General features: G+C 72.8%; 54 protein-coding genes and 1 pseudogene (1 of these 55 running past the window's edge). 25 read left to right on the forward strand and 30 right to left on the reverse strand.

The window, feature by feature from the left end; translation table 11 throughout:
* Positions 1-71 precede the first annotated feature (71 nt).
* Both V6V47_RS03665 and V6V47_RS03670 read right to left on the reverse strand, forming a co-directional pair.
* Positions 72-1,121 (reverse strand): GNAT family N-acetyltransferase, encoded by a 1,050-nt coding sequence (locus V6V47_RS03665; RefSeq protein ID WP_334626520.1) that lies wholly within the window; start codon positions 1,119-1,121, stop codon positions 72-74.
* Between the two features lie 105 nt (positions 1,122-1,226).
* Positions 1,227-1,931 (reverse strand): amino acid-binding protein, encoded by a 705-nt coding sequence (locus tag V6V47_RS03670; protein ID WP_334626521.1) that lies wholly within the window; start codon positions 1,929-1,931, stop codon positions 1,227-1,229.
* Between the two features lie 149 nt (positions 1,932-2,080).
* Here V6V47_RS03670 and V6V47_RS03675 point away from each other — a divergent pair, with 149 nt between their 5' ends.
* Both V6V47_RS03675 and V6V47_RS03680 read left to right on the forward strand, forming a co-directional pair.
* Positions 2,081-3,160, forward strand: a complete 1,080-nt coding sequence (locus V6V47_RS03675; protein ID WP_334626522.1) for a phosphotransferase family protein — start codon at positions 2,081-2,083, stop codon at positions 3,158-3,160.
* A complete protein-coding gene (locus V6V47_RS03680; protein WP_334626523.1) occupies positions 3,160-4,380 on the forward strand; it encodes an acyl-CoA dehydrogenase family protein in 1,221 nt (406 codons plus the stop codon). The genes V6V47_RS03675 and V6V47_RS03680 overlap by 1 nt, the downstream gene beginning before the upstream one ends.
* Positions 4,381-4,656: 276 nt before the next feature.
* On the opposite strand, the gene V6V47_RS03685 is transcribed toward V6V47_RS03680, so the two are convergent.
* The 6 genes from V6V47_RS03685 to V6V47_RS03710 all read right to left on the reverse strand — a co-directional run bounded on the left by V6V47_RS03685 (position 4,657) and on the right by V6V47_RS03710 (position 11,667).
* Entirely contained in the window at positions 4,657-5,703 is a 1,047-nt protein-coding gene (locus tag V6V47_RS03685) for a LacI family DNA-binding transcriptional regulator (protein ID WP_334626524.1), read from the reverse strand.
* Positions 5,704-5,785: 82 nt separating this feature from the next.
* Positions 5,786-7,198 carry a GH1 family beta-glucosidase gene (locus V6V47_RS03690; protein WP_334626525.1) on the reverse strand — a complete coding sequence of 471 codons (1,413 nt, stop codon included), beginning with the start codon at positions 7,196-7,198 and terminating at the stop codon, positions 5,786-5,788.
* Positions 7,195-8,037, reverse strand: coding sequence for a carbohydrate ABC transporter permease (locus V6V47_RS03695; protein ID WP_334626526.1), 843 nt, complete (start codon positions 8,035-8,037; stop codon positions 7,195-7,197). The genes V6V47_RS03690 and V6V47_RS03695 overlap by 4 nt, the downstream gene beginning before the upstream one ends.
* A 10-nt stretch (positions 8,038-8,047) precedes the next feature.
* Complete coding sequence (locus tag V6V47_RS03700; protein WP_334626527.1) at positions 8,048-9,019, reverse strand: carbohydrate ABC transporter permease; 972 nt, start codon at positions 9,017-9,019, stop codon at positions 8,048-8,050.
* Between the two features lie 118 nt (positions 9,020-9,137).
* Positions 9,138-10,430: an ABC transporter substrate-binding protein gene (locus tag V6V47_RS03705; RefSeq protein ID WP_334626528.1), complete on the reverse strand. Its 1,293-nt coding sequence runs from the start codon at positions 10,428-10,430 to the stop codon at positions 9,138-9,140.
* A 682-nt stretch (positions 10,431-11,112) separates the two neighbouring features.
* Positions 11,113-11,667, reverse strand: coding sequence for a plasmid pRiA4b ORF-3 family protein (locus tag V6V47_RS03710; RefSeq protein ID WP_334626529.1), 555 nt, complete (start codon positions 11,665-11,667; stop codon positions 11,113-11,115).
* A 150-nt stretch (positions 11,668-11,817) separates the two neighbouring features.
* Here V6V47_RS03710 and V6V47_RS03715 point away from each other — a divergent pair, with 150 nt between their 5' ends.
* Complete coding sequence (locus V6V47_RS03715) at positions 11,818-12,564, forward strand: pyrimidine reductase family protein (RefSeq protein WP_334626530.1); 747 nt, start codon at positions 11,818-11,820, stop codon at positions 12,562-12,564.
* 9 nt (positions 12,565-12,573) lie between these two features.
* Here the strand turns inward: V6V47_RS03715 and V6V47_RS03720 are convergent, their stop codons facing one another.
* On the reverse strand, positions 12,574-13,194 hold the full coding sequence (locus tag V6V47_RS03720) for a hypothetical protein (RefSeq protein ID WP_334626531.1): 621 nt from the start codon (positions 13,192-13,194) through the stop codon (positions 12,574-12,576).
* A 372-nt stretch (positions 13,195-13,566) separates the two neighbouring features.
* On the opposite strand from V6V47_RS03720, the gene V6V47_RS03725 reads away from it, so the two are divergent.
* The 9 genes from V6V47_RS03725 to V6V47_RS03765 all read left to right on the forward strand — a co-directional run bounded on the left by V6V47_RS03725 (position 13,567) and on the right by V6V47_RS03765 (position 24,363).
* Entirely contained in the window at positions 13,567-15,318 is a 1,752-nt protein-coding gene (locus tag V6V47_RS03725) for an ATP-binding protein (RefSeq protein ID WP_334626532.1), read from the forward strand.
* A 9-nt stretch (positions 15,319-15,327) separates the two neighbouring features.
* Positions 15,328-16,476 carry an exonuclease SbcCD subunit D gene (locus tag V6V47_RS03730; protein ID WP_334626533.1) on the forward strand — a complete coding sequence of 383 codons (1,149 nt, stop codon included), beginning with the start codon at positions 15,328-15,330 and terminating at the stop codon, positions 16,474-16,476.
* On the forward strand, positions 16,477-18,951 hold the full coding sequence (locus V6V47_RS03735) for an SMC family ATPase (protein WP_334626534.1): 2,475 nt from the start codon (positions 16,477-16,479) through the stop codon (positions 18,949-18,951).
* 55 nt (positions 18,952-19,006) lie between these two features.
* On the forward strand, positions 19,007-19,969 hold the full coding sequence (locus V6V47_RS03740) for a hypothetical protein (protein WP_334626535.1): 963 nt from the start codon (positions 19,007-19,009) through the stop codon (positions 19,967-19,969).
* Between the two features lie 18 nt (positions 19,970-19,987).
* On the forward strand, positions 19,988-20,845 hold the full coding sequence (locus tag V6V47_RS03745; protein WP_334626536.1) for a spermidine synthase: 858 nt from the start codon (positions 19,988-19,990) through the stop codon (positions 20,843-20,845).
* Between the two features lie 159 nt (positions 20,846-21,004).
* Positions 21,005-21,697, forward strand: coding sequence for a sigma-70 family RNA polymerase sigma factor (locus tag V6V47_RS03750; RefSeq protein WP_334626537.1), 693 nt, complete (start codon positions 21,005-21,007; stop codon positions 21,695-21,697).
* A complete protein-coding gene (locus V6V47_RS03755; RefSeq protein WP_334626538.1) occupies positions 21,694-22,476 on the forward strand; it encodes an anti-sigma factor family protein in 783 nt (260 codons plus the stop codon). Before V6V47_RS03750 ends, V6V47_RS03755 begins: the two co-directional genes overlap by 4 nt.
* A gap of 204 nt (positions 22,477-22,680) precedes the next feature.
* Positions 22,681-23,322 (forward strand): hypothetical protein, encoded by a 642-nt coding sequence (locus V6V47_RS03760; protein WP_334626539.1) that lies wholly within the window; start codon positions 22,681-22,683, stop codon positions 23,320-23,322.
* 120 nt (positions 23,323-23,442) lie between these two features.
* Positions 23,443-24,363, forward strand: a complete 921-nt coding sequence (locus V6V47_RS03765) for a DNA-3-methyladenine glycosylase family protein (protein ID WP_334626540.1) — start codon at positions 23,443-23,445, stop codon at positions 24,361-24,363.
* 18 nt (positions 24,364-24,381) lie between these two features.
* On the opposite strand, the gene V6V47_RS03770 is transcribed toward V6V47_RS03765, so the two are convergent.
* Complete coding sequence (locus V6V47_RS03770; RefSeq protein ID WP_334626541.1) at positions 24,382-24,540, reverse strand: hypothetical protein; 159 nt, start codon at positions 24,538-24,540, stop codon at positions 24,382-24,384.
* A gap of 87 nt (positions 24,541-24,627) precedes the next feature.
* Positions 24,628-25,158, reverse strand: coding sequence for a DUF1990 family protein (locus V6V47_RS03775; protein ID WP_334626542.1), 531 nt, complete (start codon positions 25,156-25,158; stop codon positions 24,628-24,630).
* Between the two features lie 70 nt (positions 25,159-25,228).
* On the opposite strand from V6V47_RS03775, the gene V6V47_RS03780 reads away from it, so the two are divergent.
* The gene (locus V6V47_RS03780; protein ID WP_334626543.1) at positions 25,229-25,723 is read left to right on the forward strand and encodes a GNAT family N-acetyltransferase; all 495 of its coding nucleotides are present in this window, start codon (positions 25,229-25,231) and stop codon (positions 25,721-25,723) included.
* Here V6V47_RS03780 and V6V47_RS03785 read toward each other — a convergent pair.
* A complete protein-coding gene (locus V6V47_RS03785; RefSeq protein ID WP_334626544.1) occupies positions 25,698-26,120 on the reverse strand; it encodes an SRPBCC family protein in 423 nt (140 codons plus the stop codon). The two genes, V6V47_RS03780 and V6V47_RS03785, sit on opposite strands and share 26 nt — an antisense overlap.
* Before the next feature lie 132 nt (positions 26,121-26,252).
* Positions 26,253-26,465, reverse strand: coding sequence for a hypothetical protein (locus V6V47_RS03790; RefSeq protein WP_334626545.1), 213 nt, complete (start codon positions 26,463-26,465; stop codon positions 26,253-26,255).
* A 135-nt stretch (positions 26,466-26,600) separates the two neighbouring features.
* Here V6V47_RS03790 and V6V47_RS03795 point away from each other — a divergent pair, with 135 nt between their 5' ends.
* The gene (locus V6V47_RS03795; protein ID WP_334626546.1) at positions 26,601-27,716 is read left to right on the forward strand and encodes an ATP-dependent DNA ligase; all 1,116 of its coding nucleotides are present in this window, start codon (positions 26,601-26,603) and stop codon (positions 27,714-27,716) included.
* A gap of 58 nt (positions 27,717-27,774) precedes the next feature.
* On the forward strand, positions 27,775-29,346 hold the full coding sequence (locus tag V6V47_RS03800) for an alpha/beta hydrolase (protein WP_334626627.1): 1,572 nt from the start codon (positions 27,775-27,777) through the stop codon (positions 29,344-29,346).
* Here the strand turns inward: V6V47_RS03800 and V6V47_RS03805 are convergent.
* Positions 29,273-29,785 carry a potassium channel family protein gene (locus V6V47_RS03805; protein WP_334626547.1) on the reverse strand — a complete coding sequence of 171 codons (513 nt, stop codon included), beginning with the start codon at positions 29,783-29,785 and terminating at the stop codon, positions 29,273-29,275. The genes V6V47_RS03800 and V6V47_RS03805 overlap by 74 nt on opposite strands.
* A gap of 53 nt (positions 29,786-29,838) precedes the next feature.
* Here V6V47_RS03805 and V6V47_RS03810 point away from each other — a divergent pair, with 53 nt between their 5' ends.
* A complete protein-coding gene (locus V6V47_RS03810) occupies positions 29,839-30,291 on the forward strand; it encodes a GNAT family N-acetyltransferase (protein ID WP_334626548.1) in 453 nt (150 codons plus the stop codon).
* A gap of 92 nt (positions 30,292-30,383) precedes the next feature.
* Here V6V47_RS03810 and V6V47_RS03815 read toward each other — a convergent pair whose 3' ends face one another.
* The 6 genes from V6V47_RS03815 to V6V47_RS03840 all read right to left on the reverse strand — a co-directional run bounded on the left by V6V47_RS03815 (position 30,384) and on the right by V6V47_RS03840 (position 39,189).
* A complete protein-coding gene (locus V6V47_RS03815) occupies positions 30,384-31,076 on the reverse strand; it encodes an ABC transporter ATP-binding protein (protein ID WP_442934181.1) in 693 nt (230 codons plus the stop codon).
* A gap of 44 nt (positions 31,077-31,120) precedes the next feature.
* The gene (locus V6V47_RS03820) at positions 31,121-32,116 is read right to left on the reverse strand and encodes an ATP-binding cassette domain-containing protein (RefSeq protein WP_334626549.1); all 996 of its coding nucleotides are present in this window, start codon (positions 32,114-32,116) and stop codon (positions 31,121-31,123) included.
* 1 nt (position 32,117) lies between these two features.
* Entirely contained in the window at positions 32,118-34,823 is a 2,706-nt protein-coding gene (locus tag V6V47_RS03825; RefSeq protein ID WP_334626550.1) for an FtsX-like permease family protein, read from the reverse strand.
* Positions 34,824-34,872: 49 nt separating this feature from the next.
* Positions 34,873-38,058, reverse strand: a complete 3,186-nt coding sequence (locus tag V6V47_RS03830) for an ABC transporter permease (RefSeq protein WP_334626551.1) — start codon at positions 38,056-38,058, stop codon at positions 34,873-34,875.
* A gap of 147 nt (positions 38,059-38,205) precedes the next feature.
* Positions 38,206-38,928 (reverse strand): orotidine-5'-phosphate decarboxylase, encoded by a 723-nt coding sequence (gene pyrF / locus V6V47_RS03835; RefSeq protein WP_334626552.1) that lies wholly within the window; start codon positions 38,926-38,928, stop codon positions 38,206-38,208.
* Between the two features lie 30 nt (positions 38,929-38,958).
* Positions 38,959-39,189: a helix-turn-helix transcriptional regulator gene (locus tag V6V47_RS03840; protein ID WP_334626553.1), complete on the reverse strand. Its 231-nt coding sequence runs from the start codon at positions 39,187-39,189 to the stop codon at positions 38,959-38,961.
* A gap of 47 nt (positions 39,190-39,236) precedes the next feature.
* Here V6V47_RS03840 and V6V47_RS03845 point away from each other — a divergent pair, with 47 nt between their 5' ends.
* The 3 genes from V6V47_RS03845 to V6V47_RS03855 all read left to right on the forward strand — a co-directional run bounded on the left by V6V47_RS03845 (position 39,237) and on the right by V6V47_RS03855 (position 41,317).
* On the forward strand, positions 39,237-39,557 hold the full coding sequence (locus tag V6V47_RS03845) for a hypothetical protein (RefSeq protein ID WP_334626554.1): 321 nt from the start codon (positions 39,237-39,239) through the stop codon (positions 39,555-39,557).
* Positions 39,558-39,671: 114 nt separating this feature from the next.
* The gene (locus tag V6V47_RS03850) at positions 39,672-40,238 is read left to right on the forward strand and encodes an RNA polymerase sigma factor (RefSeq protein ID WP_334626555.1); all 567 of its coding nucleotides are present in this window, start codon (positions 39,672-39,674) and stop codon (positions 40,236-40,238) included.
* The gene (locus tag V6V47_RS03855; protein ID WP_334626556.1) at positions 40,235-41,317 is read left to right on the forward strand and encodes a hypothetical protein; all 1,083 of its coding nucleotides are present in this window, start codon (positions 40,235-40,237) and stop codon (positions 41,315-41,317) included. The genes V6V47_RS03850 and V6V47_RS03855 overlap by 4 nt, the downstream gene beginning before the upstream one ends.
* A gap of 14 nt (positions 41,318-41,331) precedes the next feature.
* On the opposite strand, the pseudogene V6V47_RS03860 reads toward V6V47_RS03855, so the two are convergent.
* Together V6V47_RS03860 and ligD are read right to left on the reverse strand one after the other, a co-directional pair.
* A pseudogene (locus V6V47_RS03860) lies at positions 41,332-42,212 on the reverse strand (DUF222 domain-containing protein); the annotation flags it as partial.
* A 56-nt stretch (positions 42,213-42,268) separates the two neighbouring features.
* A complete protein-coding gene (ligD, locus tag V6V47_RS03865; protein ID WP_334626558.1) occupies positions 42,269-43,300 on the reverse strand; it encodes a non-homologous end-joining DNA ligase in 1,032 nt (343 codons plus the stop codon).
* A gap of 47 nt (positions 43,301-43,347) precedes the next feature.
* On the opposite strand from ligD, the gene msrB reads away from it, so the two are divergent.
* Positions 43,348-43,752 (forward strand): peptide-methionine (R)-S-oxide reductase MsrB, encoded by a 405-nt coding sequence (msrB, locus tag V6V47_RS03870; protein WP_334626559.1) that lies wholly within the window; start codon positions 43,348-43,350, stop codon positions 43,750-43,752.
* Positions 43,753-43,867: 115 nt separating this feature from the next.
* Here the strand turns inward: msrB and V6V47_RS03875 are convergent, their stop codons facing one another.
* From V6V47_RS03875 to V6V47_RS03885, 3 genes are all read right to left on the reverse strand, one after another.
* Positions 43,868-44,419, reverse strand: coding sequence for a DUF305 domain-containing protein (locus V6V47_RS03875; RefSeq protein ID WP_334626560.1), 552 nt, complete (start codon positions 44,417-44,419; stop codon positions 43,868-43,870).
* A gap of 62 nt (positions 44,420-44,481) precedes the next feature.
* Positions 44,482-45,219 carry a lytic polysaccharide monooxygenase gene (locus tag V6V47_RS03880; protein ID WP_334626561.1) on the reverse strand — a complete coding sequence of 246 codons (738 nt, stop codon included), beginning with the start codon at positions 45,217-45,219 and terminating at the stop codon, positions 44,482-44,484.
* Between the two features lie 133 nt (positions 45,220-45,352).
* Positions 45,353-45,628: a glycoside hydrolase gene (locus V6V47_RS03885; protein ID WP_334626562.1), complete on the reverse strand. Its 276-nt coding sequence runs from the start codon at positions 45,626-45,628 to the stop codon at positions 45,353-45,355.
* 157 nt (positions 45,629-45,785) lie between these two features.
* Between V6V47_RS03885 and V6V47_RS03890 the strand changes: the two genes are divergently transcribed.
* From V6V47_RS03890 to V6V47_RS03905, 4 genes are all read left to right on the forward strand, one after another.
* Complete coding sequence (locus V6V47_RS03890; RefSeq protein WP_334626563.1) at positions 45,786-46,046, forward strand: Prokaryotic metallothionein; 261 nt, start codon at positions 45,786-45,788, stop codon at positions 46,044-46,046.
* A gap of 518 nt (positions 46,047-46,564) precedes the next feature.
* Positions 46,565-47,515, forward strand: coding sequence for a DMT family transporter (locus V6V47_RS03895; RefSeq protein ID WP_334626564.1), 951 nt, complete (start codon positions 46,565-46,567; stop codon positions 47,513-47,515).
* 237 nt (positions 47,516-47,752) lie between these two features.
* A complete protein-coding gene (locus V6V47_RS03900; protein WP_334626565.1) occupies positions 47,753-48,208 on the forward strand; it encodes a GNAT family N-acetyltransferase in 456 nt (151 codons plus the stop codon).
* A gap of 107 nt (positions 48,209-48,315) precedes the next feature.
* Positions 48,316-49,398 carry a lytic polysaccharide monooxygenase auxiliary activity family 9 protein gene (locus tag V6V47_RS03905; protein ID WP_334626566.1) on the forward strand — a complete coding sequence of 361 codons (1,083 nt, stop codon included), beginning with the start codon at positions 48,316-48,318 and terminating at the stop codon, positions 49,396-49,398.
* Between the two features lie 219 nt (positions 49,399-49,617).
* Here the strand turns inward: V6V47_RS03905 and hemQ are convergent, their stop codons facing one another.
* Genes hemQ through hemE form a run of 3 tightly spaced genes read right to left on the reverse strand, consistent with a single transcriptional unit; the run spans position 49,618 to position 52,830 of the window.
* Positions 49,618-50,319 carry a hydrogen peroxide-dependent heme synthase gene (gene hemQ / locus V6V47_RS03910; RefSeq protein ID WP_334626567.1) on the reverse strand — a complete coding sequence of 234 codons (702 nt, stop codon included), beginning with the start codon at positions 50,317-50,319 and terminating at the stop codon, positions 49,618-49,620.
* Positions 50,316-51,725 (reverse strand): protoporphyrinogen oxidase, encoded by a 1,410-nt coding sequence (gene hemG, locus V6V47_RS03915; RefSeq protein WP_334626568.1) that lies wholly within the window; start codon positions 51,723-51,725, stop codon positions 50,316-50,318. The genes hemQ and hemG overlap by 4 nt, the downstream gene beginning before the upstream one ends.
* Positions 51,726-51,732: 7 nt before the next feature.
* On the reverse strand, positions 51,733-52,830 hold the full coding sequence (hemE, locus tag V6V47_RS03920; RefSeq protein ID WP_334626569.1) for a uroporphyrinogen decarboxylase: 1,098 nt from the start codon (positions 52,828-52,830) through the stop codon (positions 51,733-51,735).
* 130 nt (positions 52,831-52,960) lie between these two features.
* On the opposite strand from hemE, the gene V6V47_RS03925 reads away from it, so the two are divergent.
* On the forward strand, positions 52,961-53,533 hold the full coding sequence (locus V6V47_RS03925) for a DUF3000 domain-containing protein (RefSeq protein WP_334626570.1): 573 nt from the start codon (positions 52,961-52,963) through the stop codon (positions 53,531-53,533).
* A gap of 320 nt (positions 53,534-53,853) precedes the next feature.
* Here V6V47_RS03925 and V6V47_RS03930 read toward each other — a convergent pair whose 3' ends face one another.
* Together V6V47_RS03930 and V6V47_RS03935 are read right to left on the reverse strand one after the other, a co-directional pair.
* Positions 53,854-54,768: a hypothetical protein gene (locus tag V6V47_RS03930; protein ID WP_334626571.1), complete on the reverse strand. Its 915-nt coding sequence runs from the start codon at positions 54,766-54,768 to the stop codon at positions 53,854-53,856.
* A 160-nt stretch (positions 54,769-54,928) separates the two neighbouring features.
* Positions 54,929-55,763, reverse strand: partial view of a S1C family serine protease gene (locus V6V47_RS03935; protein WP_334626572.1) — the 3' portion only. Its footprint extends 494 nt past the window's final position; only the last 835 of its 1,329 coding nucleotides appear in the window; its start codon lies off the right edge, out of view — the gene reads right to left on this strand; its stop codon occupies positions 54,929-54,931.

Here is a 55,763-nt window from a genome sequence, read left to right on the forward strand (position 1 = left end):
CTCCAGCAGTCACCCCCCCCCCTGACCGACGGCCGGGGCCGGCCCCCCGCAGGGGGGACCGGCCCGGCCCGTCAGCCCCTGCTGATGGCGGGAACGGCGAGCGGGACGGTGAGCGTGAGCAGCGGGCCGTCGCGCAACATCGAGCTGGGCCGGTCCAGCCGTCGTAGAGTCCGCAACATCGGGGTGTTCTCGGCCTGGACGTGCAGCACGAGCGCCGCGTACCCGGCACCGTCGGCGTGCCGGGCCAGCCGGCGCAGCAGCGCCGAGCCCAGCCCACGACGCTGCCAGTCGTCGCGGACCAGGAACGCCACCTCGGCCTCGTCGCCCTCGCCGAGGAGGTTGGCCATCGCGACCACCGACTCCGCCGTCCCGTCGGCGGCGGTCGTCGTGGCGATCAGCGTCAGCCCTCGGCTCGGCTCCAGCAGCCGCCGCAGGCGGGCCGGCTGCGGCACCGCCGCACCGCCCAGGTAACGCCGGTGCCGGCTGCGCGGTGAGCACCTCTCGTGCAGCTCCTGTACGCCCGGCAGATCGTCCGCGCAGGCCGGCCGCACGACCAGCTCCGCGCCGTCGGGCAGCACCAGGGTGACCTGCTCGGTGGCCCGACGCGTCACCGTGGCGGCCAACTCCACCAGGGCCTGTGCCCGCGCGTACTCCGCCGGGGTGAACGCGGGCGCGGCCCGCCGCAACGCGAACGAGCCGCCCGTCGGGTCGGCCAGCAGCATGCTCGTGTCGGCGACCCCCCGGCCGGGCGCGGCCGCCGCCGGCCGCCAGCTCACCGAATCGGCGCCGAGCAGGGTACGCAGTGCCTCACCCGTCGCGTCCGGGTCCCGCACCAACCGGTTGGCCAGCCCGAGCACCCGGGTGGGCTGGTCGGCAAGGCCGCGCGCCTCGCTGCGCGCCACCCAGCAGTCCCGGCCCCGACCCCGCTCGACGGCGGCGATCAGCTCGGCCTCGTCGAGCGCGTCCGGCGCGTCGACCAGGAAATCGTCCACGGCACCCTGCTCGGTGGGCTGCACCTGCAAGGTGAGGATGTTGACCCCACGCAGCGCGAGGCTCGCCGTGAGCACCGACAGGTAACCCGGCCGGTCGTCCACGGTGGCTCGAATCCGCCACAACGTCATGGTTGGCTCCCTTCCCCGGTACGAGCCTCGTCCCCGGCTGTTGCCGCGCGATTGCTCGCCGGTGACTTCCCGGGTCTTTGGACCGACCGAGAGCCGCCAGCTCGCTCAGGGGCCGGCGACCACCGGCGGCGCGCCGACCAGGTCCAGCCGATCGCCGAGGATCACCGCGCTGGCCCGGACGAGCTGGGCGAGCCGGTCCACCTCGGTGCTGTGGAACGCGGCGGCGGAGAGGGTCTCGCTGTGCTCACGGGCCACCACCAGGACCAGACCGGCCCGGCCGAACGGGGCGACCGCGTGGTGCGTGCCATCGGGTGTCGTCATCGACCGGCCGCGCAGCGGGGTCACCTCCGGCAGCCGCAGCGGGTCGGGAGCCCGCCAGCTCGCGTGCCCGACGGTCGCCCCACCGGTGCCCCCGGCCCGTGAGGCCCAGTCCACCGGCACCACGGCGGCGACCGCCCAGTCGGCCGCCAGCAGCCCCGGCACCGCATCGACCAGAGTGGCCATCCCGTCGGCCGGGTTGGCCGCGACCTGGGCCAGCAGTTCGGCATCCTGGCCGGTGGTGGTGGGCGCGCCGATCGCCCGCCACACACCGTCCACCCGGACGCCCGGAATCGCCGCGAGGCCGGCCAGCAGTCGCTCGACCCGAGCAGCACCCGGCCAGACCACCGTGAAGTCGTCCACGGCGCGCCCGCCGAGGCGCTCCAGGACCACCACCTGCACGATGTCCGCGCCGGAAACGCCCAGCGTGCGGGCGACCTGGCCGAGCGTGCCCGGACGGTCCGGCAGGGTGACCCGAACTCGCAGCAACATGTCAGTCCCTCCGCTCGGCGGACCGGCGACGGCGGCCGGCAGGATGGTCACCAGCCTGGTAGTTGACCATTTCGTCCCTGTTGCAGAGGCATGTCCCGAGGGGAAAATCTGACCTTGACAACGTGAGCGGGCTGCCATCAACTAGTCGAATGACCGATCCGGCCGTCGACGCGATCCGGCCGGGAGTCAATCCGGCCTCCCCCGCCGGGCTCGACCTTGACCGGCTCGCCGGCTACCTCGCGGAGCACCGGCCCGAGCTGGCCGCCGGGCCGCTGCGGGCCGAGCTGATCGCGGGCGGCAAGTCCAACCTCACCTACCTGCTGCACCTCGGCGACCGGGAGGTCGTGCTGCGCCGACCGCCGCTGGGGCACGTGCTGGCGACCGCACACGACATGGCCCGCGAATTCCGGGTCATCTCGGCGCTGGCGCCGACCGAGGTGCCGGTGCCCGACGCGCTGCTGCTCTGCGCCGACCCCGAGGTGATCGGCGCACCGTTCTACCTCATGCAGCGGATGCCCGGCGAGGTCTTCCGCAGCCGCCGACAGACCGACCCGCTGGGCGACGAGCGGCGCCAGGCGCTGGCCATGGCCATGATGGACACGCTCGCGGCGCTGCACACCGTCGAGCCGGCCGCGGTCGGGCTGAGCGACTTCGGCCGCCCGGAGGGTTACCTGGCCCGGCAGGTGCGCCGCTGGTCCGGGCAGCTCGACCGCTCGCGCAGCCGCCCACTGCCCGGCATCGACGAACTGCGCGACCTGCTCGCGGCGACCGCCCCCGAGGGCGCGAACGCGGGCCGGATCGTGCACGGCGACTACCGGCTGGACAATCTCCTCGCCTCGGCCGACCCGGTGGCCGTGCACGCCGTGCTGGACTGGGAGATGGCCACCCTCGGCGACCCGCTCGCCGACCTCGGGCTGCTGTTGACGTACTGGGACGTGCTGGGCGGCAGCGAGACGGCCACCGGCAACCCGGTCGCGGACGGGCTCGGCCCGCGGGCCGGCTTCCCCACCGGCGCCGAGTTGATCGACCGCTACGCCGGACGCAGCGACGTCGACGTCGGGCCGCTGCACTGGCACGTGGCGCTCGGCTGTTTCAAACTCGCGGTCATCTGCGAGGGCATCCACTACCGCCACACGCTCGGGCAGACGCTCGGCGAGGGCTTCGACCGGATCGGCGACATGGTGGCACCGCTGGTCGTGCACGGGCTGACCGCTGCCAGGGAGCGGTGATGGACTTCGCTTACGACAACCGGACCGAGGAGCTGCGCGCTGAGCTGGGCCGGTTCCTGACCGAGCACGTCTATCCGGCCGAGTCGGTGCACGCCGAGCAGGTGGCCGCCGGGGACCCGTGGTCGCGTACCCCCGTGCTGGCCGAGCTGAAGGCGGAGGCCCGCAAGCGCGGCCTGTGGAACCTCTTCCTGCCCGATCCGCGCTATGGCGCCGGCCTGACCAACCTCCAGTACGCGCCGCTCGCCGAGTTGACCGGGCGCAGCCCGCACCTCGCGCCGGAGGCGGTCAACTGCGCCGCTCCGGACACCGGCAACATGGAGCTGCTGGCCGAGTTCGGCTCGGAGGCGCAGCAGAAGCGCTGGCTGATGCCGCTGCTGGAGGGTGAGATCCGCTCGGCGTTCTGCATGACCGAGCCGGATGTCGCCTCCTCCGACGCCACCAACATCGCCACCCAGATCACCCGGGACGGCGACGAGTACGTGATCAACGGACGCAAGTGGTGGTCGTCCGGCGCGATGGACCCGCGCTGCGAGATCTTCATCGTGATGGGCAAGACGGACCCCACCGCCGACCGGCACCGCCAGCAGAGCATGGTGCTGGTCCCCCGGGACACCCCCGGCGTCACCGTCCGTCGGGGCATGACCGTCTTCGGCTACACCGACGGTTCGCACGGCGGGCACGCCGAGATCGACTTCACCGACGTCCGGGTGCCCGCGGACAATTTGATCGGCACCGAGGGCACCGGCTTCGCCATCGCCCAGGCCCGGCTGGGCCCGGGCCGCATCCACCACTGCATGCGGCTGATCGGCATGGCCGAGCGGGCTCTGGAGCTGCTGTGCCGACGGGCCAGCGAGCGGATCGCGTTCGGCCGGCCACTGGCCGAGCAGGGCGTGGTCCGGGAGTGGATCGCGGAGTCGAGGGTCCGCATCGAGCAGGCCCGGCTGTTGGTGCTCAAGACGGCCTGGCTGATGGACACCGTCGGCAACAAGGGCGCGCACACCGAGATCCAGGCCATCAAGATCGGTACGCCGGCGATGGCGGAATGGGTGATCGACAAGGCCATCCAGGGGTACGGCGGCGCCGGCGTCAGCCAGGACACCCCGCTGGCCGCCCTCTGGGCGCAGACCCGCACTCTGCGCCTGGCCGACGGCCCCGACGAGGTCCACCGCTCGTCGCTGGCCAAGCGCGAACTCCGCCGCTGGACCCCAACCCCCGCCTGAACCCCCACCGCGCTACGCGCTAACGCGCAACATCCTGGACGTAGTGGCCTCCCGCGCACCGGACGCCACTACATCCAGGACCAAGCGCGCCCACACCCAAACGCCGCGCACCCACGCCCGGCCACCCGCACCCACCCGCACCCGGCCGCGCCCGGTCGCATCGGTGATCATGAGGTTGACGGGGCGCTCTGTCGGAATTGTCGCCCGCTAACCTCATGATCAACCCCGCACAGCAGCGGGGCGGGCGGGGGCGGGGCGGGGGTGGGCGGGGGCGCGTTAAGCGCTGGCTCGGTGGACCAGTTGGGTGTCCAGGAGGATGTGGGGGGCGGGGAGGTCGTCGCCGCGGATTCGGGCGACGAGCAGTCGGGCCATCTGCCGGCCCATCTCCTCCACCGGCTGGAAGACCGTGGTGAGCGGCGGGTCCGCCTGCCGCGCGATCGGCGCATCGTCGAAGCCGACCACCGCGACGTCCTCGGGCACCCGCCGGCCGGCCTCGCGCAGGGTCCGCAGCGCCCCGAAGGCCATCAGGTCGGAGGCGACGAAGACCGCGTCCAACTCCGGGCAGGTGTCCAACAACCGCCGCATGCCGGCCGCGCCGCTGCCCTCGCTGAAGTCGCCGTACGCGATCAGGTCGGGGTTGACGCCGGCCCCGGTGGCCTTGACGGCCTCGGTGTAGCCGGCCAGGCGGGCCAGGCCGGCGCCCATGTCCTGCGGCCCCGCGATGGTGGCGATCCGCCGCCGCCCTCGGCCGGCCAGGTACTCCACGGCCTGTCGGGCGCCACCCACGTTGTCCACGTCGACGAACCAGGCCGGCTGGGCGCCGGGTTGCAGCATCCGGGCCGGCCGGCCGCCGAGCACGGAGGGCAGGCCGCGCTCCTCGAGCAGGGTCGGCAGCGGGTCGGAGTCGTGCAACGACAACAGGAGTACGCCGTCGACGTGCTGGTTGGTCAGGTGGTGCTCGACCCGTTCCCGCTCCACCGGCGACTGGGCCATGGCGAGCCAGAGCTGCATCGGCGTCTCCAGCAGCCCGGAGCTGATACCCCGGACGATCCCGGCGAAGAACGGTTCGGTGAAGACCCGCTCGCCGGACTCGGACACCACCAGCGCGACGGAGTCGGTCCGCTGGGTGACGAGCGCACGGGCGGCCCGGTTGGGCACGTACCCCAGCTCGGCGATGGCCTGTTGGACCGCGGCCCGGGCCTCCGGGCTGACCTGGGGCGAGCCGTTGACCACGCGGGAGACGGTGCCCCGCCCGACGCCGGCGCGTGCCGCGACCGCGTCCAGGGTCGGGCGCCCGAGCGACCGGGTGCGCTGCGTTGTCATCGTCTGCTCCTCCGACGGCGGGCGGACCCGATGGCACCTGCCGGAGGTGCGCACCGGGACCGCCCGGATGGCTGGCCCGAGCCTATTGTGCGGCCAGACCGTTGCGTCGGATCACCGAGGCGTACCACCTGGCGCTTGACTTGGGGATGCGGGCCTGGCTGACGTAGTCGACGTGGATCATGCCGAACCGCTTGGTGTAGCCCCAGGCCCATTCGAAATTATCCATCAGCGACCAGGCGAAGTATCCGCGCAGGGGCACCCCCGCGGTGATCGCCTCGTGCGCGGCGCGCAGGTGGGCGTCGAAGTAGGCCAGCCGGTCGACGTCGTCGACCTGCCCGTCGGCGACCGTGTCGACGAACGCGGAGCCGTTCTCGGTGACGTAGAGCGGCAGGTCCGTGTACTCGTCGTGCACCCGGCGCAGCGTCTCGACCAGGCCCGGCGCGTCGATCTCCCAGTCCATGTCGGTGACCGGGACGCCCCGGCTGACGAACCGGACGTCCTCGCTGCCCGGCCAGCAGGAGGGCGTCGGCTCCGCCTCGGCGGCGGCGACCACGTGCCGGCTGTAGTAGTTGATCCCGACCAGGTCGAGCGGGGTGGCGATGGTGGCCAGGTCGCCATCGTGTACGTGGTCGAAGGTGGTCACCGTGCTCAGGTCAGCCACCAGGTCCGCCGGGTACGACCCGCGCAGCAGCGGGTCGAGGAAGAACCGGTTGGCCAGCGCGTCGATCCGGCGTGCCGCGTCCACGTCCGCGGGGGCGTCGGTGGCCGGGTCGACCGGGTAGAGGTTGACCGTGACGCCCACCTCGGCGCTCGGCTGGGCGGCCCGCAGCGCCTGCACGGCGAGGCCGTGACCGAGCATCAGGTGGTGCCCGGCGCGGACCGCGTCGGCGCCGCTGGTGCGGCCGGGCGCGTGCACCCCGGAGCCGTAGCCGAGGAACGCCGAGCACCACGGTTCGTTCAGCGTGGTCCAGTGGCGCACCCGGTCGCCGAGCGCGTCGGCCACCAGCGTCGTGTAGTCGGCGAACCGGGCGGCGGTGTCTCGGGCCGGCCAGCCGCCGGCGTCCTCCAGCGGCTGCGGCAGGTCCCAGTGGTAGAGGGTGAGCCAGGGATCGATGCCGTGCCCGAGCAGCTCGTCGACCAGCCTCCGGTAGAAATCCAGGCCGCGCTGGTTGGCCGGGCCGGTGCCGCCGGGCTGCACGCGGGGCCAGGAGACCGAGAAACGGTACGACGACAGGCCCAGTTCCGCCATCAGCGCGACGTCGTCGCCGAGCCGGTGGTAGTGGTCGCAGGCCACGTCGCCGGTGTGCCCGGCGACCACCCGGCCATCGGTGTGGCTGAACGTGTCCCAGATCGACGGGGTACGGCCGTCCTCGGTCGCCGCGCCCTCGATCTGGTACGCGGCGGTCGCGGCTCCCCAGAGGAAGCCGGCCGGAAAGGTCAACGCCGGGCGTCCGTCGAGGACGCCGACGGCGGGTGGGCTGGCGGGGTCGCTCACGACTTGACGGCACCTTCCATGATCCCGCCGATGATCTGGCGGCCGAACACGATGAACACGATGACCAGCGGTACGGTGCCGATCGCGGTCGCGGCGAACACCTGCGAGTAGTCCGTGTAGTAGGCGTACGAGAGGAAGGCCAGGGACACCTGCAGGGTGGGGTTCTCCGGGGTGAGCACCGCGTACGGCCACAGGTAGGAGTTCCACGTCTCCATGAAGGTGAGCAGGCCGAGCACGGCCGCGGCCGGGCGCAGCGCCGGCAGCACGATGTTCCAGTAGATGCGGAACGTGTTGGCCCCGTCGACCCGGCCGGCCTCGATCAGCTCGTCGGAGATCGCCTGGGTGGCATACTGCCGCATCATGAACACGCCGAAGGCGCTGACCAGGAACGGCACGGTCACCGCGTAGAGGGTGTCGTACCAGCCGAAGTCCTGGATCATTCCCCAGAGCGGGATCAGGCCGAGCTGCGTCGGGATCATCATGGTCACGATGATCGACAGCAGCAGCGCGTTGCGGCCCCGGAAGCGCAGCTTGGCGAAGGCGAAGCCAGCGAGGGACCCGGTGAGCACCACCGACAGGGTGACGACCGACGAGACGATCACCGAGTTGAGCAGGCCGGTGAGGAAGTTGGCCGCATCGTTGTCGAGCACCCGGCCGAAGTTGTCACCGAACGAGCCACCGGGCGTCATCGGCGGTGGGACGTCGTTGATGGCGTCCAGACTGCGGGTGGCGATGACCACCATGTAGTAGAAGGGGTAGATCGAGAGCAGCACCGCCAGCACGAGTGCGCAGTAGGTCAGCGGGCTGGTGCGCCAGAGGCGCTGGGAGGCGGAGTTCACGGCTGTCTCCTCATTTGACCGTGCGGCGGACGAGCACGAAGTTGAGCAGCGAGACCAGCGCGATCATGATGAACATCGCCCAGGCCACGGCCGCGCCGTACCCCGCGGTGTTCAGGTTCTCGATGCCGAGCTCGTACATGTACATCGCCAGGGTCTGGAACTCGCGCTGGTCCCCGCCGGTGATGTTGCCGTTGGCGAAGACCAGCGGCTCGGTGAAGAGCTGGAGCCCGCCGATGGTGGACAGGATCACCACGAAGACGAAGGTCGGGGTGAGCATCGGCAGGGTGATCCGCCAGAACTGCTTCCACTGGCCGGCGCCGTCGATCGCCGCCGCCTCGTAGAGGTCGCGCGGGATGGCCTGCATGCCGGCCAGCAGGATCAGCGTGTTGTAGCCGGTCCACCGCCAGTTGACCATCGAGGCGATGGCGGTCCAGGAGCTCCAGCGTTCGGCGTCCCAGTCGATCGGGTCGACCCCGACCATGCCGAGCAGCCAGTTGAACACGCCGAAGTCGCGCTGGAACAGCATCCCGAAGACGATCGCCACCGCCGCGACGGAGACCACGTTCGGCATGAAGATCGCCATCCGGAACAGCGTCCGGGCGCGCAGGAAGGTGCGGTTGAGCAGGTTCGCGAGGAACAGCGCGAGCAGCAACTGCGGAACGGTGGAGAGCAGGAAGATGCCGAAGGTGTTGAGCGTGGCGTTCCAGAAGTACTCGTCCTGCACCAGCGCGACGTAGTTGTCGAACCCGATGAAGGTGTGGTCGCCGACGAGGTTCCAGTCGTGCAGCGACATCCACGCCGTCCGCAGCATCGGGTAGAACCCGAAGATGCCGAAGATCACGAAGAACGGCGCGATGTAGAGGTACGGCGAGAGCTTGAGATCCAGGTGGGTCAGCGAACGCGCTCGGGACCGGCGCGGCGTGGACGGGTGAGGCGGGGGCGCCGCGGGTGGCGGCGGCGCCGTCGTGGCCGACAGGCTCATGGAGTGTCCTTTCGCGGCGCCGGCCGCACCGGCGCTGCGTGGGGTGGTACGCGGAACGGGACGCCACGGGTGGCGTCCGGGCGGGTGCCCGAACGCCACCGCGGTGCAGTGATCAGAGTCAGAAGGCGCCCTGGGTCTTGGCGTCCTTGGCGAACTGCTCCCAGGCCTTGCCCTTCGCGGCCTGCCCGCTCTCGTACGACCGCAGGGCCGGCTCGAAGGCGTTCTCCTTGATGCCCTGGTGCTTCGGGCCGAGGTGCAGCGGCTGGATCTTGGCCACGCTCTCCCCGAAGACCTTGCCGGTCGGCGCGCCGTTGAAGTACTCGTTGGTGTAGCCGAGGAACTCCGGGTTCTTCAGCGCCTCCAGGTTGGTGGGCAGCGGGCCCTTGAGCTTGAACGCCGCCACCTGGTTCTGGGCGTTGGTCAGGTACTCGGCGAGCTTCGCCGCCTCCTTCGGGTACTTGCTCTGCTCCGGCACGGCGAGCCAGGAGCCACCCCAGTTGCCCGCACCGCCCGGAACCGGCGCCACGTCCCACTTGCCCTTGTTCTCCGGGCCGGAGTTCTCCTGCACGATGCCGAGCATCCAGGAGGGGCAGAACGTGGCCGCGAAGGTGCCCTGCTTGAAGCCGGCCGACCACTCCGGCGACCAGGTGGCGGTCTTGGCGGAGATGTTCGCGTCCGCCATGGCGATGGCGGTGTCCCAGGCGGCCTTGACGGCGGGGCTGGTCTCGGCGACGACGTTGTCGTCCTTGTCGTAGAACAGGTCACCGCCCTGCTGGAACATGACCGCGCTGGCCGCGGTGGTGACCGAGTCGAGCAGGCCCTTACCGGTGGCCGAGCGGTACTTCTTGCCGGTCTCGATGAAGGCGTTCCAGTCCGGCCAGAGCGCGGCGACCTGGTCCCGCTCGGTGGGCAGCTTGGCGGCCTCGAACAGGTCCCGGCGGTAGCAGACCGCGAGGCTGCCGACGTCGGTGGGCAGGCCGATCAGCCGGCCGTCCGGCGCCTTGCCCAGCTCGTACTTCCAGGGCAGGTAGTCCTTGCTGTGGTCGGCCACCAGCGGGGCCAGGTCGGCCCAGTTGGCCGGGTTGGCCTTGAACTCGTTGAGGATGCCCTCCTCGAGCGCGATCACGTCGGAGGCGCCCTTACCGGTGGCCAGGGCCCGGACGATCTTTGGCCGGTACTCGTTGAGCTGGGCGGTCTTGCGCAGCTCAACCTTGATGCCGGTGTCCTTCTCGTACTGCTTGACGATCTCGTCGTAGCCGAACTCGCCGAAGGTGTCGACGACCAGCTTGGCCGGCTTCTCGCCGGCGGCCGGCTTGTCGTCGTCGTTGCCGCAGGCCGCAAGACCGCCGATGGCGGTGATCGCGGCCAGGGCAGCGGCCGCCAGGCGGGTACGCCGCGTGGTGACGCTCATTCGGGACCCCTCTTTCCGGTGGTGAGGCTGGGTGGGTGTGGTGGGGGGTGCGTGTGCTGATGGATGTGCGCCGCGCCGGGAGCGCTCCCATGAGATTGCCGGCGGGTTATCGAGGGTGTCAATAGGATGATGGGAGCGTTCCCAGATCGTTACCGGGAGCGACATCAGGCGCGTTAAGTCAGAAAGAGGGCAATTTCCGCCGCCAAAAGCCGAGTTGCAACCCCCACACCCCAGCCCCCACGCCCGAGCCCGCCCCCGCGCCGACGCCCGCGCCCACACCCACGCCCACCCCCGCGCCCGCGCCCGCGCCCGCGCGATCTTGCACTTTCGGTCGCCTCTTCGAGGCTTTTGTCGCATTCGTGGAGGCAGCAACTGCAAGATCGCGGCAGCGATGCGTGCACGCGGGCTTGCCCGCCGAAGATCATGGGGTGGTGGTGCCCGGAAGATTAACTAGGCGGCTTTTGTCCCCCACCACAAGTCCATGATCGGCGAAACCGGCGAAACCGGCCGAACAGCGGAACGGCGGAACCGGCGGAACGGCGGAACCGGCGGAACGGCGGAACCGGCGGAACGGCGGAACCGGCGGAACGGCGGAACCGGCGGAACAGCGGAACCGGCGGAACAGCGGAACCGGCGGAACAGCGGAACGGGCGGAGCGGGGTGCCAGAAGGCTGGCGCCGGGTCAGCAGAAGCGACGCAGAAGCGTGCTGGTGCGGGCGGCGTTGAAGTGGGACGGGTCGAAACGGACGCCCGCCCAGTCCCGCAGCGCGGCGTACCGCGGATCGGCCAGGGCGGCAGTATCCGCCAACGCGACCAGCAGCGCTTGGTGGCCCGCAGGCCCGCCGATGCCCTCCGGCGGGCAGGCCCGCTCGCCGTCCAGGCAGACCGGGTACCGCTCGTCGGGGTCGGCGGTAACCGCGTCCTCGACGACGAGCTCGTGCTCCCACCAGTCGCCGAAGTCGTAGGTGTAGGAGAACCTGCTGCCCTTGCCGAGCACCGCGTCCAGTCGGACGTCCAACTCGTCGTGGAGCGCCAACTCGCCGTCCGGGTCGGGCTCGCCGTACTGGATGGCGTCGATCTCGAACGAGTGCAGGCGGCAGTCCCGCCAACCCATCGCGTGCTGCAGCACCCGGTGCAGCCGGTCCAGCGTGTAGCCGGCCGGGACGAGCACCCGACGCCAGACCGGCGGACGGACGCCGACGAGGGACACCTTCAACTGGAAGATCTGACGCGGCATGCTGTGCTGTCCTTCCGCGGCTTAGGCTGCCAGCATGATCTGCCGAGCGTGCCGGGCCCGGCGGCACGACCACTGCCCGGGCCGGAACTGGTGCGACTGTCAGCACCGTACCGCCCGACCCACACCTCCGGTCACTGGTCCGGCGAGCGAATGAGCGCCGACATCCCGATCCGACGGCTCTGGCCCGAGCCGTCGGAGCTGCCGCTCGACGACGCCGCGCTGACCGCGCTCTACGGTCGCGCCGACCGACCCCGGCTCCGGGTCAACTTCGTCGCCAGCCTGGACGGCGCGGTCACCCTGGAGGGCTACTCGGCCGGGCTCTCCGGCACACCGGACAAGCGGGTCTTCGGCCTGCTGCGGATGCTCTGCGACGCGCTGGTGGTGGCCGCGGGCACGTTGCGCCACGAGGGCTACCGGGCGGTCCGGCTCAACGAGCGCCGCCGCGCCTGGCGCCGCGAGCAGGGGCTGGCCGAGTATCCCACGCTGGTGGTCGTCTCCCACTCGCTCGACCTCGACCCGGCGCAGGCCGCCTTCGCCGACGCGCCGGTCCGGCCGATCGTGCTCACGCACCCGGGCGCCGAGCCACCGCCCGGCCTGACCGACGTCGCCGACGTGCTGCGCTTCGGCGACGACCGGCTCGACCTGACCGCCGGCCTCGCCGAGCTGCACCGACGGGGGTTGGCGCAACTGCTCTGCGAGGGCGGCCCGCACCTCTTCGGCGCGCTCACCGCCGCCGACCTGGTGGACGAGCTGTGCCTCACGGTCGCGCCGTTGCTGGCCGGGCCGGGCTCCGGTCGGATCACCGCTGGCGACGCCGCGCCGCCCCGCCAGCTCGCGCTGCAACACGTGCTCGCCGCCGGAGACGGGGCTCTGCTGACGCGCTACGCGCGTGGCTGACCGGCCTCGTCATGACAATAGTTTGGTGACGACCGCAGTCACCGCGACAGTCACGATCAACCATGCGACCCGGTCAAAGGCGCGGCCCGTGAAGTTCCGCCTGCGAAAGTCGTACGACGTGCGTCGGAGGGCGTCGGCGGTCAGAGCGCGCGGCAGCGCTCGGAAGCCACCCGCCGCGAGCTCCGCCACCAGGAACAACGCGGCGACGAATCCCCCGGCCAGCAGCAGCGGAGTGGCGATCAGGAGCGCCACCCGAGCCCAGCCCGGCATGTCGGCGAAGTCACTCGACTCTCCCGGGTCCGCCTCGGCCGAAGTCGTGAAAGAGGGGTCGACCGCGTCGGCGACGCCGATCACGATGCACATCGAGAGGAACGCCGCCAATGCCACGCCGAGCCAGAGGCTCGAGCCGAACACCTGCGGAACTGCGATGCTCTTGAGGTACGCCTTCAGCTCGGCGAGTCTTTTGTCAAGGCCGTCGCTGTACGCCCACGACTCCCACCGTCGGGTCGTCAGGTTCACCGCTACGTGAGCGTGGTCGCGGTATCTGACGATCACCATGATGCTGCGGGCTTGGACGAGGCGCTCGTCCAGCTGTTCAGGGTCATCGCGTTGGTCCAGGTCAGTGATCACCAGGTACGGCGCACGTTCGTCGCCGCTGGCCGGATCGAACCGGGACTGGCGTACGAAGATCCGATAGTCATCGGCTCCTCGAACGAGCACCTCGATGGCGTGTGCGAGACCCTGCGGGCGGACAAGTCGGCTGGGCAACGACCCGGCGCGGAAGCCGGCGACAGCGGCCGGTGATGTCGGCGTCACGCCGCAACGTTAGACGGCGGAGGCAACGGTCGATCTGACTCTTCGTGCGCGATGGCTACCTCTCCGCAAGGCCTTGGTCTTCCTCACCGTGTCCTCCGCCGCGTCGCGTGGCGACCTGTCGTACTCCTCGGGCAGGATGCACGTCATGCGCGCCGACCGTGATGCCCGACCGACCCGAGCCACCCGATGACCGACCCCGACGTCGACGGCCCCGGCGAGGTCGTCGGTCGAGTGCTGGGCACCGCCGACGCCACCCCGTTGCAATTCTGGACGGCCGTGGCGCCCGGCAGCTACCTCCAGCTCGACGACGTGGTGGTCACCCGGCGTGAGCTGCCCGACCGGGCACCGGTGACGATCGCCGGTGTGGTCACCCAGGTCCGGGCCCGGCACGAGGGCGCGCAGTTCGAGTCCGACGTCTTCGCCATCGCCGACGGCACGCTCCCCGCGCAGGTGCAGGAGGCGGCCGAGGTGACCACCACCCGGGTCGACCCCGAGCTCTACGTGCCGCCGACGCCCGGGGCGGTCGTGCACCGCGCCGAGGGCGACGCCCGGGCGCGGGCGCTGCACTTCGATCGGATGGAGCGGCGGATCCCGATGGGGATGGGCCGCGACGGGGTGCCGGTCTACCTCAACGCCGACTTCCTCGACGGCAGCCGGGGCGCGCACGTCTCGATCTCCGGCATCTCCGGGGTGGCCACCAAGACCAGCTTCGCCACCTTCCTGCTCTACTCGGTCTTCCGGTCCGGGGTGCTGGGCGGCGACGCGGTCAACGCCAAGGCGCTGATCTTCAACGTCAAGGGCGAGGATCTGCTCTTCCTCGACCACCCCAACACCCGCCTCGACGAGCCCACCCGTGCCGCGTACGCGAAGCTCGGTCTGACCGCCGGCGCCTTCCCCGACGTGCGGGTCTACGCCCCGCCGCGGGTCGGCGACGCGGCCGGCACACCCGACGTGAGCAGCCGTCTCACCGGCGTGGACGCCTTCTACTGGACGCTCAGCGAGTTCTGCGCCGACCGCCTGCTGCCGTACGTCTTCGCCGACGCCGACGACGAGCGCCAGCAGTACACGATGGTGGTGCACTCGGTCGCCGCGCACCTGGCCCGCTACGCGCAGCCGGCCGACGGTGGGGTGAGCATCGACGGCGTCCGCCTCGGCTCCTACGGCGATCTGGTCGACCACATCGTCGACCAGCTCAACGACGACGAGACCCGCTCCGACTGGGCGGGCAGCGCGGTGGGCCTGGGCACCGTCAACGCGTTCGCCCGGCGGTTGATCGGCAGCAAGAAGGATCTCGGCCGGTTGATCCGGGGCGACCTGACCACCCGTCGCCCGCACTCGATCAACACCAGCGAGTCCGCGCAGGTCACCGTCGTCGACCTGCACAACCTCCCCGATCGCGCGCAGCGGTTCGTGGTCGGTGTGACGCTCAAGAGCGAGTTCGAGCGCAAGGAGAAGTCCGGCACCGCCAAGCCGCTGCTCTTCGTCGTCCTCGACGAGCTCAACAAGTACGCCCCCCGGGAGGGCTCCTCGCCGATCAAGGAGGTGCTGCTCGACATCGCCGAGCGGGGCCGTTCGCTCGGCGTGATCCTGGTCGGTGCCCAGCAGACGGCGAGCGAGGTGGAGCGGCGGATCGTCACCAACTCGGCCATCCGGGTGGTCGGCCGGCTCGACCCGGCCGAGGCGTCCCGCCCGGAGTACGGTTTCCTGCCGCCCGCGCAGCGGCAGCGGGCGCTGTTGGCCAAGCCCGGCACCATGTTCGTCAACCAACCGGACATCCCGGTCCCGCTCTGCCTGGAGTTCCCGTTCCCGGCCTGGGCCACCCGGGTCTCCGAGGCGGGCCGCGCACCATCGGAGACGCTGCGCTCGATCACCCAGTCCGCCGACCCGTTCGCCGTGGTGGGCTCCGGGGGCGGCGCCGACGACGACATCCCGTTCTAGGGGGCGGCCGTGAAGATCCTGCACACCTCGGACTGGCACGTCGGCAAGGTCCTCAAGGGTCAGTCCCGGGCCGAGGAGCACAAGGCCGTCCTGGCCGGGGTGATCGACATCGCCCGCGCCGAGGAGCCGGATCTGGTGATCGTCGCCGGTGACCTCTACGACACCGCCGCGCCCACCTCCGAGGCGACCCGGCTGGTCACCCGAGCGCTGACCGCGCTGCGCCGCACCGGCGCGGACGTGGTGGCGATCGGCGGCAACCACGACAACGGCCCGGCGCTGGACGCGCTGCGGCCGTGGGCGGAGGCCGCCGGCATCACGCTGCGCGGCGGCGTCCGGGAAAATCCGGACGAGCACGTCATCGACGGCGTCACGGCCGACGGGGAGCGGTGGCAGTTGGCGGCGCTGCCGTTCCTCTCCCAGCGGTACGCGATCCGCGCGCTGGAGATGTACGAGCTGACCGCCGCGGAGACCAACCAGACGTACGCCGACCATCTCGGCCGGGTGCTGGGCCGCCTCACCGAGGGGTTCACCGAGCCCGACCGGGTGCACCTGGTCACCGCGCACCTGACCGTGACCGGTGCGAGCACCGGCGGCGGCGAACGGGACGCGCACACCGTGCTCGGCTACACCGTGCCGGCCACCGTCTTCCCGGCGAACGCGCACTACGTGGCGCTGGGCCACCTGCACCGGGCGCAGCGGGTCATCGGCCCCTGCCCGGTGCGGTACAGCGGCAGCCCGCTCGCGGTCGACTTCGGCGAGCAGGAGAACGTCCCCTCGGTGACGCTGGTCGAGGTGACCGCCACCACCGCCGCCCGGGTCCGCGAGGTGCCGGTGACCGCGGCGAGCACGCTGCGCACCGTGCGGGGCACCCTGGCCCAGCTCGCCGAGATCGAGGCACCGGACGCCTGGCTGCGCGTCTTCGTGCGCGAGCAACCCCGGGCCGGCCTGCGCGAGGAGGTCCAGGAGCTGCTCCCCCGCGCGCTGGAGATCCGGATCGACCCGGAGCTGCTCGCCGCGCCGGGCAGCGGCGCCCAAATCGCGCAACGCTCGGGGCGCTCGCCGCGGGAGTTGTTCGCCGACTATCTGGACAGCCGGGGGCACGACGACGAGGGCGTCCGGGAGCTCTTCGACGAGCTCTTCGAGGAGGTCGACCACTAGATGCGTCCGATGCGGCTGGACATGGCCGGTTTCACGGTCTTCCGGGACGACACCACCGTCGACTTCACCGACGCCGACTTCTTCGCCCTGATCGGCCCGACCGGTTCGGGGAAGTCCACGGTGCTGGACGCGATCTGCTTCGCCCTCTACGGCACCGTGCCCCGCTGGGGCGGCACCCGGGGCCTGTCCAACGCGCTCGCGCCGTCGGCGACCGAGGCCCGGGTGCGGCTGGTCTTCGAGTCCGGCGGTGCGAGGTACGTGGCCACCCGAGTGGTCCGCCGGGACGGCCGGGGCAACGTCAAGACCGCCAACGCCGGGTTGCAGCTCATGCCGGCCGGCTTCGACGTGACCAAGCTGGACACCGGGTTGAGCCCGGACGACCTCGGCGAGGTGGTGGCCGGCACCCCCGCCGAGATGGAGCTGGCGGTGCTGGAGGCGGTGGGGCTGCCGTACGAGCAGTTCACCAGCTGTGTGGTGCTGCCGCAGGGTCAGTTCGCCGACTTCCTGCACGCCAAGCCGGCAACCCGGCAGCAGATCCTGGTCAACCTGCTCGGCCTCGGCGTCTACGAGGACGTGCAGAAGCGGGCGACGGCGCGCGCGACGCAGGCGGAGGCCCGGCTCGACGCGGTCGACCAGGTGCTCGCCGGGCTGGCCGGTGTGGACGACGCGGCGCTGGCCGAGGCCGACGCCCGGGCCGACCGGATGGCCGAGCTGGCCGCCGCCGTGGCCGCGGCGGTGCCGGAGCTGGCGGCGGCCCGGGTCAGCGCACGGGAGGCGGGGGCGGCGTTGACCGCGCTCGACGACGAGCTGACTGTGCTGACCGGCGTGCGCGCTCCGGCCGGGGTGGCCGAGGTGGCCCGGGCGGTGACCGCGGCGCGGGCCGAGGCCGAGGCCGCGGCGACGGGCGTGTCGCTGGCCGAGGAGCGGGAGGAGAAGCTCCGGGGTGAGCTGGCCGGCGCCGGGGACGAGAGCTCGGTGCGGCTGTTGCTGCGGGCGTACGACGACCGGGCCCGGCTGACCGACGAGGCCGAGACGGTCCGCGCGGCGGTGGCCGTGGCGCGCGACGAGCACGCGACCGCGGTGGCCGCGCTGGCGGACGCCCGGGCCGACGCCGAGCGGGCCGACGTCGAGTTGGAGGCGGCGTTCCGGGCGCACGAGGAGGCGAAGGCCACCGACCTGGCGGTCAGTCTGCGGGTGCACCTGCACGCCGGCGCGGCCTGCCCGGTCTGCGAGCAGCCGGTGGTCGAGGTGCCGGCGGTGCCGGCCGACTCGGCGGTGGCCGCCGCGACGGCGGCCGGCAAGGCGGCACGCGCCGCCACCAAGGCCGCGCAGGCGGCCGTGCAGCAGCGGGACGCGGCGGCACGTGACCTGGAACGGCTGCTGGTGCAGGCCCGGGCCCGGCAGGAGCAGTTGGACGCCCGGTTGGCCGACCTGGCCGGTCAGTTGGCCGGCGCGGCCGAGCCGGCCGTGCTGCACCGGGAGTTGGCCGAGCAGGCCCGGCTGCGGCGCGCACTCGAGGAGGCGGCGACCGCCGTCCGGGCGGGCCGCGACACCGCCCGCCGGGCGCGGGCCGGCGTGGACGCCGCCGAGGAGCGGCTGCGGGCGACCTGGCGGGGTTTCGACGCGACCCGCGACGGGCTGGCCCGGTTCGGCCCGCCCGCGACCGACCGGGATGACGTGGCCGTCGCATGGGCGGCGCTGACCGGCTGGGCGACGGTCGAAGCCGACCGCCGCCGCGCGGAACGGGCCGACCGGGCCGCCGTCGTCACCGAGGCCGAGGCGGCGGCCGACGCGGTGCGGCTGCGCATCGCGGGCATCTTCGCCGACGCCGACGTGCCGGTCGCGGACGATCCGGTGCATGCCGCGACCGTGGCGGTCGAGCGGGCCGAGGCCGACCGACGCCTGCTACGGGAGCGCCGCGAGCAGGCTGGCACGCTGCGCGAGCAGCGCGCCGGGCACGATCGGGAGGCCCAGGTGGCCCGCGCGCTCGCCGGGCACCTGCGCGCCAACAACTTCGAGCGGTGGTTGCTGGCCGAGGCATTGGACCTGCTGGTCGACGGGGCGTCGGGGATCCTGCGGGAGCTGTCCGGCGGGCAGTACGAGCTGGTGCACGACAAGGGCGAGTTCTTCGTGGTCGACCACCACGACGCGGGTCTGCGCCGGGGCGTGCGCACCCTCTCCGGCGGTGAGACGTTCCAGGCGTCGCTGGCGTTGGCGTTGGCGCTCTCCGAGCAGTTGGCCGGGATGTCGACCACGGCGGCGAGCCTGGAGTCGATCGTCCTGGACGAGGGCTTCGGCACGCTGGACGCGGCCACCCTGGACACGGTGGCGGCCACCCTGGAAAACCTGGCCGCCCGGGGCGATCGGATGGTCGGCGTGGTCACCCACGTGCCGGCGCTGGCCGAACGGATCCCGGTCCGCTTCGAGGTGCGCAAGGATGCGCGGTCGGCGCGCGTGGAACGGACCGGCCGGTGAGCGCGAGGAGCGCAGCGCAGCGGAGCCCCGCAGTCGCGAACGGAAGGCCAGCCCGGTGAGCGCAGCGCAGCCGTTCTTCGTGGACACGTGGGATCCGGCGTACGGGGCGTCGTTCGAGGCGTCCGCCTCCGGGCCGGCCACGCCGAGCAGCGCGCAGGTCAACGCGGACGTGGAGCTGCCGGCCGTGGACTGGCGGGCGATCGGGGTCCGGCCGGGGGTGCGGGCACCCGATGTGGTGCTGCTGGTCGACGGGGTCCGTCGCATCGACGCGAGCATCTGGACGGCCGAGGCCGATGGTGGCTCACTCCCCGGGCTGGCCGCCTCCTACGCGGCCGGTGTGGTCCGTTGCGACCTGGGCCGGGGTGCGGCGCAGTTGGCCGGCACCCGGGTCGGGCGGGGCCTGTTCACCGCGAGCCCGTCGGCGCAGGACGTGGTGGCCGGGGCGATCCGCTACCCGGTGCACCGGGTGGGCGGCACCGGCGAGTTGGCCAAGCTACCGGCGGCCGTGCAGGGTCCGCTGACCGCGCTGGAGGTGGCCGTCTCCGACGCCGCCCGGGTGGACGGCGACCTGCTGGTGGTGGACGGCCCGTTGCGGAGCCGCCGGCAGTTGCCGCGCACCCTCGGCTACATCAAGACCCAGCACAGCCAATACCTGGATGCGCGGCTGACGGCCGTGGTGACCGGTCTGGCGTCGGGCGAGCGTTCGCCGGTGTTCGGTCTCGGCACGGCCTGGGGCGGCTGGTCGTGGTATTTGCGGCTACCGGTTGCGGTCGGTGCGCCGTGGGCCGGCATCGTCCGGGTGGAGTGCTCGGCCGACCTGCCCGTCGAGGCGGCGATCGAGCTGGCCGACCTGTCGTTGGCGACGCTGCCCCGGTTCGCCTCAAGTCCATACAAGGACCCCCGGGCTCCGCAGAACCTGATCCCGATCGCCGGTCTGGAGCGCCGCCTGCGGGCGCTGCTCGGCGACTCCCGGCTGCTGCACCGCGCGTTGACCGCTGCGGCCCGCGTGGCGCGTTGACCGTGGATACTGGTCGCAATGGGGCGTAAGCGGGCAAATGACCGGGTGGTCGAGCAGGTGGACACCGGGCAGGCCGAGCTGGTGCCGTCCCCGGACCGGGCGGGTTCGTGGACGCTGCTGCTGGACGGCGCGCCGCAGTCGCACGTCGACCTGACCGATCCCACCCATCTCGAATTCGAGTACGTCCGGCGGCTGGCCGCCGCACTGGATCTGATCGCGCCGGCGGGCGAGCCGCTGCGGGTGCTGCACCTCGGCGGCGGGGCGCTGACCCTGCCCCGGTACGTCTCGGCGACCCGTCCCGGGTCGACACAGCGGGTGTCCGAGGTGGACGGCGCGTTGGTGGATCTGGTCCGGCGGGCACTGCCCTGGCCGGCGGACCCTCGCCTGCGGGTGCGCGTCGGCGACGCGCGGGCGGTGCTGACCTCCACCCGGGACGCCAGCTACGACGTGGTGCTCGCCGACGTCTTCGCCGGTGCCCGGACGCCGGCGCATCTCACGTCGGTGGAGTACGTGGCCGAGGTCGCCCGGGTGCTCACCCCGGCGGGCTGGTATCTGGCGAACCTCGCCGACGGCCCACCGCTGCGGCACGCCCGTGGGCAGGTCGCCACAGCCCGATCGGTGCTGCCGCAGGCCTGCCTGATCGGGGACGCGGCCGTCCTCCGTGGCCGCCGCTACGGCAACCTCGTGCTGGTCGCCGGTCGTAGCATGCCTCCGGTGCCCGAGCTGAGCCGGCGGGCGGCCGGCGACTGGTTCCCGGGTCGGGTGGTGGCCGGCGACGAGTTGGACCGCTTCGCCAGCGGCGCGCAGGTGGTGCGGGACACCGACGCCACCGGCTCCGACCCGCCGCCGCCGGGGCTCTTCTCCGTCCGCCGCTGACCCGCCGACCGGCTGACTCGGCCGACCGGCAGACCCGCCGACCGGACTGCCCCACGGAACTTTTTTCGCGGTTCGTTGATCCGCTCGGGGCGGCGCTGCGTACCACCGGGCGGCCCGCCTGGTGGGTCGGCGTTGGTCACGGACATCCCGGAGGTCTGCATGCATGCGGTGGCGGCCGGTTGGCATGGCGACGCGGTTCCCGCTGACTGGATGTCGCGGCGATCGTCGTCAAAGCCATCGACGTCTCCTCGGGGGGTCGACGTGCGAGCGACGTCTCGCCAGAATGGTCCGGTGACGCCTCGACCGGCGCCCGGGCGCCATCAGGCGACGTCAACCGAGGCCAGCCACTCCGACCAGTTGATCCGGCTGCTCTACGCCGAGCACGCTGGTCCGTTGCTGATGTTCGTCATGCGGCTCACCGGGGGGGACCGGCAGCGCGCGGAGGACATCGTCCAGGAGACGCTGCTGCGGGCCTGGCGCAACGCACACCGTCTCGGCGTACACGGGCAGGGTTCGTTGCGACCATGGCTGGTCACCGTGGCCCGCCGGATCGCCATCGACGAGCACCGCAGCCAGGAGGCCCGGCCGCCGGAGACGTACGACCGAGACCTGACCGCGTTCGCCGAGGCGGACAGCACCGACCGGGTGCTGCGCACCATGACGGTGGCGGACGCGCTACGTACGCTGAGTCAGTCGCACCGGGAGATCCTGGTCGCGACGTATTTCCGGGGGCGGACGGTGCCGGAGGCCGCCGAGGAGTTGGGGCTTCCACTGGGCACCGCGAAATCGCGGGTCTACTACGCGCTGCGCGCGCTTCGCACGGCTCTGCAGGAGCGGGGGGTGACAGAATGAGCCGGCCAGACCATATGGACGTCGCCGCGTACGCGCTCGGCGTGCTCGACGAGCAGGACACCGATCGGTTCGAGGAGCATCTCGCCACCTGCTGGGCCTGCGCGGCCGAGTTGGAGACGATGGTGCCGGTGGTCGGGCTGCTGTCCGACATCGACGGCGAGACGATGATGGCGGTGGAGCAGACCGCCACCGATCCGGCACTGCTGGACCGCACGCTGGTCGCGGTGCGCACCGACCGGCGTCGTACCCGGTTCCGCCAGTTGTTGGCGACGGCTGCCGCGGTGGTGGTCTTCGGCGGCCTGAGCGGCTACGGCTTCGTGAGCGTGACCGGCGACGGGCCGGCGGGGGTGGTCGCCGAGCCGACGCGGACCGCGTCGGTGAACGAGCCGCCGACGGCCGCGCCGACCGCCCCGCCGAGCGGCCCGGGCGTCGGCGGCACCGAGGAGGAGGGCGACCAGAAGGACGCCACCGACCCGACGACCGGCGTGCAGACGACCATGTTCCTGGCGAACCGCGACTACGGCACCCGGATCAACTTCAGTCTGCGGAAGCTGCCCGGCCCGCGCACCTGCCGGCTGGTGGTGGTGCGCCGCAACGCCACCACCGAGGTCATCTCGACCTGGTCGGTGCCGCCAGGCGGGTACGGCACCAACACCCGCCCGCAGGGTCTGGAGTTGAGTGCCTCGACGTCGGCCGTGGTGGGCGACATCAAGCAGCTCCAGGTGGAGTCGGTGGACGGCAACGGCGTGGCCAGCCCACTGGTCACGGTGCCCATGTAGCCTCACGTACCATATCGACGCCGGCCATTATTGCAATGGCCGGCGTCGATGCGTTTCCGACCCGGGCAACCCTGTGTCCCGCCGTACGGATTTCCGCGCGATTCGGTTCAACGAATTTGCGTGAAATTGACCACTGTTACTCCTTCAACCTTGACAGCCCTTCTGCCGTACCTATGGGTGAACTGCCAAGAATGAGGAGGGCACGTGGCAAAGATGAAGCGGACCGTCATCGTCGCGAGCGCGATGGTCGCACTAACGGCCTGCGCTCCCGCGGGTTACGACGCGGCGAACTCGAGCGCGGCCGAGCCGGTCGCCGTCGCCGCGGCCGAGCCCACCGCGTCGGCTGAACCCGAGGCGTCGGCAGCTCCCGTCGCCGACGCGCCACCCCCGGCGGACGTCGACCTGACCGAGAAGCTGATCGGTAAGAAGGTCGCCCGGATGGGCAACGTAGTCACCGACGAAAAGGGCTGGATCCTGTACCGCTTCGACAAGGACACCGCCGACCCGTCCTCGTCGAACTGCGTCGACAAGTGCGCCGAGGTGTGGCCGCCAGCGCTGACCGACGGCAACCCGGAGGTCACCGGCGTCTCCGACGACAAGGTCGGCAGCGTGACCCGGCAGGACGGCACCCGGCAGCTCACCATCGGCGGCTGGCCCGTGTACCGCTACATCGGCGACAAGAAGCCCGGCCAGTGGAAGGGTCAGGCCGTCGGCGGCACCTGGTTCGTGGTCGCGCCCGACGGCAAGAAGAACCTGACCTGCCTGCCCACCTCCACGCCGAAGGCGGTCGCCCCGCCGTCGGACAGCGGCTCGAACGACGCCGGCGGCTCCGGCTACTCGTACTGAGCGCCCGACACGGAGGCACGGTGGTCGGTCGCAGCCGGTGTGGGCGCGACCGGCCACCGTCATACGCGGGACGTCGGCGGTGGTACCGGCGTCCCGCCCAGGTCGTGGCAGAGTTGCGGGGTGACTGCAACCGAGCCCGCCGCGACCCGGGTGCTGCACCCGCCGGTCGGCTACCGGCTGGCCGCGTCGGTCCGCGGGCTCACCTTCAGCCCGTACGACCCGTGCGCGCGCATCTCCGCCGGTGTCTTCTGGTGGGCCACCCGTACCCCCGACGGGCCGGCCACGCTCGCCCTGCGGCCGGCCGGCGGCGAGCTGGTCGCCGAGGGCTACGGCCCGGGCGCCGAGCACGTGGTGGCCCGCGCCGACGCGATCGCCGGGCTGCGTGACGACCTGACCGGCTTCGCCGAGGTGGCCGCGGCACACCCGCTGGTCGCCCGGCTGGCACGGGAGCACCGCGGGCTGCGGATGCCGACCACCGGGCAGGTCTTTCCCCGACTGCTGCGCGCCGTGTTCGAGCAGAAGGTCACCGGCAAGGAGGCGTACCGGGCGTACGCGGCGACCGTGCGGCACTTCCACGAACCGGCGCCCGGTCCGCTGCAACCGCTGCTGCTGCCGCCCGAGGCCGCCGCGGTGGCCGCCACGCCGTACTGGGTGTTCCACCCGTTCGGCGTGGAACAGCGCCGAGCCGACACGTTGCGCCGGGCCGCCGCGCTCGCCGACCGGCTGGAACGCTGCGTCGACGCCACCGAGGCAACCCGTCGACTGACCGCCGTCGCCGGCATCGGCCCGTGGACCGCCGCCGAAGTGGTACGAATCGCCTACGGGGACCCGGACGCGGTCAGCGTCGGCGATTACCACATCCCGAACACGGTGGCCTGGGCGCTCGCCGGCGAGCCGAGGGGCGACGACGCCCGGATGCTGGCCCTGCTGGAGCCGTTCCGGGGCCACCGCGGTCGGGTCTGCCTGCTGCTGGAGGCCGGCGGCATCCGGGCCCCGAAGTACGGCCCCCGTGCCCCGATCCGCTCGTTCGCCGGGTACTGACCCGCACGGCCGCCCGTCTCAGCGCCGCCGCTTGATCGTCACGACGACGAGGAAGATCACCGCGAGGACGAAGAGGACGCCGAGTACCGCCGTCCAGGTCCCGGAGACTGGCGACTTCTTGTCCGCGAGCAGGTCCGTCGCCGCGAGGGACAGGTCCGATGCCAACAGCTCTCGCACTGATCCTCCTTAGTGGACGCTGGCCTCCTCCTACCCCGCCTGCCCGATCCGCACACCACCGCAGCGCAGCCGGTGCGCAACCCTGCGTCAGCGGCTCGCGCAGAGCCGGCGCAGGGTACGACCGAGCCACCATGCGTACGTGTGCTGCACCGCCCGGACAGCCGGGCCGCCGGCACGGGCGAACCAGCGGTCCGGGAGGCTGAACGCGCGTACCTCGAACCAGGCCGTGCCGTCGTCCTCGCGGCCGACCACGAACGCCTCCTCGCCCCGCTCCGGATGCCCGGGCAGCGTGCCGTAGCCGAAGCCCGCGAGGGTGGGCGACTCCTCGCTCCAGATCACCTGACACGGCCCCCAGATGCGGGCCGGGCCGAGGCCCAGACCAGCACTGACCCGCACCCCCTCGGTGGCGCGTGCGGCGGCGGTACGCATCCGGACCCCGGCGGCGCGGTGCAGCCGCCAGCTCAGCACCGCCTCGGCCGCGGCGTCGAAGCAGCCCGCCGGCAACGCAGACCGGTGGCGCAGGTGGTGGTAGCCGCCGGGCAGCGGCCCGTGCCGGGTCCGCCCCACCTCCGGGTACGTCAGCTCCGCCACCACTCCCCCTCGTGCCAGGCTGGACACGGGCCAGCGTACGGCCGGCGCGGGCGGGGCCGCCCGCCGACGACATCGGCGGCCATGGTGTGCTGCCCCGATGAGCGTCGAGCCGAGCATCCTCCCGGCCGGTGTCGCGGACGCCGGCGAGATCCTCACCGTGCAGCGGGCCGCGTACCTGACCGAGGCGCAGCACTACAACGACCCGTTCCTGCCGCCGTTGACCGAGACCCTGGACGAGGTCCAGACGGCGTTGACCGGCCCGGGCATCGTCCTCGCGGCCCGGGTGGGCTCCCGACTGGTCGGCTCGGTGCGGGCCCACCTGGCCGGGGACACCGCGCACGTCGGGCGACTCTCGGTGGCCCCGGACCAGCAGGGTCGGGGGGTCGGCGCGCGGCTGCTCAGCGCTATCGAGGTGGCCTGCGCCGGCCGGGCAACCCTGTTCACCCTGTTCACCGGCGCGGACAGCGCGCGCAACCTGCGGCTGTACCAGCGGCACGGCTACCGGATCGTGGCGCACCAGCCGGACCCGAACGGCATCCGGTTGGCGGTGCTGGAGAAGTCGGCGGTCAGCCCCGCTCGCTCCGACGCTTGAGCCCGTCGGCCTCCAGACGCAGGTAGCGCCGGAGCAGGTCGCCGTAGAGCCAGCCGATCAGGCCGGCCAGCGGCCCGGACTGGGCGATGGCCAGCTCGACCCGGGTGCGCCCGTCGGGCAGCGGCAGCAGCCGATGCTCGCCCCGGGTCCGCACACCGGGGGTGTCGGAGACCCAGGTGAACTCCCGGCCCTCGGTCAGCTCGGTGACCCGCCACAGGGCCGGCCGCAGCTTCGGCTGGGTCAGCCGCGCCGTCGCGCCGACCGTCAGTGGGCCCGGCTCCCCCCGCTCAGCCCGGACCACCGAGGCCGTCCAATCCGGCCACCGCTGCACGTCGACGAGCACCGCCCAGACCCGCTGAGCGTCGGCGTCGATCTCCGTATCGGCTTCGAACCGCATCGCGTCCCCTTCCCGGCGGCGCCGCCCGGCGTCGCCACGCCATGCGGACGAGGCTGCCCGGTGGATCAGGCCGCCGGCATCGACCGAGCGGTCGATCATCGATCGAGCCGCGGGTCCGCCGACCGCGCGGGATCAGGCGGCTTCGCGCAGGTCGGCCAGGCTCAGCGGGGTACGCCGCAGCAGCAGGTCGGCCAACTCGGACACCGACTCGACCTCGCCGAGCACGTTCTTGCCGCCGCCGAACCGCTCGGGATAGCGGCGGACCAGCCGGTACCGGTAGCGGCCCCGGATCAGCTCGACACTGACCCGCCACCGCCCGCAGCAGTCACAGACCCACTCGGACACCTCGTGAAATTAGCTCTGACCTGCGGATATTCGATTCGCCCGGTCGGGACGAGCGGCGCGCCGACGGACACGCCGCCCCCGCGCCGACGGTGATCTGCCTCACGCCTGTCGGTGGGGTCTGATTGACTGGTCGCCGTGGACCTGCCGATCAACCCGCCGGTCGAGCCGATGCTGGCCAAGAGCGTGCCCAAGCTGCCCACCACCCCCGGGGTGACCTACGAGCCCAAATGGGACGGGTTCCGGTGCATCGTGTTCCGCGACGGCGACGAGGTCGAGCTGGCCAGCCGGGGCGGCAAATCGATGACCCGCTACTTCCCCGAGGTCGTCGAGCAGGCCCGCCGGCAGCTGCCCGAGCGGTGCGCCGTCGACGGCGAGCTGATCGTGATCCGGCGCGACGGCCCGGCCGGGCAGCCCCGGCTGGATTTCGAGCTGCTGGCCCAGCGCATCCACCCGGCCGCGTCCCGGGTGAAGCTGCTGGCCGAGACCACCCCGGCCGACTTCGTCGCGTTCGACCTGCTGGCCATCGGCGATGAGGCGCTGCTCGACCAGCCCTACCCGCAGCGGCGTGAGCGGTTGGTCGAGGCGCTGACCGGCGTGCACCCGCCGGTGCACGTCACCCAGGTCACCACCGACCCGGAGACCGCGCGCCGCTGGTTCGAGGTCTTCGAGGGCGCCGGTCTGGACGGGCTGATCGTCAAACCGGCCGACCTTCCGTACGAGCCGGGCAAGCGGTTGATGTTCAAGGTCAAGCACGCCCGCACCGCGGACGCGGTGGTGGCCGGCTTCCGCTGGCACAAGTCCGGCCCGGTGGTCGGCTCGCTGCTGCTCGGCCTCTACGACGACGCGGGGCTGCTGCACCACGTGGGCGTGAGCGCGTCGTTCAGCATGGCCCGCCGGGCCGAGCTGCTCGACGAGTTGGCGCCCTACCGGGACACCGGCGGCGAGCACCCGTGGGTGCACGGCGACCACGAGCGCGGCCAGCGCATCCCGGGCGGCGTGAGCCGGTGGACCGGCACAAAGAACCTGGAATGGGAGCCGCTGCGCCCGGAGCTGGTGGTCGAGGTCGGCTACGACGCGATGGAGGGCGAGCGGTTCCGGCACACGGCCCAGTTCGTCCGGTGGCGTCCGGACCGCGATCCCCGCTCCTGCCGCTACGACCAGCTCGACCGTCCGGTGCGCTTCGACGTCGACCAGGTGCTGCGCGGCGACCCGACAGCCACCGTGGACCGGGCCGCCACCGGCCCGGCGTAGCCTGGCCGTCGACTCGACTCCGGAGGACCACGTGACCCGCACCGCCGACCAGCCTCGGATCGCGACCAGTCGCCGGGTCCGTCGCACTCTCGCCGGCTTCGTTGTCGCAGCGCTGCTCACCGCCGGCTGCACCCTGCCGGCGTTCGCGCCACGCACCGAGGTGGAGGGTGCCGCGGCACCCGCCGGCAGCTCGGCGACCTGGCGCGCGTGCCCGGAGGTGGCCGACGAGTTGGTCGGGCGGAGCGCACCGAACATGCGCTACGAGTGCGCCCGGATCGCGGTGCCGCGCGACTGGGGCAGTGGCAGCGGGGCGACCGCCGGTCCCGGCGCGGGTCAGACCTTCGAAATCGCGCTGCTGCGGGCCCGCTCCACCAAGCAGCAGGCCCGGATCGGCTCGCTGGTGGTCAACCCGGGCGGGCCCGGTGGTTCCGGCGTCGACACCGCCGTCTACCTCTCCTTCGGTCCCCAGTTCGGCGGGCTGCCCAGCGCGATCACCGACCGCTTCGACATCGTCGGCTTCGACCCGCGCGGGGTGGAACGGTCCAGTCCGGTCAAGTGCATCTCCGACACCGACCTGGACGCCAGCTTCGGCTACGACCCGGATCCGTCGAGCCAGTCGGCGTTCGACGGCTTCGTGGGGCTGAGCCAGCGGATCGGGCGTGGCTGCGGCGACCGGTACGGCGACCAGTTGCCGCTCTACGGCACCGAGCAGGCCGCCCGGGACATGGACGCGGTCCGTGCCGCCGTCGGCGACGACAAGCTCACCTACCTGGGCTACTCCTACGGCACCCTGCTCGGCGCCACGTACGCCCAGCTCTACCCGCAGCGGGTGCGGGCGCTGGTGCTCGACGGCGCGGTCGACCCGCAGCAGCGGTTGGTGGCCGGTTCGGAGAGCCAGGCCCGGGGCTTCGAACGAGCCTTCGACAACTTCACCCGCTGGTGCACCGCCAACGCGGCCCGCTGCCCGATCGCCCCGGACGCCCGCGCGGCGGTCACCTCGGCCATCGACAAGGCCAAGGTCTCCCCGGTTCGCGGAGCCGATGGGCGGGAGGCCGACGCCGGCTGGGTCTTCTACGCGGTCATCTCCTCCCTCTACACCGAGGCCGGCTGGCAGGAGCTGGCCCAGGCGATCGACCGGCTGGCCGAAGGCGACCCGAAGGACGTGTTCCGGCTCGCCGACTCGTACGCCGGCCGGGAGGCTGACGGGCACTACTCGAACCTGTTCGACGCCAACCTCGCCATCAACTGCGCCGACGAGACGGAGAAGCCGAGCCGGGAGCAGATCCGCCAGCTGCAGTCGCAGTGGCGCACGAAATACCCGCTGTTCGGGCCGGCGCTCGCGGTCGGCATGCTGAGCTGCGTCGAGTGGCCGGGCCAGCGGGACCCGTACCCGACCGGCCGGGCGAACGGCGCGCCACCGATCGTGGTGGTCGGCACGACCGGCGATCCGGCGACGCCGTACGAGCAGACCGGCCGGCTCGCCTCGATGCTGGGCGTCGGCCGGGTGCTCACGTGGGAGGGCGAGGGGCACACCGCCTACCCGCAGACTCCCTGCATCACCGCCGCGGTCGACGCCTACCTGCTCGACCTGACCGTTCCCCGGGAGGGTTTGCGCTGCCCGGCCCGTTGACCGGTCGGGCTGGCGGCAGCGGTGGCAGAGCGATGCCCTGCCGCGCGGCCAACTCCTCGAGCAGCGCCCGCATCCGCCGTACGTCGGCCTTGAGCTGCTCCTGCTCCTCGTGCTCGAACGCGTCGTCGTCGACGATGAGCCGGCTCGCGAAGTGCGCGGTGATCAGCGGGATGACCAGCAGCACCATGGTCGAGATGAGCAGCGCGGCGAGTGTGCGTCCCGCCCAGGTGGTTGGTGAGATGTCTCCGTACCCGACGGTGGACGCGGTCACCACCGCCCACCAGACGGCGTCGGCGGGGCTACGCGCCTCGACCTGCCCGTAGATCACCCCGGCCACGACGATCATCAGCAGGTACGAGGTGATCAGGGTGCGGGGCGAGTTCGCGAACCACACCAGCGCCCGGTAGATCCACCGGAACGGCCGCAGCAGGGGCTCCATGCCCTCCGATGCTGCCTGCTGCCGGCAAATGCCGCTGTGTCAGGCTCACCGGCATGACCAAGGTGATCTTCCGGGAGGCGGTCCGCGCCGACCTACCCGCCGTCATCGCCCTGCTCGCCGACGACGTCCTGGGCAAGGCCCGCGATTTCACGGCGGTCGACGAGGCGTACGAGAAGGCCTTCGCGGACATCAGCGCGGACCCCCGCAACCAGTTGATCGTCGCCGAGCAGGGCGGCGAACTGGTCGGTTGCCTCCAGATCACCTACATCCCGGGGCTCGGCCGGCACGGCGCCGAGCGGTGCCTCGTCGAGGCGGTCCGGGTCCGCTCCGACCGGCGCGCCCAGGGTCTGGGCCGGGAGCTGATGACCTGGGCCGTGGAGCAGGCGCGACAGCGCGGCTGCGCGCTGGTGCAGCTCACCACCGACAAGACCCGCCTGGACGCGCACCGCTTCTACCTGGGCCTCGGCTTCGTGGCCAGCCACGAGGGCATGAAGCTCGCCCTCTGACCCGTCTTCGCCCCCGGCCAGGGGGCAGCGGAGATCCGCCCCGGCCGGCCAAGCCAGAAACGACACTGACCGGACGACCGGGGCGCTGGCGCTCAGCCGTCGACGAGGCGGCCGTCGCGCAGGGTGAGCACCCGGTCGGCGAGGTCGATCAGTGCGGTGTCGTGCGTGGCCACCAGGGCCGTCATCCCACGGGCGTGCACCACCGCGCGCAGCAGGTCCATGATGGACCGACCGGTCTCCGAGTCGAGCTGGCCGGTGGGCTCGTCGGCGATGAGCAGGTCCGGCTCGTTGGCCAGCGCACGGGCCACCGCGACCCGCTGCTGCTGCCCACCGGAGAGCTCGTACGGGCGCTGCCCGGCGTGCCCGCCCAGGCCGACCAACTCCAGCAGCACCGAAACCCGCTGCTCCCGTTCGGCGGCCGGCACGCGGGCCAGCCGGAGCGGCACACCCACGTTCTCGGCGGCAGAGAGGATCGGCACCAGGCCGAAGGTCTGGAACACGAAGCCGACCGTGCCCCGGCGCAGCCGCAACAGCTCCGCCTCACCGGCGGCGGTCACCTCCTGCCCCGCCACCACCACCTGGCCGCTGTCCGGCCGGTCCAGCCCGCCGATGAGGTTCAGCAGGGTGGTCTTGCCGGCACCCGAGCGGCCCCGGATCGCGACCAACTGGCCACGGTTGGCGCTGAACGAAACGTCCTGCACCGCGTGCACGGCGTGCTCGCCCCGCCCGAAGGTCCGGCTCACGCCGCTGACCCGAACCACCTCGCCGGCCGCTGTCCCGGCCAGCCCACCGCCGGACCGCGCTGCCTCGGTCACCACCACATCCCGGTTCACGCCCGCGTCTCCTGCCCGTCCGAGGCCCGCTCACCGGGCCGTACCTGCACATGGTCCGGCTCAAGATCGAGCCGCACCCGGTCCCGCAGCGACAACGCGTCGACGAACGCGGCCGGCAGTTGCATCCGCCCACTGCGGTCGAGCACGGCGTACTCCTCGCTGACCAGCTCCGTGCTGCCGTCCGCGCCGACCCGGGACGTCCGGCGTACCTCGGAGGAGGTCCGGCCGTCGCGGATCGCGACGGTCCGGCGGACCTGCGTGGCCACGGCGTGGTCGTGGGTGACCACCACGATGGTCACGCCGAGTTCGGCGTTGATGGTGCGCAGCGCCCCGAAGACCTCCGCGCCGGTGGCCTCGTCCAGTTCGCCGGTGGGCTCGTCGGCGAAGAGCACCTCCGGGTCGTTGGCCACGGCGACGGCCACCGCGCACCGTTGCTGCTCGCCGCCGCTGAGCTGCCCCGGTCGCCGGTCCGCGCAGTAACCCACGCCGACCATGTCGAGCAGTTCCCGGGCCCGCTCCCGGCGAGCCCGGCCGGAGCGCTTGCCGGCGAGCTGCATCGGCAGTTCGACGTTCTCCAACGCCGTCAGGTACGGCAGCAGGTTGCGGCCGGTCTGCTGCCAGACGAACCCGACCAGCTCCCGGCGGTAGCTCAAGCGCCGCCGCGCGGACAGCGACAGCAAATCGTAGTCGGCCACCCGGGCGATGCCGGCGGTCGGTGTGTCCAGCCCGGACAGGATGTTGAGCAGCGTCGACTTGCCCGAGCCGGAGGCGCCCACGATCGCGACCAGCTCACCCCGGTCGATGACCAGGTCGAGCCCCTGTAGGGCGACCACCTCCACCCCCTCGGTCTTGAAGATGCGCACCAGGCCGTCGCAGACGATGTGCCCGCGCAGCCGGTCCTGACCGCCGGCCCGCTCGGCGGCGCGTTGCGCTGCCCGCTGTTGCAGGGCGGCCAGGTCGGGCACCACGGGAGTCTCCGCAGTAGCGGTCATCTCAGCTCTCCTCTCCGAGCCGGAGCACCTCACCGAGGCGCAGCCGGCGGTTGTTCAGGGCCTCGACGACGACCGCGAAGCCGAGGGCGACCGCCCCGAGCGCGAGCACCGCGACGACCAGACCGGGCTCGAAGGCCACCCGGACCGGGACGCCGCTGGTGAACGCGGACAGGCCGAGCACCGGGTTGAGCAGTAGGGGCAGCACCGCCCCGACCAGCGCGCCGGTCAACACCGACACCCCGACGAGCGGCGCCAGCTCGACCAGCAGCAGCCCTCGCCACTGCCGGCGGGACAGGCCGAGGGTGCGCAGGCGGGACAGCACCTGCCCACGTGCCCGCGCGCCGGCCAGCACGGTGAACGCGATGGCCAGCAGCCCGAGCACGGTGCCGCCGACGGCTCCGGCGACGAACCCGAAGGCCAGGATCCCGTTCGCGCCGCCGTCGCCCAGGTCACGTCGGACGTCCGCGCGGGTGTCGACCGCCACCCCGATCGGTCGTTCCCGGCCGGTGACCGAACCGGTTTGTTGGTAACGCAGTTGTCCCTGGTCACCGGCCTGGCGCAACGCCTCCGCGTCCAACCGGTCGCCGGCGACCAGCAGGCTGGTCGCGACGGGTGTGGTGGTCCGCTCGGGCAGCGCCTGCCAGGGCAGGATGACGAACCGGCTGGTGTCCCCCGGCAGCAGCGGGAAGCTCGCCGCCGTGTCGGCCACCCGGAACTCGTACCGCTGGCCCTGCACGCCGATGAAGGCCGAGTCGCTCAGGCCGACGCGGGCCAGATCGGCGGCGACCGCCGGGGACACGACCGCGGGCAGCGGCCCCGACCCGGCCGTGGCGGTGCGCAGCGCGGACGGCACCGCCAGGTCCACGTGGGCCGCGCGGGTCACCGCAGCCAGTTCAGGGCCGTCGACCAGCAGCACCGCCGTCTGGCCGGCTCGCGCGTCGGTGCCGACCTCGTCGGTGGCCAGCCGCTGGTCGGTCTCCTGCAGCACCCGGGTGGCAACCCGGACGCCGGGCAGACCCATCAGTGCCTCGACCGTGTCCGGCGCGAAGCGTTCGCCCTGGATCAGCGCGTCGGCCGGTACCGCCTGCTCGGCGGCCCGGTCCCGGCTCGCCTCGACGCCGGCGGCGACCACCGCGCAGAATGCCGCGGTGCCGATCGCCAGCACCACGACCACCAGTGGCGCGGCGACGGCGGACCGACCGGCCCGCGCGGTGCCGAGGAAGGCCACGCTCCCCCGGGTCCGCGCGGCGAACCGGCTGACCAGGAGCAACGGCCAGGGGTACGCGCGCAGCGCGAGCACCGCCGCCGCGACCGCGAACAGCACCGGCACCGACACCAGGAGCGGGTCCACCTCGCCGAGGGTGAGGCCACGCCGCCGCAGCAGCACCGCCGCGAGCCCGGCGAGCAGCAGCAGGGAGACCTCGACGGTGAGCCGGCGAGCCGAGGGGCGTACCCGGACCAGGTCGCGGCGGGATGCCCCGCCGACCGGCGCGGCCAGCGTGGCCAGCGGCAGCGCCAGGGTGACCAGCACGGTCACCACGATGGCGTACGGCGCGGTCGGATCCGGCGCGCCGGGGAAGAGCGTGCCCAGCCACCAGCCCAGTACGGCGGCGACCGGCACCACCAGCAACGATTCGGCGAGGCTGCGCTGGGCACCGGCGGTGACCGCGCCACCACGGGCGCGCAGCAGCGTGAACTCCGACCGACGCCGCCGGGCGGCGAGGATGGCCGCGAGCACGACGAGCCCGGCCAGGGTGGCCAGGACGCCGGCCGAGATCACCGCCAGCAGGGTCCGGGCGGCGTTCACCTGGGCGGCGAAGGCGCGCAGTGCCACGTCGACGCCCAGGGTCAATGTGAGGTTGGGCGTCGTGACGCGCTGCATCTGTTGCAGGCCGTCGATCAGCTCATCGAGGTGGCGCGCGTCGATGCGGTCGGCGCCGAGCCGGTAACGCCAGTCGGAGCGCACCAGCCAGCCCGCCTCGGCCCGCTTGTCGAGGGTCACCTGGGCGGCGACGCCCTGGATGATGAACGGCTTTCCGTCCCCGACCGGTTCCTGGACCGACAGCAGCGAGGGCAGCCCGTCCCAGATGCCGCCGGTGCGGTCGACGGGCCGGAACAGCCCGGACACCAGCACCGGGCTCTCCTTCGTCAGGACGCCCTTCTCGTCGGGACTGCCGAGGCGCAGTCTGCTGCCGGCCCGCAGGTTGACCTTACGGGCCACGTCGGCGTCGATCGCCACCTCGATCGGCCGGCCCGGGACGTACGTCTCGTTCGGCCAGGCGCCCTCGACGAGGGTACTGACATCCTGGACGCCGGGCAGGGCACGCAGACCCAGGTCGACCAGCAGGTTGCGGGCCTTCAGGTCGGGGCCGACCACCCGGGTCGGCAGGGCGTCCACGCTGAACCAGCGCTCGTGCACCGCCGCGCGCACCTGCGGCGGCATCTTCTCGGCCAGGGCGTCGAACTGCTGACGAGCGTCGGGCATGACCGGCCCGGAGGAGGTGACGGTCGGCCCGGTGGAGTACGACAGGTCCCGCCGGGCGGGCGCCTCATTGGCCAACTGCCCCCGCAGGCCCTCCTCGGCGAGCCGGTTGACCAACCGGGGCACACCACTGACCAGCAGCGTCGCCACCAGCGTCAGCACCGCCAGGAGCAGAAACTGCCCGCCGTACGTCCGGACCCGCCGGACGGCCGCTCCGATGCTCATCGGGTACTCCCCTGTCGCGCCCCGTCACCGGGTCGCACGTCGCGCCCGCTCATTGATCTCCCCCGATTCGCAGCTGCACCGCCGCCACCCGCTGCCGGATGCCGGTGGCGATGAACGCGCTGAAGGCGAGCGCCGCCAGCAGCAGCCCGACGGCGGTCACGCCGATCGGCAACCACGGCAGCGCGAACGTCGCCGAGGGCACCGGTCGACCGGCGGCCGGGGTGAGGATGATCAGTGGGGCCATGGTGGCTCCCACCGCGGCGCCGAGCAGCAGCCCGACCCCTACGCCGATGCCGGCGAGGAACGCCTGTTCGGCCAGCATCGCCCGAGCCAACAGCCGCGGCGTCGCACCGAGGGTGTGCAGCACCGCGAACTCGCCGAGCCGGTGCCGGGCCGTGGCCCACACGTCCACCACGAGGCCGACCAGGGCGAGCAGCACCGCGCCGAGCGCGGCGGCGAGCATTCCGGTACGCGAGCCACGCCAGTACGGGTCCTCGGCAGCCGACTTGACCGCCGCCTCCCGGTCGAGGACGGTCACCGCGGGCAGTTCTTTGGCGGCCCGGGCGGCAGCCGACGCGTCGTCGGCGCCGATCCACCACTCGGGCACCGGTCGCACGGTGCCGCCGTTCCGCATCAGCGTGTCGACAGCTGCGGGCAGGTCCAGCAGCACACCCGCGCCGGTGGTGGTCGGCACGGCGGTCAGCTCACCGACCAACTGGACCCGCAGCGTCGCCCCGGAGAGCGTCAGGTCGGCGGTGTCGCCGATGCCCAGGCTCAGCGCGTCGCGTACCTCGGGGGTCATGAGCACCGCCACCGGCGCGCTCTGTCCGCCCGGCACGACGCTGAACCGGGTCGGCCGCTGGTACATGCGCGGCGCGTCCGCGTAGAAGTCCACCGTGTGGACCGCGGTGAGCCCGGCGGCGGTGGGCCGCACCGGCGTGGCTGGCGTGCCGGTGGCGGCCAGCACCCAGTCACCGGTCAGCGCCGTGGGCCGGCTCGTGCCGTCCGCGCCGACCGCCGCCAGCTCGTCGACCTCGAGCCGGTACGCGGTGCCGGCGGCCAGACCGCCGTCGGCTTCGAACCCGGCGAGCCGCAGCCGCGACTGACCCACGTCGGGCAGTTGCACGGTGAACGGGGTGGCCCGGCCACTGCTGGGGGCGCTGACCGCCGGCAGCCGCAGGGCGAGCCCGTCGGAGCTGATGACCAGCAGCGTGACGGCGATCCGGTGCGGCTCGGTGGCCTGGGCAACGGGTGTGCGGACCGTGCCGGAGACCGACCGGGTCCCGGCGGGCAGCTCCACGCCGGCGGGGGCACCCCGCGCCCCGAGCATCGACTGGTAGAGCTTCGGCACGGGTTCGTCGGCCAGCCGGTCCGCGAGTCGCACGACGCCGGCGGCGCTGGCGGGGTCGACGCCGATCACGGTCACCGGGAGGTCGTCCCGGCCGACCCGTACCTCGTCACGCCACACCGGCAGAGCCCGGTCCACGCCCGGCAGCGCGGCGAGCTGGCTGGACCGGTCGAGTGGGGCGGCACCGGACCGCTCGGTCACCCGCAGGTCGGCACCGACCGTGTGACCGGCCTGCTCGACCTGGGATCGCTCGCCGGTGCTGATCAGAGACCAGGCCAGGGTGCTGCCGCCGACCGCGAGAGCGAGCAGCAGCACCGGACCGGCGTGCGGACGCCGGCCGGCCTGCCACATGCCGAACATGGTGGCCGTCCACGGCCGCCGGTCGACGAACCGCTCGCCGAACCGGGTGAGCGGCGGGAGCAGCCGCAGCGCCAGCACGGCGCCGGCCAGCACGCCGAGGGTCGGGGCGGCGACCAGCAGCGGGTCGAGCCCGAGTTGGCCCCCCGATCCGGCCAGCGGCGAGGAGTACCGGCGCAGTTGCACCCAGGCGAGCACGGCCAGCGCCACCAGCACCAGGTCGATGCTGGCCCGCTGAACGCTCGCGGACCGGTTGGGCCGGGACCGGGCGGCCATGTCGGCCACGTACGTGCCGGACCCGCGCAGCGTCGGGGCGACCATGGCCACCAGGCAGCCGGCGGCGGTGGCGACGGCCGCCGCCCAGACCAGGGCGCTGTTGCCGCCGGAGGTGGAGAGTTCCGCCGCCCCGCCGGGCCGGACGTAGCGCAGCACCTCCGTGGCGATCACCGGCGCGAGCAGGACGGCCGGGGCGACCACGAGCGTCGCCTCGCGGGCGGCCAGGCCGGCCAACTGCCAACGGGCCGCGCCACGGGCGCGCAGCAGTGCGGTCTGCTGACGACGGTCCTCGTGCAGCAGGGCGGCGACCAGCACCAGCGCGTACCCGCCGAGCACCAGGATGAGCAGCAGCGGCGTCGCCAGCGCGGAACGACCCACCAGGTCGGCGCGACCGATCCGGTCCAGCAGCCTATCCATCTTGGTGTCCGTCTGCCCCGACGAGCCGAGCTGCGCGGCCTCCGGCACCGCCGTGGTGGCCGCCGCGATGGCCGTCCGTACGGCGGGCAGGTCCGACGCGTCGACCCGGGCGAGGTCCGGTTCGGCCAGCCAGGACGCCGACGCCGAACCCGGGAAGGTCGTCGCGAAGTCGACCGGGTCCAGCACGAACGGCCCGTACGAGGTGCCCGAGGCGGCGCTACCCGCGCCCACCCCCGGTGCCAGCAGCCAGTACGCGTCGGTCGCGTCGCGGGGCCGCCAGGTGCCGGCGAGCACCACCTGCCCGGTCCGCTCGGTGGCCCGGTCGCGCAGCGGGATCCGCTCGCCCGTGGTGAGGCCCAACGCCGCGGCGACCCGCTCCGGCAGGCTCACCTGGACCGGGTTCGCGCCGGCGCGGGGCCACGCACCGCTGGCCAACTCGGCGTGCCCGGCCAGGTCGTCGAGGGTGGCCAGGTTCGCGAAGATGGGGTCGTCGCCGGTGCGGGGCACCGACCCGAGATCGCCGATCAGCTCCCGGCCGGTGCCGTACCGCGCCCCGGCGACAGTGACCGGCACCCCGGCGAGCCCGTCGGCGAACTCGGCGCGAACCCCGGCGTCCCGCTTGGCGAACTCGGCGGCGTCGCGCCCGCCGGAGCCGCTGACCAGCAGGCCCCGCTCCTCGGCCGGCGCCGCGGCCACCAACGCTCGCTGCCCGGCGTCCACCGCGCGCCGGTTGTAGTCGGACAGGCCGGTAACCAACGCCACGGCCACAAGGGCGGCGATCACCGCAGCAATCAGCAGCCCCCGCGCCTCGCGGGCCCGCCTCCACACCAGCTTCATCCGACGCCTCCCCTGGCCCTGGCGGGCCGACGACCACAAAGACGGGCCATCCCCGGGAAAAGGTTCGCGCCCGTTACATGATCGTTATTCCGGCATCGGTCGGTTCACCCCGGCCTGGCGGGTCACCGACCGCTGTCGCCGTCAGCGTCAACGTCGGTTGGTGAGCCGGCTCAACTCGGCCGAGAGATCAGCGAGGACAGCCGCCGGGTCGGTTGCCCGCGTCAGCGACCGACCAATGACGACGTGGGTCGCGCCCGCGCGGATGGCGGCCGTCGGATCGGCCGACCGGGCATGCTCGGTCACGGCCCCTTCGGACAGCTCCGTCCGCAGCTGCACCCCGGGCGTGACGATGAGGACGTCCGGGCCGAGTTGGGTGCGCAGCGTCGCCGCCTCCTGCGGCGAGGCGACCACACCGTGACATCCGGCATCCCGGGCCAACCGCGCGAGGCGGGTCACCTGCTCCTCGGTCGTGGCGCTGATGCCGACCTGGGCGAGGTCGACGTCCGTGAGGCTGGTGACGACCGTCAGCGCCAGCACGCGTAGCCGGGGGAAGTCGGCGGCGGCACGCACCGCCGCCTCCATGATCCGGGCCCCACCCAGGCCATGCACAGTCACCATCGTCGCGCCGAGGCGGCCAGCCGCTCGGACGGCTCTCGCGACGGACGTCGGGATCTCGAACAGCTTGAGATCGAGGAAGACGTCTTTCCCCTCGGCCGCAAGCCTGGTCGCAAGCGCGGGCCCGGCGGCGGTCAGCAACTCCAGACCGATCTTGTACGACTGGCCGGCGTCCCCCAACCGCTCGACGATCACCTCGGCGGCGTGCACGTTGTCGAAGTCGAGCGCGACGATGACCTGACGGGCGCTATCCATGATCAGGGCTCCACCTACGGCAACGGTGTGTCAGTCCGCCGCCGACTCCGGGCGGTGCTTCTTGATCCACGCCTCGACGTCCGACTTCCGCCAGACCTTGCCCATCGCCAGCACGGCGACCGGCTCCGGGAAGTTGCGCTGATTGGCGATCACGGAGGCACGCTGCCGCGACACGTTCCCGAGCAGCACCCGGATCTCCGCTACACCAACCAGCTCCACCTTGTTGACGATGACAGCGGCACCGTCCCCGCACTCCGACAACTACGGAGACTGTTGACACTGACAACACTGCCGTGCACCATCGAGGCATGTCTTCGCCGAACGTGTCGCCGGTCCATCTCCGTCAGCGACGGGCGGTCCGCCCGCACCTTCCGATGCGGCCGCTCTGGCTGTGCCGGGTCTGTGCGGCCGCCTGGCCATGCCCGCCGGCCCGGCTGCTCCTGACCATGGAGTACCGGCGGGACCGGGTGGCGCTGTCGGTCTACATGGCTGGCCAACTCTTCGACGCGACCGCCGATCTGATCACGCTCAACCCGAACCCGGCGCCGACCCCGGTCGAGCTCTTCGAGCGGTTCCTGGCCTGGACGACGTACCGGGCGCGGCGCGACACCGACCCGGCGGGCGGCTAGCTCGGGCCGTGGGGCGTAGCGTTCCTGTCACTCGTGGACATCGACGGACCCGCGCGCCGCGATTCCTGGATCGGGCGCTGTCACGACGGGCGCCGAACCGGACATGGAGTAGACGTGAGCTCCGGGACTGAGCACGAGGACCACTTCCGACGCGTCTACGCGGTCAACTTCAAGGCACTGCTGGCGTATGCGATGCGGCGCGTCGAGCAGCCCGAGGACGCGGCCGACGTGGTGGCCGAGACCTTCCTCGTCGCCTGGCGGCGCAGCCGCGAGATGCCGCCCGAGGCGGAGGCCCGGTTGTGGCTGCATGGTGTGGCCCGGCGGGTGCTGGCAAACCACCACCGCGGCGGTGCACGCCGGGGACGGTTGGGCGATCGCTTGCGACAACGACTCAGGGTCGCGGCGGCCGTCGACCCGGGCAGCGAGGTGCCCGAGCGGCTCACCGTCCGGGCCGCGCTGGCCCAGCTGAACGAGCTGGACCGGGAGGTGTTGACGCTGACCTTCTGGGAGGGTCTGGAGCCGCGCGAGATCGCCACCGTCCTCCAGGTGAGCCCGGCCGCGGTCCGTACCCGCCTGTCCCGCGCCCGGACGCGGTTGCGGGAACTCATCGGTGACGACCTCGACCCAGGCGGACATGTACTCGACGTCATGGCCGAACGCGTCCCCAAGGAGGGCAGATGACCGACGAACACCTCGACCGGAAGGTCCGAGACGCCGACCCGTACCGACCCGAGGTGATCGCGAACCTCGGCGGGGCCGCACAGGACCTCCTGGAGGAGATCATGTCCACACCGACCCTGGAGACCGTCACCGAGCCGCCCGGTGGGCGCCCCCGCGCTCGCCGCCACCTGAGGAGCAGCCTTGTCAGCGCAGGCGTCGCGGCCGCCGTGCTCGCCGTCGTCTTCGGCGTCTCCATGGTGAAGACCGATCAGCCGGCGGGCACCGACGCGTCCCCCGAGGTCAGCTCCACCCCGGAGGCGCCGATCACCTATTCGGCCATGGTGCTCAAGGCGGCCGAGCAGAACCCTCGGCTGCTGATCAACCAGCCCGGCTGGAAGGCGACCGCCGTCTACGGTTTCACCAAGCAGGTGGGTGCCATCACGTTCACCAACGGTGGCCGGCACCTGGAGATGAACTGGTACCAGGCCCGGCAGTACGACGGTTACCACCAGAGTCGGCTCAATGTCAGCAAGCCGGAGCCGGTGCAGGTCGACCGCTGGCCGGGTGAGTTGTTCCGGTACAGCGCGGACGAGTTCGCGGTGATGCTCCGGCCTCGCGACGGCGCCTTCGTCGAGATGCGCACCTCGGGTGGCTGGGCGCGCAGCGATTTCGATCGGGTCCTCGCCAGCGTGGTCCGCGTTGACGCCCGGACGTGGCTGGCCGCGCTCCCGGCGGAGATCGTCACCCCGAGTCGGGTGACCGAGCGGGCGGCCGCGGTGCTCGCCGACGTGCCACTCCCCCCGGGCTTCGACCCCGCCACGCTGACCATCGAGGGCGTCAACGACCCCTACCAGTTCGGCTTCCAGGTGATCGGCCCGGTCGGCTGCGGGTGGATCGCCGAATGGCTGCGCGCGAAGGAGGCCGGCGACGACGCCGCACTGCGGCGGGCCGCCGACGCGTTACGCGGTAGCCACACGTGGAAGGTGCTGCATCAGATGAACGCCGCGGGTGACTGGCCGGAGGCGTTCTGGGAGACCGCCGACCAGGTGGTCGCCGGGAAGCCGCCAGCCACGTACAAGAACACGATCACCTGCGAGTAGTGCGGTCGGCGGCGTCACGTGCGTCGGTGGTATCGGTTGCGGCGGGGTAGCTGGTCGGGGTCGAGCCAGGCAGGTGGCACGAACTCCGGCTGGCCGTCGCCGCCGAGTCGGACGACCCAGTCGCTCTGGTGGAGGTGTCGGTGGTGCTGGCCGCAGAGCAGGACGGCATTGTCGAGGCTGGTGGGACCGCCGGCCGCCCAGTGGTGGAGTGGTGGGCGGCGCACCAGCGGGGTGGTCGGTCGCAGCCGGCGAACGCACAGCCGCCGTCCCGCAGGACCAGGGCTCGACGGAGTGGGCCGGTGATGAGGCGACGCTGCCGGCCCACGTCGAGCACCTGACCGCCGCCGCCGAGCACGGCCGGCAGGATCGCGGCGTCGCAGGCCAGCCGGCGCACCGTATCGGGAGTGAGCTGCAGACCGATGTCGAGGGTGCCGGCGCGCAGGTGCCGGGTCAGCCCGTCGTAGCTGGTGGTGACGACGAGCTGAGCCGCCTCGCCGCCGTGCTCGGGCAGCTCACCGGTGCGCAGGGCGAGTCGACACACGTCGGCGAGCGCGTCGTGGCGGCGCTGCCCGGGGCTGCGGGCGTCGAGCCCGGCGGGCGCGGTGAGCGGATCGATGACGGCGCGGAGCAGGCCGGCGGCCTCCGCGTCGAGGGTGCCGGCGAGCCGTAGCCGACCGCCGGGCTGCTCGGAGACGGTGACGTGCCGATCCCGGGTTGCCCGGCCGGCCTCGGCCTCCAGTGCTGACCGTCCAACTCGCGCACGGGCCGCCAACTGCACGAAGGCCAGGCGCTGCTGGAGCCGGTGCGTGGCATCGATCGCCGCGAGCAGGTCGCGCTCGGAGAGGGCCCAGGTGGCCGCGGCGGCGCAGGCCGCCACCGCGCTCTCCGCCCGCACCAACTCATCGACCACAGACGAACTTTAGAACAGGTGTACGACAACCTTCGGTGCGGTCAGTCGCCCTCGGGTGTGCGCTTGGCGCGGCTGGGCTGCACCCGCTTGGGCTCGCCGGGCATCTTCGGGTGGTCCGGCGGGTACGGCAGATCACCCTGGCCGGCGGCGGCGTCCCGCTCGGCCCACTCGAGCAGCGGGGTGATGTCCCATGGTGCGTCGTCGATGCCGGCGTGCGGGTCGCCCCGCTCGGCGAGCCGGGTCGGGACGCTGCGCAGGTCGAAGTCGTCCGGCTCGACGTCGGGCAGCTCGGCCCACGTGACCGGGGTGGAGACGGTGGCCCGCCCGTTGGCCCGCAGCGAGTACGCGCAGGCGATGGTGCGGTCCCGCGCCATCTGGTTGTAGTCGACGAAGACGCGCGTGCCGCGCTCCTCCTTCCACCAGGCGGTGGTGACCAACTCGGGCGTGCGGCGCTCCACCTCGCGGGCCAGCGCGATGGTGGCCCGGCGCACCTCGGTGAACGTCCAGCGGGGTTGAATGCGCAGGTAGACGTGCACGCCCCGACCGCCGGAGGTCTTCGGCCAGCCGACGGCGCCCAACTCGCCGAGCACCGCATGGACCTCGGCGGCGGCCCGTGCCGCGTCGGCGAAGTCGGTGCCGGGCTGCGGGTCCAGGTCGATGCGCAGCTCGTCGGGGCGGTCGGCGTCCGTGGCGCGCACCGGCCACGGGTGGAACACGATGGTGCCCATCTGCGCCGCCCAGGCCACGTGCGCCAGGTCGACCGGGCGAAGCTCTGCCGCGCCCCGGCCACTCGGAAACGTGATCTCGGCGGTGGACACCCAGGGCGGAACCCCTCGGGTGGGCACCCGCTTCTGGAAGAACATCTCGCCCTCGATGCCCTCGGGGAAGCGTTGCAGCGTCGTGGGCCGGTCCCGTAGCGCGCGCATGATCCCGTCGCCGACCGCGAGGTAGTAGTGGAAGACGTCCGCCTTGGTGAACCCCCGCTGCGGGAAGATCACCCGGTCCGGACTGCTCAGTCGGACGGTGTGCCCGGCCACCTCGACCTCGGTGACCGCTGCCTTGGTGCCACCCATCCCGCGACCTTATGCCAAGCCCCCGACGTTCGACGTACCGTTGGGGGGTGAGTCTTGACGACAATGAGCTGCCCAGCACCGAGGACGAGTGGCGGGTCCGGTTGACCCCCGAGGAGTTCCACGTTCTGCGCGAGGCCGGCACCGAACGCCCGTGGACCGGCGAGTACGTGGACACCAAGACGGCCGGCGTCTACAACTGCCGCGCCTGCGGGCTGGAACTCTTCTCCAGCGACACGAAGTTCGACTCGCACTGCGGGTGGCCGAGCTTCGACGACGCCATCCCGGGCCGGGTCAAGGAGATCGCGGACCGCAGCCTCGGCATGGCCCGCACCGAGATCCGCTGCGCCCGCTGCAACAGTCACCTCGGGCACGTCTTCCACGGTGAGGGCTTCACCCCGAAGGACACCCGGCACTGCGTCAACTCGCTCTCCATCCGGCTGGACGCCCGCTGACCTGAGCACCCGCCGCTAGCGAAAGTAGCCGCCGTGCGGCGGGAACTGCGGCCCGCGCAGCCGCCGCACGGCGAAAGCTACGCCCGCGCAGCCGCCGCACGGCGGTGGGGCGTGCTTACGGCGTACCCCTGAGGAGGCCGACCTCGGCGGTCCGGGACTGTTCGATGCGCCGTGCCAGGTCGCGGACCCGCTCGCTGCGGCCGACGTCGACCTGGGCTCGGGCCAGGTCGGCGGCCGCCTGCTGGTGCTCGGTGAGCACCTCGCGCAGTACGCGGTCGACGTCGGCGGCGGACGCGGCCCGCAGGCGGTCGAGCGCCGCGTCGTCTCCGTGGCCGGCATGGTGGTGCCCGGCCGCGCCGGTGCCCGGGCCGGCGGTGGGCAGCCATCCCCGCATGGTCGACAGCTCGTCGGCTTCGGTCGCCTCGATGGCGGCGGCGAGGGTACGCAACGCGTTGTCGGTCACCCGGTCCCGTGCCAACCGGACGATCTCCAGGGTGCGCTCGCTGTGCCCGGCCATGGTGGTGAGGTACACGACGTCGATGCCGCTCAACTCGTCCCCGGCGGCCGGTTGCGGCATGGCCGGTGGGGTGGACGAGGGCGACCCGGCGCAGGCGGCGGGTAGCAGCAGCACGGCGAGCAGGGGCGCCAGCAGGGTGCGACGGTTCATGCCGGGTGCTCCGATCACACGAGGACGGCGACACGGGTGCGGCCGAGGCCGCACCCGTGCGGTCAGACCTGAAGCCAGAGCGCCGGGACGTTCGGCGGCTCCCAGCCGGGGATCGCGGTGTGCGCCTGCCGGCAGCGGTACGTCAGGCCGCCGTAGGTGACCTGGTCGCCGACCTGGTACGCCCGACCCGTGGTCCAGCTCCCGCCCGCCGGCGGATTGGTCGGCGTCGGGGTGGGGGTGGGCCGTGGAGTCGGGGTGGGGGTGGGGGTGGGGGTGGGCCCACCGCCTCCGCCACCGATCTGCACGTCGATGCAGGAGTAGAAGGCGTTCGCGGTGTCGGAGATGTTCCAGACCGCGAGGACCTTCTGCCGGCCGGAGAACCCGCCGAGGTTGACGTTGTGCGAGACGGTGGCGCCCGGCTGCTGGCCGTTGCCGTTGACCACGCCGACCCGGGTGTTGCCGATCCAGTACTCCCAGTTGCTGGTCGCGTGCCGGGCGGTGTTGACCCAGGTGAAGGTCAGCGAGGTGCCGACCGAGGTGGCCGGCCAGCCCCGACTGTCGTCGTTGAGGACGGCGAACTGGGCGATGTTGGCGTTGCAGCTCTTGAGGCCCTTCGGCCCCTCGACGCTCTGCGGCTCGTACTTGATCTGCCCGCAGTCGGGCACCCGGCCCTGGGCGCAGAGCGCCTGCCGGCTCGGTGGGGCGGAGACGTAGCCGTGCGCCTGGGCGGGCGCGGCGACGGCGAGGGTGGCGACGACGGAGCCCGCCGCCACCAGCGGGACAGTGATTTTTCGACGCATCGGGGCAGCTCCTTCGGTGGTCCGGTGGGTGCCCCTCAAGGTAATTTAAACTTTATTAACAGTAAAGACCCCCATCGATAAATTACATCGATGGTGACAAGTGCGGTGCTCGGCCGCTCAGAGCCGGAGCAGGTCAGAGTCGGAGCAGGCTGCCGCGATCATCGACCTGGTCGGCCGAGTCGTCGTCGAGCCACACCCCGCCGCTGGCCAGGTAGCGGAACCGGTACTCCCCCTGACCGAGCCGCACGGTCACCGTCCGGGTGCCGTCGCGACGGGTCACCAACTCGTGCCGGCCGGGCTCCCACCCGTTGAAGGTGCCCACCACGCTCACTGGGCCGGGCGGGACGTCCCGGGGCAGGCAGAACGTGACCCGGGTCTGACTGCCAAAGAGTTTGCTGCGCTTGATCACTGCGATCCTCCGGGGGTTGCGGCGGCTCATTCGACCTAACGGCCGACTCGCCGGAGCCGACACGCCGCCGCAGGTGGCCAGCGAACGACATTTCGGCCACCAGCGCCCCCACACTGCGGCACTCTGGAGGCACATGTCCTGATACGGGGGTTTTCTGATGGCCACGTGCGAGGTCTGCGGCAACGACTACTGGATGGCATTCGAGGTGCGTACGGTCAGCGGCGACGTGCACACCTTCGACTCCTTCGAGTGCGCCGCCCACCGGCTGGCGCCGATCTGCGAACACTGCAACGTCAAGATCCTCGGGCACGGCGTCGAGGTCAACGGCCGTTTCTTCTGCTGCGGGCACTGCGCTCGCGCCGTCGAGGGCGCGGAAGGCGCCGAGATCCGGGACGCCGTCGGCGCACGCCCCGCCTGACCCACCCGGCACACCCCCACGCCCGCCCTCGCCCGCACGCCCACCCTCGCCCGCACGCACGCACGCACGCACGCCCGCACGCACGCACGCACGCACGCACGCACGCACGCACGCGGTGATCATGAGGTTGGCGGGCGGCAAGCCGGACAAAACATCTCGCCAACCTCATGATCACCGGGGTCGGGCGAACAGGTTCGTGCTCGATCCTGGATGTAGTGGGGTCTGCGCCGGGGGAAGCCACTAGAACCAGGATCGAGCGCGATCTTGGGGGCGACGGGCGACCGGGCGACCGGGGGCGCAGCACGACCGCGCGAGGCAGCGCGACCGGGTCGGTGGGGCGACGGATGGCCGGGAGGCGGGTACGGTCGCCTGATGCGGCCATTCTTGGGCGTCCTGCCCCCTCCGCGCTCCTGATCGGAGCGCGCCTGCCGCCGACCGGGTGACCCGGCTCGGCCATCTCGCCGTACGCGCTCCGTCGACGTCGTCCCCGTCAACGGCTCACCCTTCGGAGCGCACCCGTGTCCACCTACTCCCGTACCGTGTCGCCGGCCGTCCCCGCCACCCCGACCGTCGCCCGGGCCCGTACCGGCCTGATCCAGATCACCGTCACCGGCGTGCTGTGGGGCACCACCGGTGTCGCGGTGCAACTCCTGCGCGAGAGCACCGGGCTCAGCCCGGTGAGCATCGGCTTCCACCGCCTGGCCATCGCCGCGCTCGTCCTGCTGGCGTGCACCGCCGGCCGGATGCGCTCCCTGCTGACCGCCCTGCGCGCCACACCGGTGCCGCTGCTGCTCACCGGCGTCGGCCTCGGGCTATACCAGGCGCTCTACTTCGCCGCCGTGGCGCTGGCCGGGGTGGGCGTGGCCACCGTGGTCAGCCTGGGCCTGGCCCCGGTGCTCGCCGCGGCCTGGGAGTCGGTGCGGGCCCGTCGACTCCCCGGCCCGCTGCGGCTCGGCACGCTTGTCGCCGCCGTGGCCGGCCTCGCCCTGATCACCGGCGCCACCGCCGAGCCGACCACGGCGGCGCCCGCACCACTGCTCGGCCTGGTCGCGGCCGCCGGGTCCGGCCTGGGGTACGCGGTGAGCACCCTCATCAGCCGCCAGGTATCCCAGCGCACCGCGCCGATGCCGCTCACCACCATCTCCACCGCGATCGGCGCGCTGACCCTGGCCCCGTTCGCGCTGGTCGCCGGGGTCGGCGTGCCGGTACGCGTCGACACCGTGGCGCTGCTGCTGCACCTCGGCGTCATCACCACGGCGCTGGCGTACGCGCTGTTCTACGCCGGGCTGCGCACCACGACGGGCAGCGTCGCCGCCGTGCTGACCCTGCTCGAACCGCTCACCGCCGCGGCGCTGGCCGTCGCGCTGCTGCACGAACCGCTCCCCCTACCGGTGCTCGTCGGCGGCGCGCTGCTGCTCACCGCCGTGGCCGCCACCTACCTCAGGCCCACCAGGCCGGACGCGCCATAGTTGAACCCGGCCGGGCGAGCCAGCGGCCCAGCGAGCCAAGCGAGCCAAGCGAGCCAAGCGAGCCAAGCGTGGCAAGCGTGGCAAGCGTGGCAAGCGTGGCAAGCGCGCCCAGCGGCCCAGCGTGGCAAGCGCGCCCAGCGGCCCAAGCGAGGCCACCGAGCCACCGAGCCGACGGGCCAGCAAGCGACCAGGTAGCCGGACCCCGTCCGGCCGAACGGGTCGGCCTACCATCGGAGAGTGCCCCAGCAGACCGCCGAGATCCGGACCGCGTCCTTCGCCGACCTGACCGCCCGCACCTTCCACGATCTGCTCAAGTTGCGCATCGACGTGTTCGTGGTCGAGCAGGAGTGCCCGTACCCGGAGCTCGACGGGCGGGACGTGGAGCCGGGCACCCGGCACCTCTGGCTGACCGACGGCGACGCGCCGCTCGCGTACCTGCGGATCCTGGCCGACCCGGACGGCGCCGCCCGGATCGGTCGGGTGGTGGTGGCCCCGTCCGCGCGTGGTGGCGGGCACGCCGGCCGCCTGATGACCGCTGCGCTGGAGGTGGTGGGCAGTCGGGCCTCCGTGCTGGAGGCCCAGTCGCACCTGGTCCCCTTCTACGCCCGGCACGGCTTCACGGTGAGCGGCCCGGAGTACGTCGAGGACGGCATCCCGCACACCCCGATGCGCCGCGCGGCCATTGACGTGTGACGATACGCCTGGCATCGTGCCAGGCAGAGCCAGCGAGCAGGCACGGGAGCGGGCAACTCCCGGCGGTCCGGGTGTCGTCGTCCGACCTCATCCCCCGGGGGCTCCCCATGTCCACTCTCGTCCGATCACCACGCGCACTCTGGCCGCTCGCCATCGCGGCGGCCGTCACGCTCCTCCTGACCGGCGCGCTGACCACTCTGCTGGCCGGGCCCGCCTCGGCACACGGCTCGGTCGTCGACCCGGCCTCGCGCAACTACGGCTGCTGGCAACGCTGGGGCAGCGATTTCCAGAATCCCCGGATGGCCACCGAGGATCCGATGTGCTGGCAGGCCTGGCAGGCCGACCCGAACGCCATGTGGAACTGGAACGGCCTGTTCCGCGAGGGCGTCGCCGGCAACCACCAGGGCGCCATCCCTGACGGCCAGTTGTGCAGCGGCGGCCGCACCTCCAGTGGGCGCTACAACGCCCTGGACACCGTCGGGGCCTGGAAGACCTCCGCGGTCTCGAACAACTTCCGGGTCCGGTTCTTCGACCAGGCCAGCCACGGCGCCGACTACATCCGGGTCTACGTGACCCGGCAGGGCTTCAACCCGCTGACCGAGCCGCTCGGCTGGGACGACCTTGAGTTGACCGGCCAAATCGGCAACACCCCGGCGTCGCAGTGGACGCCGGTCACCGGCGGCGTCTCCATCGAGATCCCGGCCACCGCGCCGGGGCGCACCGGCCGGCACATCGTCTACACCATCTGGCAGGCCAGCCACCTGGACCAGTCGTACTACCTGTGCAGTGACGTCGACTTCTCCGGCGGACCGGGCACGCCGCCGCCGACCACCCCGCCGCCCACCACCCCACCGCCGACGACTCCGCCACCGACCACACCGCCTGCCGGGGCGTGCACGGCGTCGTACCAGGTCACCGGCCAGTGGGCTGGCGGCTTCCAGGCCGACGTGCGGGTGACCGCCGGCAGCACGCCCACCCGGGGCTGGTCGGTGAGCTGGAGCTACGCCAACGGCCAGCAGGTCAGCTCGTCGTGGAACGCCACCGTCAGCACCAGCGGCACGCAGGTCACCGCCCGCAACGTCGGCTACAACGGCACGCTCGCCGCCGGAGCGAGCACCACCTTCGGCCTGCTCGCGAGCTGGACCGGCAGCAACCCGATCCCCCAGCTCACCTGCACGGCAACCACGTAACCCCGCACCCCCCGCACCCCCACCACCCACCCCTCACCCACCCACCCACCCACCCACGCGATCTTGCACTTACTGTCGCCCGATCGCGGCTTACGCCCCTTTCGTCGGGGCAGAAAGTGCAAGATCGCGCGGGGCTGGGGCGCGGGGCGCGGGCGCGGGGCTGGGGCGCGGGGCGCGGGGCTGGGGCGCGGGGCTGGGGGGCTGGGGCTCGGGGCGGGGTCAGACCAGGCAGTTGACGATCTCGGCGATCGAGCGCCGGCGGCCCGTGTAGAACGGGACCTCCTCGCGGACGTGCCGGCGGGCGCTGGAGGCACGCAGGTCACGCATCAGGTCGACGATCCGGTGCAGCTCGTCGCCCTCGAAGGCGAGCATCCACTCGTAGTCACCCAACGCGAACGAGGCGACCGTGTTGGCCCGTACGTCCGGGTAGCCACGGGCCATCTTGCCGTGCTCGGCCAGCATCTCGCGCCGCTCGGCGTCGGGCAGCAGGTACCACTCGTAGGAGCGGACGAACGGGTAGACGCAGATGTAGGAGCGCGCCTCCTCGCCGGCCAGGAACGCCGGGATGTGGCTCTTGTTGAACTCCGCCGGCCGGTGCAGCGCCATCTGCGACCAGACCGGCGTCAGCGCCCGACCCAGGGTCGTACGACGGAACCGCAGGTACGCGTCCTGGAGCGCGTCGCTGGAAGCGGAGTGCCACCAGACCATGATGTCCGCGTCGGCGCGCAGCCCTGCGACGTCGTACACGCCCCGGATCACCACGTCCTTGCCTGCCAACTCGGCGAAGAGAGCCTCGACCTCACCGGTGACGCTGTCCCGCATCGAGGGCAGCGGGGCGCTGGCCCGGAACACCGACCACATCGTGTAACGGATGCTGTCGTTCAGCTCCCGCAACCGGGCCGCGTTGGTCTGCTCGGTCATCTCGCCGATCCTCCCAGTGCTGTGATGATCTCCTCGGCCGCCGTCTCGCCGGAGCGGACGCAGACCGGGATGCCGACGCCGTCGTAGCCGGCGCCCGCGAGGACCAGGGTGGGGTACGCGGCCCGCAGCGCCGCCCGCGCGGTGGCGACCCGGTCGTTGTGCCCCGGTGGGTACTGCGGCAGCGCCCCACCCCACCGCTGCACGTGCCCGTCGACCGGGGCGGGCAGCGGGGCACCGAGCACCGCCGACAGCTCCCGGTGCACGGTGGCCGCCAGATCCGCGTCCGGGCGCTGGAGCTGTGCCTCGTCGCGGTACCGGCCCACCGAGGCGCGGACCAGCGCCAACCCGTCCGGCCGGCGCAGGTGGCCCCACTTGGTGCTGAAGAAGGTGGCCGCTTTGATCAGCAGGCCCTCGGTGCTCGGCACCAGGAAGCCGGACAGCTCGGGCAGTCGCGGCTCCGGCAGCGCCAGGGTCACCAGCGCGACGCTCGCGTAGTCCAACTCGCCGACGCCCGCCGCCACCTCCGGGGCCGGGCCGGCGAGCAGCCGAGCCGCCGGTCGGGCCGGCACCGCCAGCACGACAGCGTCGACGTCCACCAGCTCGGGATCCCGGGTCGGGCCCACCGTGAGCCGCCAGCCCGTGTCGGTCGGGACCAGCTCGCGGACTGCGGCGTCCCGCCGTACCGTCGCGCCGCTGGCCGTCACCGCCGCCTCGACCAGGGTGCTCAACCCGCCGGCCAGGGTGCCGAAGACCGGGGCGCCGGGAGCGCGCGGCGCGGCGGCCTGCGCAGCCCGAACCGCGCCGACCAGGGTGTGTTCCACCCGAGCCGCGCGGGCCAGCGCCGGCATGGTGGTGACCAGGGAGAGATCGTCGGCGCGGCCCGCGTACACACCGCCCAGCATCGGGTCGACCAGCCGGTCGACCACCTCGTCGCCGAAGCGGGACCGGACCAGCGCGCCCACCGAGACGTCCGCGTCGGGCCCGACCAGAGGCCGGCCGCCGTCGGTGTCGCCGTCCGCGAGCGGGCGGGCCACCGTCGTCACCCGATCCAGATCCCCGGGTACGCCCACCAGGGTGCCGCCCGGGATGGGGCGCAGCCCTCCGTCGACCACCAGCGCCGCCTGACCCACCGTCGGGTGCACGATCTCGTCGGTCAGCCCGAGCCGGCGGGCCAGCGCCACCGCGGCGGACTCGCCCCCGGCCGGATCACGCATGAGGAACGACTCGGCCCCGAGCTCCACCGGCTGGCCGGCCAACTCGCCGGTCCGCAGCTTGCCGCCCAGCGCGCCGGACTGCTCGTACACCGTGATCTCGGTGCCCTCCGGTGCGCGGTCGCGCAACCGGACGGCGGCGGCCAACCCGGCGATCCCGCCGCCGACCACCGCTACCCGCCAGGGCTGCCGCATCGCCTTCTCAGCCCTGGTAGGCCCGGCGGCTGGAGACCTCGTGCACGAGCGCGACCACCCGGGTCAGCACCTCCGGATCGGTCTCCGGCAGCACCCCGTGGCCGAGGTTGAACACGTGCCCGGGGGCCGCCGCGCCCTGCGCCAGGATGCGACGCACCTCGGCCTCCACCACCGGCCACGGCGCGAGCAGCACACACGGGTCCAGGTTGCCCTGGACCGCCTTGTCGGAACCGATGCGGCCGGTGGCCACGTTCAGCGGGGTACGCCAGTCGACGCCGACCACGTCCGCGCCGGCCTCGCCCATCGCGCCGAGCAGCTCGGCGGTGCCCACCCCGAAGTGGATCCGCGGCACCCCGGCGCCGACCAGCCCGCTCAGCACGGCCGTCGAGTGCGGCAGCACGTAGCGGCGGTAGTCCGCCTCGGAGAGGGCGCCGGCCCACGAGTCGAACAACTGCACGGCGGAGACCCCGGCGTCGATCTGCACCCGGAGGAAGGCCAGCGTCACGTCGGCCAACCGGCCGCAGAGCGCGTGCCACAGCTCCGGGTCGCCGTACATCAGTGCCTTGGTCTTGGCGTGGGTCCGCGACGGGCCGCCCTCGACCAGGTAGCTGGCCAGGGTGAACGGCGCGCCGGCGAAGCCGATCAACGGCGTGTCGCCCAGCTCGACCACCAACTGCCGGACGGCCTCGTCCACGTACGGCACGTCGTCGCGCGTGATCGGGCGGATCCGCTCCACGTCGGCGGCGGTCCGGATCGGCTCGGCGACCACCGGGCCGGTGCCCGGCACGATGTCCAGGTCGACACCGGCCGCCGCGACCGGCACCACGATGTCGCTGAACAGGATCGCGGCGTCCACGCCGTGCCGGCGCACCGGCTGGAGGGTGATCTCGGTGACCAGGTCCGGGCGGCGGCAGGACTCCAGCATCGCCACGTTCGCGCGGATCTCCCGGTACTCCGGTAGCGAACGGCCGGCCTGGCGCATGAACCAGACCGGGGTGTGCGGCCCGGGTCGGCGACGGCAGGCCCGGATGAAGGGCGAGTCGGCCGGTCCGCCGGGACGCGGGTCTCCGTCTCGGGCAGCAGTGCCCGTGGTGTCCGTGGTCATCGCCGCAATCGTGCCACGCCCTCCACCCGGTCCCCCGCCCACGCCCCCATTTGTGACCCGCCCCGCCCGCTCACCCGGGCGTCGGCGCGCCGTCGAAGCGGGTCGACCGGCGGCGGCATAGGCTGCCGGTATGGCCCCCCCGATCGCGCTCCCGGAGACCTTCGCCCGCGCGGTCGCCGGGCTGCGGTCGCCGGCGCCCCGGCCGGAGATCACGCTGGAGGAGGTCGGCGCTCCCCAGCGACTGGCCCCGTACACGTTCGCGCTCTCCGCGACGGTGCTGCGGGACGGCGACGAGGTGGCCACCGGCCGGCTGATCCTGCTGCACGACCCGGTCGGGCACGAGGCGTGGCAGGGCACCCTGCGACTGGTCACCTACGTGACCGCCGAGCTGGAAGTCGATCTGGCCGCCGATCCGCTGCTGCCCGGCGTCGGCTGGACCTGGCTCACCGACGCGTTGGACGCCCAGGACGCCGGCCACCGGGCGATCGGCGGGACGGTCACCCAGACCATGTCGACCCGGTTCGGTGACCTGGCCGGTCCACCGACGGCGGGCGACATCGAGATCCGCGCCTCGTGGACGCCGACCGACGACGACCTGTCCCCGCACCTGCTCGGCTGGTGCGCACTCCTGGCCTCCACCGCGGGCCTGCCCCCACCCGGCGTAACGGCCCTACCCGACCGCCGCCCCGCCGGCGCAGCCTGACCCCAGCCCAGCCCAGCCCGGCGCAGCCTGACCCCCAGCCCAGCCCGGCCCAGCCCAGCGCGGCCCAGCGCGGCCCGGCCCGGCGCGAGCCAGCCCAGCCCGGCCCGGCCCGGCCCGGCCCAGCCCGGCGATCTTGCAGTTTCGGTCGCTCGAATGCGCGGAATGCCCCCTATGTCGAGGCAGCAAGTGCAAGATCGCGCATAGGGAGGCGGGTCAAGGCCACCCATCTCGTCGATCATGGAGTTGTGGTGCGCCCTTTGGCCCTGTACGGGCTACTTTGAGTCGCACCACAACTCCATGATCGATCCGGCGGAGCGGTTCTACAGGTAGTTCTCCGCCTCGTCGCAGATCTTGTCGAGGCCCTTCATCGCCGCGTTGTAGGCCGCCTTGTTACCGGCCGCCCCCGCGCCGAGCGCGGTGGTCAGCTTGTCCAGGCAGGTGGCGATGACCTTCTTCTGCCGGGCCTGCTCGTCGCGGTCGTTGCGGGTACCGGTGAGGTCCTGCTCGGTGTCGTCGAGCTTGTCCTGCATGGCCTGCATGTCGGTCTTCAGCTTCGCGATCTCCGTGGTGTTGGCCGCGATGGTGCCGTCACGCTGGCTGACTTGCCCGGTGAGCCGCTTCTCGGTGCTGTTCAGCTCGCTGTTCTTGGTTACGAACAGCCCGGTCATCACTCCACTGACGACGAAGAGCAGCGCGGCCACCACGGCCAGCACGAGCACCGCACGACCACGTCCGGCCGTGGGCGCCGCGGTCGGGCCGTACGGCGGCGCCATCCCGGGCGGCGCGGACATCGGCTGGCCGTACGCCGGGCCGGACACCGGAGGCGCGGACATCGGCTGCCCGTACGCCGGGCCGGAGACCGGAGGCGCGGACATCGGCTGCCCCGCGTACGGCGGGGCGCTGGCGGGGTAGCCGGGCGCGGGCTGCGGCGCGCCGTACTGCGGCGGCACCGGGGCAGCGGCGCCGTACTGCGGTGCCGTGGCCTGACCCGGGGCGTACTGCTGCGGCACGGGCTGGCCGGCCGCATGCGGCACGGTCGGCTGCGCACCGGCCGAATGCTGCACGGTCGGGTTGACGGCCGACTGCGGCACGGTCGGCTCCGCGCCGGACGGGCCGGCCGGCGGACCGGCGGCGTACCGCACGGTCTGGTCGGCGGCGGACGGGTCGCCGCCGGTCGACGGCTGAACCGGGACGGCCGGCGGGAGACCCTCCGGCCCGGTCGGTGGCTGGGACATCGCTGATCCTCCAGGGTGAGCGGGTCCCGCGCCGGTGGGCGCGATGGACCGGGTGACATGGCGAGGTACGGCCGGGTCGGGGACTCGGCCGGGAACGGAATCGGCCGGGAACGGCCGTGGTGGGGCGAGTGGGGGCGACGCGGTTGCCGAGTCGCCCGGATCAGCAGATCTTGAAGCCGTCGCAGGCGACCTTGATCGGAATGGCCAGCCCGATGCCCTCGGCGTCGCGGGCCTTGGCGGTCGCGATACCGACCACCTGCTTGCTGCCATTGATCACCGGACCGCCCGAGTTACCCGGGTTGATCGGGGCGTCGAACTGGATGGCCGGGCCGGAGTTGCCCTGGGCGTCGCGCAGTGCGCTCACCACGCCCGTGGTGACGCTGTCCTCCAGGCCAAGCGGGGCACCGACGACGATGATCTGCTGACCGGATTTCACCGTGGCGGGCGCGGTGACCAGACCGGTGAACTTGCTGGTGGTACGCAACTGCGCCACATCGTTGGTCTTGTCGACCTTGACGATGGTGGCCGGGTAGCGCTGGTCGGTGCGCTCCAGGAAGACCTGACGTCCACCGCCGTCCCAGACCGCCTCGACGACGTGGAAGTTGGTGAACAGGTTGGTCCCGCCACCGGTGGTCGGCTTGCCCACCGCGAACGCGGTGCCGGTGAACTGGCCGGCCCGGACGCGGAACACGCTGGGCAGCACGGCGCTGGCCACGGCCTCCGGGTTGAACGCGGCACCGGCCTGCTTCTCCAGCGCATCCGCGCGCTTCTCCACGCCGTCGAGCCGCTTCCCGTCGCCGTCCTGGGCCTGGGCCAACTGCCGGTCGGTGTCGGTGAGCCGGTCACCGAGCCGGTCGAGCTGGTACGCCTGCACCCCGGCAACGACGGCCAGCACCAGAACGGCCAGCGTGGCGAGGACGGCCGGCCAGCGACGGCGAGTGGGGCGTGCCGGCGGCAGCGGGGCGGCGGCCGGCCATCCCGGCTGCCCTGGGGCG

Origin of the sequence: Micromonospora sp. CPCC 205539 (assembly GCF_036906815.1) — a bacterium.
Lineage (GTDB): Bacteria > Actinomycetota > Actinomycetes > Mycobacteriales > Micromonosporaceae > Micromonospora.

Excerpts from the sequence above, each read along its gene's own strand:
- V6V47_RS03855 (WP_334626556.1), top strand. The coding sequence starts at position 40,235 with ATGACCGACGAACACCTCGACCGGAAGGTCCGAGACGCCGACCCGTAC.
- V6V47_RS03735 (WP_334626534.1), top strand. The coding sequence starts at position 16,477 with ATGCGTCCGATGCGGCTGGACATGGCCGGTTTCACGGTCTTCCGGGAC.
- V6V47_RS03750 (WP_334626537.1), top strand. The coding sequence starts at position 21,005 with ATGCATGCGGTGGCGGCCGGTTGGCATGGCGACGCGGTTCCCGCTGAC.
- hemG (WP_334626568.1), bottom strand. The coding sequence starts at position 51,725 with ATGCGGCAGCCCTGGCGGGTAGCGGTGGTCGGCGGCGGGATCGCCGGG.
- V6V47_RS03825 (WP_334626550.1), bottom strand. The coding sequence starts at position 34,823 with ATGAGCATCGGAGCGGCCGTCCGGCGGGTCCGGACGTACGGCGGGCAG.
- V6V47_RS03875 (WP_334626560.1), bottom strand. The coding sequence starts at position 44,419 with ATGAACCGTCGCACCCTGCTGGCGCCCCTGCTCGCCGTGCTGCTGCTA.
- V6V47_RS03890 (WP_334626563.1), top strand. The coding sequence starts at position 45,786 with ATGGCCACGTGCGAGGTCTGCGGCAACGACTACTGGATGGCATTCGAG.
- hemE (WP_334626569.1), bottom strand. The coding sequence starts at position 52,830 with ATGACCACGGACACCACGGGCACTGCTGCCCGAGACGGAGACCCGCGT.
- V6V47_RS03905 (WP_334626566.1), top strand. The coding sequence starts at position 48,316 with ATGTCCACTCTCGTCCGATCACCACGCGCACTCTGGCCGCTCGCCATC.
- V6V47_RS03755 (WP_334626538.1), top strand. The coding sequence starts at position 21,694 with ATGAGCCGGCCAGACCATATGGACGTCGCCGCGTACGCGCTCGGCGTG.
- V6V47_RS03705 (WP_334626528.1), bottom strand. The coding sequence starts at position 10,430 with ATGAGCGTCACCACGCGGCGTACCCGCCTGGCGGCCGCTGCCCTGGCC.
- V6V47_RS03925 (WP_334626570.1), top strand. The coding sequence starts at position 52,961 with ATGGCCCCCCCGATCGCGCTCCCGGAGACCTTCGCCCGCGCGGTCGCC.
- V6V47_RS03710 (WP_334626529.1), bottom strand. The coding sequence starts at position 11,667 with ATGCCGCGTCAGATCTTCCAGTTGAAGGTGTCCCTCGTCGGCGTCCGT.
- V6V47_RS03700 (WP_334626527.1), bottom strand. The coding sequence starts at position 9,019 with ATGAGCCTGTCGGCCACGACGGCGCCGCCGCCACCCGCGGCGCCCCCG.
- V6V47_RS03680 (WP_334626523.1), top strand. The coding sequence starts at position 3,160 with ATGGACTTCGCTTACGACAACCGGACCGAGGAGCTGCGCGCTGAGCTG.
- V6V47_RS03810 (WP_334626548.1), top strand. The coding sequence starts at position 29,839 with ATGACCAAGGTGATCTTCCGGGAGGCGGTCCGCGCCGACCTACCCGCC.
- V6V47_RS03685 (WP_334626524.1), bottom strand. The coding sequence starts at position 5,703 with ATGACAACGCAGCGCACCCGGTCGCTCGGGCGCCCGACCCTGGACGCG.
- V6V47_RS03805 (WP_334626547.1), bottom strand. The coding sequence starts at position 29,785 with ATGGAGCCCCTGCTGCGGCCGTTCCGGTGGATCTACCGGGCGCTGGTG.
- V6V47_RS03845 (WP_334626554.1), top strand. The coding sequence starts at position 39,237 with ATGTCTTCGCCGAACGTGTCGCCGGTCCATCTCCGTCAGCGACGGGCG.
- ligD (WP_334626558.1), bottom strand. The coding sequence starts at position 43,300 with ATGGGTGGCACCAAGGCAGCGGTCACCGAGGTCGAGGTGGCCGGGCAC.
- V6V47_RS03785 (WP_334626544.1), bottom strand. The coding sequence starts at position 26,120 with ATGCGGTTCGAAGCCGATACGGAGATCGACGCCGACGCTCAGCGGGTC.
- hemQ (WP_334626567.1), bottom strand. The coding sequence starts at position 50,319 with ATGACCGAGCAGACCAACGCGGCCCGGTTGCGGGAGCTGAACGACAGC.
- V6V47_RS03880 (WP_334626561.1), bottom strand. The coding sequence starts at position 45,219 with ATGCGTCGAAAAATCACTGTCCCGCTGGTGGCGGCGGGCTCCGTCGTC.
- pyrF (WP_334626552.1), bottom strand. The coding sequence starts at position 38,928 with ATGGATAGCGCCCGTCAGGTCATCGTCGCGCTCGACTTCGACAACGTG.
- V6V47_RS03820 (WP_334626549.1), bottom strand. The coding sequence starts at position 32,116 with ATGACCGCTACTGCGGAGACTCCCGTGGTGCCCGACCTGGCCGCCCTG.
- V6V47_RS03725 (WP_334626532.1), top strand. The coding sequence starts at position 13,567 with ATGACCGACCCCGACGTCGACGGCCCCGGCGAGGTCGTCGGTCGAGTG.
- V6V47_RS03670 (WP_334626521.1), bottom strand. The coding sequence starts at position 1,931 with ATGTTGCTGCGAGTTCGGGTCACCCTGCCGGACCGTCCGGGCACGCTC.
- V6V47_RS03675 (WP_334626522.1), top strand. The coding sequence starts at position 2,081 with ATGACCGATCCGGCCGTCGACGCGATCCGGCCGGGAGTCAATCCGGCC.
- V6V47_RS03745 (WP_334626536.1), top strand. The coding sequence starts at position 19,988 with ATGGGGCGTAAGCGGGCAAATGACCGGGTGGTCGAGCAGGTGGACACC.
- V6V47_RS03830 (WP_334626551.1), bottom strand. The coding sequence starts at position 38,058 with ATGAAGCTGGTGTGGAGGCGGGCCCGCGAGGCGCGGGGGCTGCTGATT.
- V6V47_RS03780 (WP_334626543.1), top strand. The coding sequence starts at position 25,229 with ATGAGCGTCGAGCCGAGCATCCTCCCGGCCGGTGTCGCGGACGCCGGC.
- V6V47_RS03715 (WP_334626530.1), top strand. The coding sequence starts at position 11,818 with ATGAGCGCCGACATCCCGATCCGACGGCTCTGGCCCGAGCCGTCGGAG.
- V6V47_RS03930 (WP_334626571.1), bottom strand. The coding sequence starts at position 54,768 with ATGTCCCAGCCACCGACCGGGCCGGAGGGTCTCCCGCCGGCCGTCCCG.
- V6V47_RS03665 (WP_334626520.1), bottom strand. The coding sequence starts at position 1,121 with ATGACGTTGTGGCGGATTCGAGCCACCGTGGACGACCGGCCGGGTTAC.